The following is a 57,671-nucleotide window of genomic DNA, read 5'->3' as shown; positions in this document are numbered from 1 at the left end:
CCATGCAGGCCTATTTCGAAGCACAGGGCATCGCCTCCAGCCTGGTGGACGTACCTTTCCAGGGGCCAACGCTGCATGTCAGTGACAGCGTGGGTATGCCTCTAGAGTTCTGTGCGTCCATGGAGTTCCGTCCGCGCCTGATGAAGGAGTACAACCTCTATCGCGGTGCGGCCGCACAGCGTCTGGATCACTACCAGATTCAGTCCAACGATGTACGCCGCTCTTTTGAGTTCTATCAGCCCTTGGGGTTCCGCCTCAGTGAATACACCTTCTCCAAACGTGATGACGGTGGTGACAACCTCTGGGGTGTGTGGCTGCAGCGCAAGGGTAACCCCCACGACATCGTTTTCACCAACGGCTTCGGCCCACGCCTGCACCATTTTGCCTACACGCTGCCCGATACCAACGACATGATCCGCGCCTGTGATGTGGCCGGTGCGCTGGGCTACGGCCCACGTCTTGAGCGCGGTCCGGGACGACACGGCATCAGTGGGGCGCTGTTCGTGTATTTCCGCGATCCTGACGGTCATCGCATTGAGCTGTTCAACACTCATTATCAGAACATTGATCTTGAGCCTGCACTGGCATGGGATCTGTCCAACCCCAAGCGTGCTGATCAGTGGGGCATGCCTGCCCAGAATAAATGGTTTGCTGAGGCGACACAGTTCAGTGGTGTCGAGCCCGTCGAGCCGACCCTGAAAGTCGATCCGCCTACGCTGGAGCGCTTGCTGCAGATTGAAGCGGGTTGAGGTAAGGCTGCCCGACAGGCGTCGGGTCGCTTGATGTAAGAGAACATTCCGCTGATCTGTGTAGTGGCTGTCAAATGTCCCAGCATGGTCTGGCCGCATGACGGTGAGTCGGCAGAGTGCTCTTGGCGTGTTAATGCAGTCCCGTAGCTCCGCCCAACGCCACAACAACAACGCTGTTGGGCAGGGTTCACAAAATAACAATAACAACCTCGAAACCATCACATGGGGAGACGCACGCATCATGTCTACGTTGATCAAAAACATAAATTTCCGCATCGCGGTCACCTACGGGCTTGGTGTCATGGCTGCCATGACAGTCAGTGAGGCGGTGACCGAGCTGGGAAATATTGCCAAAGAGTTTCATCCTGACGACCCGTCGAAGATTGGCTGGGTCATGTCTTTACCATCACTGATGGTTGCGCTGGGGGCACTGCTGGCAGGCTTTTTTGTCGATCGCTTCGGTGATCGCCGAGTGCTGTTCACCGGTGCACTGGTCATCATTGTGGGAGATCTGTTCGTTATGTCAGCACCGTCGTTTGAGGTGCTACTGATAGCCCGGGCCTTTACAGGGATAGGTTATGTCATGACCGCAGTCGCTGCCGTCACCTTGCTGATGCGTATCACCAGCGGTAAGCAGCGAACGATGGCAATGGCGCTATGGTCTACCTTTGTGCCCGCCAGTTTTATCCTGCCGTTCCTGTCGGCGGGGTTATCGGCGCACTTTGGTAGCTGGCGTGCGGCGTTTACCGGACACACCCTGGTGACGGTCATCCTGTTACTGCTGGCCTTTATCAGCCTGCCTAAACGCACAGAACAGGATAAGACCACGATTTCCCGTACCCGAGGTCTGGCGTCGGTGTTGCGCTCGCCGCTGCCTTATCTGCTGGGACTGTCGTTTGGTGCGGACGCCTTTCTGCAAACCGGTGTGATTGCGTCCCTGGCGCACTATCTGTCGGACCGTTATGACGTCAGTCAGATGGCGGTTTCCCATCTGAATGTCTTCGCCATGATCTGTAATACCGTCGGTTGTCTGCTGGTGGGCTTCATGCTCAACCGTGGTGTGCGTGCTGTGGCTATCGGAATCACGGGTACTGTACTGATGGGACTCGCCGCACTGGCCCTGTATGCCATGCCGATTGGCTTTTCCGCTTCCATTGCGGCCTCGTGGATCTTTATGCTCGCCAGTGGTCTGCTGGTAGGCATGTGGGCGATGTTGCCGGTCGTTGCACCGTCTCGCGAGAGCACGGGTGCAACCAGCGGGCTGGTGACACAAATCACGCTGGTGGGCGTATTTCTTGGCCCTCCCATGTTCTTCAAGGCGCAGGCCATGGGCTCCATGTCTGAACTGACGCTGATTATCGTGCTGGCCCTGGTGCTCTGTATGTCTGCACTGCCGATCTGGCTGCGCAGTCATCAGGCCAAGCCTGCGGTGGCCGCTGATAACCCTGAGCAGCCGTTTGCTGGTGATAGTCTGGCATCACGTTCCAATGGGTGAGCCCAGCTCGATATTTAAAGGCTGCCCGATGTTTTTAAGACTGAAAGGCGATCAATAAAAGCCATTGGTATTAGCCATGCTCAATGGCAGCAATAAGAGTCAAAACGGTGCTAATTGCCCAAGCTAATGGGTAGGGCAATTTGCACCCTGAAAATGATGATTCTCTATGAAGTACACAGTAATTTGCGAATAGAGCGATAAGTCGTTCTGGATGCTATGAATAAGAATTCAAGTAAAGAAGTCGAATAACGTTTCCGGATTTTGGATTGTCGCCAATTGAATATGCGGAAATAAAAAATATCGAAGGCTGATCCGTAAATAAGAAAGCCAAATAAAAGGGGATGTCGTGATTGATAGTGCGACACCTGAGCTGGAGGAAGAAAAGTATGTTGAATATCGCAATTATCGGTGCCGGCCCTGCCGGTCTCGCTACTGCCCTGCAGCTGCATCAGCAGGGATTCCGGCCACGCCTGTTTGAAACCGTCTCTGAGCTGAAGCCGCTGGGGGTCGGCGTGGATATCAAGCCCTACGCCGTGAAGGAACTAACCGAAATGGGTCTGTACGACGCCTTCCGCGCCATCTCGGTGGAGGCGAAGGAGTCTGTGTTTTACACCGGCTATGGTCAGGAAATTTTCGGTGAAAAATGCGGTCGTCATATGGGCTATGAATATGACCAGCGTTTTGTGCACCGTGGGCATCTGCAGATGATGCTGTACAAGGCAGTGCAGGAGCGTCTCGGTGCTGAGGCAATTACTCTGGGCACACGTTGCACGGGCTTTGAACAAGATGCCGATGGTGTGACGGTTCATTTTGATAACAGTGCTAACCCGGCTGCACCCGCGACGATTCGGGCTGACATCGTGATTGGCGTGGATGGCATTCGCTCAGTGGTGCGCAGCAAGCTGTTGCCTGAATCAAGCCGCTCACACTTCTCGGGTATCACACTGTACCGCGGTGTGACGGTGATGCCTCCGGTCAGGGAAGGCGGCACCATTCTGCATATCGGTGATCCGATTCGCCAGGGCACCCTCATCGTTTATCCCATTCAGGACAATGTCGATGGACAGGGTAATCAGCTGGTGAATTGGGTGATTGAGCAGGGCGAAAAGCCGCAGAGCGAAGAAGACTGGAACCAGGAAGTCGGCGTCAAAGAGATAGAACATGTGTTTGATGATTGCCAGCTGGGCTTTCTGGACATCGGCGAGATGATTCGCAATGCCCGCGAATGCTACCTGTTCCCGTTGATTGATCACGATCCTTTGCCGCAGTGGTCTTTTGGTCGGGTGACTTTGTTGGGTGATGCGGCACACGCCATGTATCCGCGTGGAGGCAACAGCGTCTGCCAGGCTTTTGTAGACGCCCGCACGATTGCAGAACGGCTGGCCACCATCGCCGATCCGGTCGAAGCACTCAAGCAGTACGAGAATGACCGCCGTGAAAAGGTCAACTGGCTGGTGCTGGCGTCTCGCGGAGAAGGCCCGGAAGTGGTCCGTCGCATTGTGGAAGAACGCAGCGGTGGCAGGCCTTTCGACGATATTGAAGACATTTTCCCCCATGAAGAGGCACTTGCCATTTTCAGTGAATACCACGCCAAAGCCGGTATGAAAATTCCTACAGGAAAGGATTCCAGTCAACCAGGTAAATACAAATCGGTCTTTGCTGTTAATCAGTAGTGCAGTCTTTCACTAAGAGAAAAATATTCAATTCGGGGAAGGCTAGCTGCTATTCGCAGTTGGTCCATAAATGATAGTCAGCGAATATCGCCGGATAAAAATAGCTGACGTATTCCGTTTTTAATGCAAGAAATGTTTATACAAAAGGGAAGTTAATTATGGCTAACACCAAAAAAATCATTGATGCCAATATGCACTGGTTACCCGGTGAATTGTTCTCCGATAAAAAACTGCTGAATTCCTTCCTGAATTGCGTGCCCCGTCAATACGGCGTACACACCCGGGTAGAAAAGATCGAAGGTAAAGACCTGCATCAGCTGATCGTTGAGCAGCCCAAGGGCTACATTAACCTGAACTACGCTGAAGGCCAGTACACGCTGGAAAGCCAGCTGGCTGATATGGAAAAAGCCGGTGTGGATCATGCCATCTTCCGTTTGCCTGTGTGGCAGGAGTGGCTGGATCTGGAGACCTGCAAGGAAGTCAACTCGCGCATGGCTGACTACGTCAAACGCAGTGATGGCCATATGTCTGCGCTGGCGGTCGTGCCCCCTTACGGCACTGATGAATGCCTGCGTGAGGTCGACCGTTGCCTGAACGAACTTGGCTTTCGTGGGGCGCAGATTGTCGCTCACTATGGTCAGGTCTACCTGGATGACCCGCTTTTCCGCCCGTACCTGAAGTTCCTCAATGACCTGAAGGTGCCTGTAGTGGTGCACCATACACCGCTGCCAGTGGACTACAACTCGGTGCTGCCTTACACCAATCAGCGCCGTCAGTTCGGCCGCTGTATTGATCAGGCGACCGCAGTAGGCCGTGAGCTGTTCAGTGGCATGTTCGATGAACTGCCCAACCTCAAGTTTATCCACTCCATGCTGGGTGGTGCCTTCTATGCGTTTGCCGACATGCTGGTTCCGCCACAGCACAAGTTCAACGATACGGTTGATCGCTTCCAGGCCACCACTGGCAATCTGCGTGACCATCTGCATAACAATATCTTCTTTGACACTTCAGGTGCGCCGCAGTGGGGTAAGGCCCAACTGGAAGCCGCCGTCAAAGTGGTGGGCAGCACCAACATCCTTTACGGCAGTTCTTATCCTATCCGCAAGGACTGGTTCTTCACCGGTATCGAGACCATTGAGTCGCTGAATATCAGTGACGAAGACAAGGCCAACATCCTCGGTGGCAATGCCACTCGCATGTTCAATCTGGACTGATTGTTATCCAGCAGCCAGACAGTGGGCAGAGCGCCTGCTGTCCTGGCTGACCTCTCTGCAACCGCGTGTGCAGGGCTGATGCCTGCCACCTGTCATCGGGTGTAAGCCCTTATCCATCGATTCAGTCAGCCCGCCATCTGGCAGGCATCTGCCTGAGCAGACACAGGAGCCGGAAATTTGGAGGCCGATATGAAGCAAAGCCGATTTGTGACCTTTTCCACTGCAACAGGGCAGGGCTACGGAGTGGTGACGGAGCAGGGCATCGTCAACCTGAGCCAGCGCCATGGCCAGCAATGGCCCTCCTTACGTGAAGTGATTGCCGCAGGGGCTTTGCCCTTGCTGGCAGAAGAGGCGGCAACACTGACTGCGGATCTGCCATTGACCGCTGTGACGCTGGAGATCCCGATTCCGGCACCGGAAAAGATTATCTGCGTAGGGGTGAATTACCCCAGCCGCAATGAAGAATACAAGGATGGTCAGGATGCGCCTGCCAATCCTTCCCTGTTTATCCGCTTTCCGCGCTCTTTCACCGGGCATCAGCAACCGCTGCAACGACCGGCAGAGAGTGAGCAGCTGGATTATGAAGGCGAGATCGCCATCGTTATCGGCAAAACCGGTCGACGTATTGCAGAGACAGATGCGCTATCCCATATCGCCGCGCTGACACTGTGTAATGAGGGCACGCTGCGCGACTGGGTGCGGCATGCCAAATTCAACGTCACTCAGGGTAAGAACTTTGATCACTCTGGCTCCATGGGCCCCTGGCTGGTGCCCTTTGTGGATGAAGTGCAGCTGGCAGATATCCAGCTGGAAACCCGTGTCAACGGCGAAGTCCGGCAGCGGGATCGCACCAGTCGCATGCTGTTCCCGTTCCGCCAGATCATCAGTTATATCTCGACTTTCACGACTCTGATACCGGGCGACATCATCGTGACCGGTACGCCCACAGGCGCGGGCGCGCGCTTTGATCTGCCACGCTGGCTTAAGCCCGGTGACGTAGTCGAAGTAGAAGCTGAGGGGATCGGTCTGCTGCGCAACATCGTTGCGGATGAGGGGTGAACTATGCTCAGTCGTGATGACATTGCTGCCGCCGTTGCTCGCCTTGATCAGGCAGAACAGAGCCGGATACAGACTGGCCTGCTGTCACTCCAACACCCACAAATGACGCTGGATGATGCCTACGCTGTGCAGAATGCCTGGGTGCAGCAGAAGCTGGCTGCCGGACGGCAAATCATCGGCTGGAAAATCGGCCTGACATCCAAAGCCATGCAGTACGCCTTGAATATCGATACACCTGACTCCGGAGTGCTGTTTGACGACATGTTGTTTGACGACGGCGCAACTATATCAGCACAGCGTTTTATCCAGCCGCGGATTGAGGCCGAGATTGCTTTCATCATGAAGCAGCCGTTGCGCGGGCCACATATCAGTGTGATCGACGTGCTGCGTGCGACCGACTATGTCACGCCTGCTCTGGAAATACTCGATACCCGCATCCTGCGCAGCGACCCCGAGACGGGTAAGGCCCGTACCATCGTTGATACTGTCTCTGACAATGCCGCCAACGCCGGCGTTGTGCTGGGTGGTCGGGCCATGCGTGTTGATGAGCTGGATCTGCGCTGGATGGGGGCCATCGTTTCCCGCAATGCCATCGTGGAAGAGACGGGGCTCGGCGCCGGTGTACTGAATCATCCTGCGCGCGGTATTGCCTGGCTAGCGAACCGACTGGCGCAATATGGCGAAGGTCTTGAGGCCGGACAGATTGTGCTGGCAGGCTCCTTTATCCGACCGGTGGAAGCACGTCACGGCGATACCATCGTTGCAGACTATGGCCCTTACGGGTCGGTCAGTTGTTTCTTTGAGTGAGGTTGTTCATGCCTGCCCCCCGAAATACATTCAAACAGGCGCTGCGTGAACAGCGTGCGCAAATTGGTTTGTGGCTCGCCCTGACCAGTCCCTATACCGCCGAAATCTTTGCCGGTGCCGGCTTTGACTGGTTGCTGCTGGACGGTGAACATGCTCCCAACGACATCCCGTTGCTGGCCGCACAGTTACAGGCCATGCAGGGGGCAGCCACACAGGCGGTGGTCAGAGCGCCCATGGGTGAGAGCTGGCTGCTCAAGCAGATTCTCGATATCGGTGCGCAGACCTTGCTGATCCCTATGGTTGAATCTGCCGTTCAGGCTCGTGAGCTGGTGCGTGCTGTGCGTTATCCGCCGCACGGCATTCGGGGTGTAGGTGCAGCACTGGCGCGGGCATCAGCCTTCAATCGTATTCCTGACTATTTGCAGACGGCCAATGATGAAATATGCCTGCTTCTCCAGATTGAAAGCCGCGCTGGTCTGGCAGCGCTTGATGAGATTGCTGCGACAGACGGGGTGGACGGTGTGTTCGTTGGCCCGGCAGATCTGGCGGCGGATATGGGGTTTCTTGGCCAGCCCGGCGCCCCTGAGGTGCAGGCGGCGGTGGAGGCGGCATTACGGCAGATCCAGACCCATGGTAAGGCGGCGGGGATACTGACTGCTGATCCAGCATTAGCTAAAGGTTATCTGCAGCTGGGGGCCACCTTCGTAGCGGTGGGCAGTGACGTGGGTTTACTGGTGAAGGAAAGCGCACGACTGGCAGCGGAGTTCAAGCAGCTTCAGGTAAGCCGGAGCGAAGACTCAACGTACTGAACGTGCTGGATTGAACCACTCTGCGAGCGCCAGGGAAGGCTGTTATTTATCACAGATGCGGATGGTAATTGGGTTTGGGTGAAGCGGATTGCTCATTGTCTTTTTAATTAGCTTTGAGCTTTGTTTTTATTGTCTGGCTGGTAATTGATTAATGATGCTGCGCCGAGGGTTGGCAATAGCGGTGTCATATTCTGGTTTTCTATTTTCTGACTTTCTATTTTTAATTTATTTTTTATTTGTAGGTGGTAAGGGTTTATTCGCCTATTTCTACCTGAGGTTTGGGACGGGCACGAAAGCCTATGCCAGCATTGTGTAGCATCTGACCACAGGCCTTGAACAGTGGGAAGTTCTCCAGTGCAGAGCCCACAGGCAGGGCGCGGCTGTCTGTGGCCTTATGCGGGTGACGTGAAAAGTAATTGAGTGTCGCCAGCAGCTCCAGCTCATCCAGTGATACACAGGGTGAGTTAGGGCCGAGCAATTCCATGGACGGTAAATTTCTCACAATCCCTTCAATCAGATTAGTAAATTCCTCTGTCTTATCTTTTGGGATGCCCAGGCGTTTTAATAATGGTGCCACCTCTAATTGCGGGATAGTGACGGCATTTATTTTTCGGAATACGCGCAGTATTTCCTGCTCAGAGCGGGAGCACTGCTTTTTAAGAAAAAGCGTATGAGTGTTCATAATGTTGACCTTATCAACGGTAGCACATGGCCAGGCAAGCAAAGGCATGCTTTGGGGTGTGCTGGCAATCAGTCGCGTGAAGCGGCTGAGGGGGTGGACATCAGTGTGAAATAACCAGCAACCCCGAGAGGAGGCTGCTGGCTTCATGTTTATCTCCTGAGGTGGTGAGCACGGTTAATGGTGCTCAGCGTCAGGGCGTTTTCAGATCTGGGCTGATTCGGAAGTTTCCGCAGGGGCACAGACCTGCCAGTCAATCTGCAACTCTTCGCGGCTGGCGGTCAGGCGCAGGTGGCTCTCGATAATGTCACGTAGCTTGAGCACCTGATCGTCGCTGGCTGCCAGCAACGTGAGCTTCAGTACATTGTCTGTCGCCAGCAGGTGGATCTCACCGATGGACAGACGGATTTGCCCGGAGCGCTCATCACTGGTCACGGGGCTGCGGTGCTGGAAGTGATTGCACAGGCGGCGCAGATAACGCTCGGCATGAGCTGTGCTGACCTCGGCGACATGCTGGGCGTAGGCGTTGCTCACCGGGCTGGCATTCATCAGCTGCTCAACCTGAGCTGCGGCCTCTTCAATGACCGCGGCGATTTTATCCAGCACGCTTTCTTCCAGCGGCGCCCGCTTCATACGCAGGCTCAGTGCCAGCTTGAGCTGGTCCATGGCACGGACGATTTGCTCCGGCGGGCTGCCAGCATCGGGGCGGCTTATGCGCGCCATCAGCATGTCAGTAGCGGCTTTGTTGGCCTGCAGGAACGCTTGGCCTTCGCTGGTGATGCTGTAGCGCTTGCGGCCGCCGTCTTCGGTATCGATAACCGCATAACCCCGGTCATACAGCCAGGTCAGGGTAGGGTAGATGACACCGGGGCTGGGTGAGTAATAGCCACCAAAACGCTCTTTGATGGCCTTGATCAGCTCATAGCCATGGCTGGGCTGTTCCGCGAGCATGGCCAGCAGCAGCAGACGCAGTTCACCGTAATCGAACAGCCGGCTGCCCCTACGTCCTCCCCGACTTCCTTTCTTGCTGGCGCCAGCCTGAACAGAATCGTCCATGTCAGGCGTTACAGGCGCGTTATCTTGATCGCTATCCATCAAAGCTGTTTTCTTCATTGTGATAATTTTAGATATATCTTAAAAAAGATATATCGGAAGTTAGCATAGACTTTTTATGGATACAATCTTTGCCTGTATCCATCCCCATTTCTTCAACGCTCCTTCACAGCAAGCCATCAGCATGCCGCCACAGGCTATCAGCATGGGTGTCTGCCATTATTGTGGTGCAGCATAGCAGAGCCAGGTTGTTTTGCCCGGTAACGTGCGTAATGAGCAGAGAAGGGGACGTATAAGAGGAGGAAGAAAACAGTAACAGGGCAGCTGTGCAGCGCCGTCGGGACAAAAAAGACGCTGTGCTGAAACACGGCGTCAAGAGGGTGAGAAGGTGATGGCAGTACAGGTACTGCCGGTGTTGATGCTGGTGAGGGCGAGGGGGGTTGTGGCTCAGTTGGGTTGGTCTGGCAAGACAGCAATAAAGTCGCACTGCACCTGAATATGGCCGCTCATGGCGATCTCGTATCCCTGACGGGCCGGGCGGGTGGCAGGGTCTGGAAACAGGGCTTCCCAGTGAGGGTTCACCCGTGGCCGGTGTGCTTTGTCACGCAGTGACAGATTGATTTTGATGATGTCATCCAGACTGCCGCCAGCGGCTTCGATGATGGTCCGTACGTGAGCGAACATCAGCTGGCACTGCTGGTCCATATCGGCAGGTACTTCCTGTGTGGCGGGATCACGACCATAGATCACCCCGGAATAGACCATATTGTCGATGCGACAGGCCGCCGGGACCGGATTGGCATGGGGAAAATCATCCACGTAAATGCTTTGGCGTCGGGTCACTTTGCACTCCTCTGGTTGAGGGCGTGATCAGCGATCACGCCCCGGTAATATGCCCCTGGCTCACGCGTTAACGTCAGTATTCAGCAGCGGCCATTTTCGGGCCGAACTTGTAGCTGATGCGGAAGCGTTCGGCGTGGAAATCGCCGGTAACGAAGTAGGGCGTATCAACATAATCGCCTTCAAATTCCACATTCAGCCGGTCGGTCACGTCATAGCTGAGAATCATGAAGCCCGCCTTCACCTTGCGGGTGGAAGACGCATAGGGCTGGTCGACTGAGTCCAGGTCATAGCGGGTCAGCCCCAGCACAGCCTTGAAGCGGTTGTCGTGATAGATGTACCGGCCAGCCAGCGAACGACCGGGCTGGTTCATGGTGACCAGCGATGCCAGTGGCTGTTCGGTGGCAATCGGCGTGTCGTTGTAAGTGGCATAGCTGTACGGGGAGAAATAGCCGCCATTCTGGAAGGCATCATCCTTGCGCGGGACCACGGTGCCTGCCACCAGCACGGTATGTTTGGGAGAGTTGAAGCCCAGCTTCACCGAGTAGAGGTCGGCATCGATATTCTTGTAGGGATCGACCTGATCACTGGTATCCCACTCCTTGATGTAATCCATACCGATAAAGGGTGTAGCACGACCAAACTGCAGCGCCTTGATGGGGAGCTGGCCACCGACGTACGCCAGTTGCGCACGTTTATCGAAGTCGTAATACCAGGCCTGAGCACTGGGGCCAAAATGCTTGTCATATTTGACGCCCAGAGTGGTGAAGCCATTGCTGCTGACCATCGGCATCTTGGTGTCGGTTACACGCGGACTACCGGCATCCTCCCTGACGAAGCTGTCTTCATCCAGTGGCTTGTATTTATAGATGCGATAGCCACTGAAGGTGAGATCCTTATTGCCCTGCAGCTGATAGGTGGCGCCTACCCCTTCATACAGCGCGGGAATCAATGTACGCCCTTCAAGGCTGCTGGCAAACGGGGTATCGAGACCCATGCGCCCGGCACGCACGGTCATGCCGCCGTAGCGGTACTGCAGGAAGGCTTTACCCAGCACGTTGACGTTCTCTGATGGCAGTTCAGATTCCACCGAGTCGCCATTGAGGCCGAAATCATTGGCGATGTACTCGCCCAGACCAAAGCTGAAACCCTTGTATTCCGCACTGCGGTACTGCAGCTCGCCACCAAAGGAGCGGGTGTGCTCATTGGCAACGATGCCATTGAACTCCTTGTTGAAGGCCATGGCTTTCAGTTCACCAAAGACCACCCCCTGCTGCAGCCAGTCACTGAAGCTGTCGACCTGCTGCGTACTGCTTGTGCTTTGCTCATGGCTGTCCTGAGCGTTTGTGGCGTGCTGATCAGTGCTGCGGGTATTGCTGATTTCTGCCTTAAGTGGCTGGTCTGCGGCCTGGGCTGCACTGCTGGCAACCAGACAGGCAAGCAGCGTAAGAGCGTAAGTGCTGCGTGTGGTCATTGTTGTCATTATTTTCACCTGCGTTTCGTCTGCTATGGCGTTGTTTTTATATTTCCGAATACGAAGCTGCGTGTTTGCCGCTGGCGGGCGGCGATCGTGGAATTAGCGGTTCACCTTGGCTGCCTCCTCCGAAAAAAGCGGCAAGCCGCTGTGGCTGACGTGTTTGTGTCAGATCGTGAACACGTTCATAGAAAGTGACTGGAAAGAAACCGTCTGGATTTCGCTATGACGTGACCTGAGTTGTTAAAGAGCTTCAGCAGAGCCGGTAAGGACCGGTCACTGATGACGGGAATGTGCCTACGACCTGCTGACTTGCACTGTCGTAAACCCGCTCCCAGTTAGTTAATCTGTTAATAAGATATATCGTATAAAAAGATATATCTACAAAATATTGAAGTGATGTTTTCGTGTTTTTTCTGCTCGCAAGTTGAACAGGCGTTGAAGGCAAACGAGCCGGTACGCTAGTGATCAGGGGGAGGGGGCAAGGCTGCTAAAAGGGCAAGTTAACAAGAGGCTATCCAGGAAGAAGCCAACCAGCAGTGTAAGAAAAAAGGACGCCACCCCCGTCAGCTCATGGAGCTCATCCATGCGCTGACGGCCCTGATCTCTGGCTTGACCCGCGCTGGGTCGATATCAGGCAGGCGTCCGTAAAATACTGACTTGAAGGATACTGCGAACGGTGTAACGCACTACCAGCTGGATGCTGGTCGGTTGCTATTGCCTGCTATGGCGTGACTGATACTGACGCAACAGCGCATTGCCATAGTCATTGCCATTCGGAATGCGGGTAATGGTATGAATATGGAACTTGGCCGGTTGCTCGTTGGTCAGCCACATGCCGCTGTGATGGTCAAACTCGATCATCACCACCGGGCTCTGAATGCGGTAATAGAAGGGGTCATCATCACCACAGCCGCCAATCCAGTTCCACCAGGTCTCATCCAGATGTTGTTCGATCAGCTTCATGCGTGCGGCGCGCGGACCATCCGGCAGATGCTCGATAAAGGTCTCGATGGTTTGCAGCAGCTTTTGCCGCTGTGCTTCATCAAATTCGCTGACGCACACACCTTCCAGCGGGATGATGCGATTGTCCTGAAAGGCGCCGCCCAGATGGCGCTGATCCGCGAAATTGAAGCGTTCCGGCGGCATGGCCGGATCTTCCATCAGTTTGTAGATGGTGGCCCGTTCCTGCATGTCGGCCGACAGTGACTGCATCAGCTCCAGCCCCAGACGTTCCTCCTCGGTAAACAGGCTGAAGGGATGACCGTCTCCGCGATCAATGATGTTGGGTTCGACACCCATGAACGTGGGTGAGATCACCATCTGGCGGCCAAGAATAAAGCAGCAGAACCCCACGTGATGGCCGTAAATACTCCAGCCCCAGGGTTCCGTAGCCGACGGTGTGCCAAACATCAGCAGATGAAAGCTCCATTCATTCATGATGTTGGTGACATCGTACAGCTCGCCGAGGAACAGATTGGCGATCATCAGCTGCTGCACCTTGCTGAAGCCTTTATCACTGGTGCAGGCCCGCAGCATCTGCCTGAACGCGTCCTTGCTGGCATCGCTGGTGTCTTCCAGCCGCACGCCGAAATCGTTGAACGGAATTTCCGGGTTGTACCAGGCGCGCCACTGTTTGGCATCAATGGGGTAATGCACATGGCTGCGTTGGGCTTCCGTCAGGGTTTCCAGCAGAGCGAAAGCCGCATCCATGGCCACTTCGACCTCAAAGCCTTCATCCAGTAACGGGAACAGGCCCTCCTGTACCACGCCATCGGCAGTAATGCCGCGCAGCGGCTCATCCAGTCGCTGTTGCCACTCTGCCCGCAGTGCTGTCGCGCCGGGAGTGGCCAGCATACGTGCAGCATAGGTTTGTGGGTCCACATTGCGTGCCATACCGATACGGGGTGAGTCAGCTGGCATCAGATACTGACGAAAATCTGCAGTCGTCATACACACCTCTCAGGCATCAAAGGTATCGGCGATTACTTTGTGTTCGATCCGGCCCAGATGCTGAATCTCCAGACACATCACGTCTCCCACCTGCAGGAAGTTGTTGCTGGCGGCACCGACCCCCGAGGGTGTGCCGGTGGCGAGAATGTCACCGGGCTCCAGCGTCATTACTGTCGAGAGGTATTCAATCTGCTCGTAGAGGTTGTAGATCATGTCGCCGGTGACGGAGTGCTGACGCACTTCGCCATTGACGCTCAGGGTCATGGCCAGATTGAGGGGATCGTCGATGTCATCATCGGTGGTCAGCCAGGGGCCGACAGGGCCGTGCGTATCAAAGGATTTGCCCAGAGTGAAGGTCGGTGAGCGGCGCAGCCAGTCACGGCAGGAAACATCGTTGACGATCAGGTACCCGGCAATCACGGAGCGGGCATCCGACGCTTTGACGTGACGGCAACGACGACCAATCACCACACCCATTTCTATCTCATAGTCCAGCTGCTCGCTGACGGCGGGCTTTACCACCGGATCGAAAGGCGCGTTGATGCAGGAGACCTGTTTGTTGAACCACAGCTGAGTGGAGGGAATGGTGAGACCGGCAGCGCGGGCTTCGTCGGCGTGCTTGCGGTAGTTCATACCAATACCAAGGAATTTTTGCGGATCGTTGACCGGTGCCTCCAGCCGCACCTGCCCGAGCGCAAAGCGCCTGCCATCGGCTTGTTCCAGTGTGCTCTGCAGCTGTGGCAGCGCTTCCAGCAGCGCCCGCATCGAGGTACCGACACCCGGTACGGCGGACCAGTCGACGATCTCATCACCGACCACCTTGCCAATGCGAGTCGTGCCATTTTCGGTAAAGCGTGCGAGTTTCATTTTTACTGTTCCTATGCTGTCGAATGAAGGGCGCAGTTGCGCGGTGCCTCGGTAAATGAAGGGTGGGTTTGGTCGTCGTCGGCTTTACGTCAATGATGGGGGCGATGGGGCGTCAGCTGCGACAGCACCACCTGCCAGCGATGGCCGGCCCGTCGCAGAATCAGGGTGGAGAAGCCGTCCAGCGTGACCGGTTCGCCGGTTTCCCGTAAACGTACGGTGTTCAGCGTGGTGCCGGTGATGATGGCAACTGGGCCTTCCACCCGGATATGCAGGGGGCCGCGCTCTATAGCGATAAAGCCGCCCATGCGCTCAACGTGATCCAGCAATTCCTGTTTGCCGTGTACCATGCCGGTGCTGTGAATATGGGTCAGGTCATCGGCCAGCAGCTGTTGCAGCGCGACGCGATCAGCAGTGATCAGTGCGCGCTGGCGGGCCTGCTCGAAGGCAATAATGTCAGCGTGCTGCTCAGCATCAGGCTGAGCGTCAGCCGCTTCCTGAGCATGGGGAATGGAAGCCGTCATGGTGTATCACCTGTTATTTTTATTACTGTGACAAAAGCGTGGTGTTCGCTGGCGTTCAGCCACCTGTCGCGGCTAATGCCCGGCAGGTAGCAAAAAACTCGTCAGATCAGACCGTCGTACGATCCGCCATCCAGCTGCAGATTCTGCCCGGAGATAAAACTGGCCTGAGCACTGCACAGATAGGCGCAGGCGTCACCGAACTCTTCCGGGCGACCATAACGCCTGGCCGCGATGCTGCTGGTATTGCGGCGACGTGCTTCTTCCCGGTCAATGCCTTCACGGCTCATCAGGCGTTGCAGCATGAACTCCTGGCGCGGGGTATCGATGCGCTCTGGCAGCAGGTTATTGATGGTGACGTTATCCGCCACCACATCACGGCTGATGGCTTTGCAGATGGCCGTCAGTGCAGTACGTGCCGAGGTCGACAGGCCCATCATGTAGTGGGGTGACTTCACCATGGCTGAGGTGATGTTGATGATGCGGCCAAAGCGCTGGCTGCGCATCGCCGGTATATAGGCACGGATAAGCTGTACGGCAGGCAGAAAGTTGGCCTGCATGGCACCCAGCAACGCTGCTTCATCCCAGTCCTGCAGCTCACCGGGGGGAGGGCCGCCATTGTTGGTGACGAGAATGTCGACAGTAGGTACCGCTTCCAGAATGGCGGCACGACCGCTGGCGGTTGTCAGATCAGCGGCAACGAAGTGGATATGCGCTGCCGGAAACTCCTGCTGTAACTGCGCGGTCACCCGCGCCAGTTTGTCGGCGTCACGGCCGTTGAGGGTGACGTTCACACCTTCGCCCAACAGTGAGCGGGCACAGGCCAGACCCAGGCCCTGTGACGAACCGCAGATAAATGCGCTGCGGCCTTTGATTCCAAGATCCATCGTATTCTCCAGCGGGCGCGTGTTGCCGTGTGATGGCTGCAGGCGCATGCAAACCGGTTAAAGGAAAAGCTCAGTGAAAAATGCCTGCAGGGTATGCCATGAGCGGCGGTCCGCACGGGCGTCATAGGCCGCAAAAGGTGGAGTGTGCGGATGATCCGGCTCGGTAAAGGCGTGTCTGGTATGGCTGAACAGCTCGGTCTGCCAGCGGATGTCAGCGGCTGAAAGTGCCTGTTGCACACGTTGCAGGTCATCGACTTTGGCCATCACATCGTCTGCACCGGTACAGATCAGCACCTGTGCCGTGCGGCTGGCTGCCGACCAGTCATCACCGACCAGATCCAGACCTCCATGCAGGCTGACCACGCCCTGCAGCGGTATCCCGTAACGAATAGCTTCGAGCACCGTGGTGCCGCCAAAGCAGTAGCCGATAGCGCCCAGACGTGCACTGTCGACGCCGGCCTGTGCCAGCAGTGCCTGACGTCCGGCGCTAAAGCGCTGCATCCACAAGGTACGGTCGCTGGCGAAGCGACCCAGCATGGCACCGATCTGCTCCGGCCCACGCAGCTGTCGGCGTTCGCCCCACAGATCCAGCGCCAGTACTGCGTAACCAAGCGCGGCAAGACGCTGACTGCAGTCCATCATCTGCTGGTTGATCCCTGCTGCACCATGCACCAGCAGGATGCCGGGCAAGGTCTGGCCCTGATTCATCCCGGGGGCACAGAAGTAACCCAGCAGGCGTTCCTGCTCGTGGAAATATTCCACATCGCGAATGACGAGTTGCGTCATACATCACCTCATGGTGGTCGACCCACTGACGGCTGTGTTGCGAGTCAAAAGACCGCAAACCGATTGCCGGGCTTCAGTGTTCGTAACTGTGGCCTGAGCCAGAACAGAAGGTACGAATTTTTATTTTCAGATAATATGAAAAATACGATATATCGTAAAAATAAGTGCAGATATTAGACAAAAGTAGAAAGAAGAAATGTCGAGGCGGGTCAGAACCGCAGTAGTACGGTAGTAAGGGCACCGACAAGAGGGGATCGTGCAGAGGAGACGCCTAAGTAGAGACACTGAAGTGCAGACCGTGCATGACGAAGGTCATCGAGGGGGTGTGGGTATTATCTGGCTTGTCGTGATCTGATGTATTTCTGGCACCCGTCATGCTGGCGCTAGCGTAGCCAGAGCAGGGGGATTCACTCAGGGGCGACTATGCTTAGTCGATGGCTTTTGCCTGGCGTCGACGGATTGCCTGAGAGCGTATTACCCGGCAGCACGGCAAACGTCAGGTGGATTGGCTCTTGCTTGAGATGAGCGCATCTATGCTGTCTACCCAGATCGTCCACACCATTGGTACATCCATCTATTTTGTGGTTTTTATCCTGCTGTTCTGGTTCAGCCGGATACCCCGTGCCAATGCGGCTGCCCGCTGGTGGGCAAGAGCGATCCTGTTCGCGCTGCTGTCTCGGTTGCTGCTGTTTATCCTGTTTTCTCTTGAACAGGAGCCACTGGCGCTGCTGTTTTACGGCAGCTTCAGCGTTCTGGAAAAGGCCTGCCTTGCGGTGGGTATCTGCCGTTTTTTCAATCTGACCACAGCACTGCGCTGGTTCTGGGCTGGCGCGCTGATTACCGAGCTGTGGCTGCTGATCACCTGGTTGATGCACAGCCGGGCGCTGGTGATCACCGCTGGTTTAAGCGCGTTCAATATTGCATGTCTGCTCTATGTCGCAGGTACCGCCTGGCGTGAACGAAAGAGTCTGCATCGCCTGATGACGGCTTTATCGGCTACCAGCAGCCTGCTGGCGCTGCACTGGCTGTTTGCTTTCCCCACCATGGAGGTGCTGCCGGAATGGAAAGTGCTTGGTTTGCTGGTGGGCACGGTACTGATGCTGGCGCAGTATCTGCTGTTGTTGATGGCGGTTCTGCTGGTGTTTCAGCAGCGCTTGCTGGATGCCGAAGAGCGGGCGCTGGAGCTGGCCTTTCATGATCCGCTCACCGGACTGAATAACAAACTCTATATGGGACGGCTGTTTGAGCAGGCGCTGGCGCTGGCGAGCCGTCTCAATCAGCTGCTGGCGGTGATTTACATTGATCTGGATAACTTCAAACCCATCAACGACAGTGCCGGGCACAGTGTGGGCGATGAGGTGCTGAAAATCGTTGCCAGACGTCTTCAGTCTCACACTCGTAGTGCTGACATCTGTGCCCGCATCGGCGGCGATGAATTCATGGTGATTGCGACCCAGCTGGAGGATGAGAGTCAGGCCAGAGTGATTGCGGAGAAACTGCGCAGCTACGTCACCGAGGTCATTCACATTGGCAACCGGAGTTATTATCTGGGCGCCAGCATTGGTATCAGTCTTTACCCTTACCACGGCAGCAGCCTGCCACAGCTGATCCAGAATGCTGATAGCGCCATGTATCAGGCCAAGCGCAACGGCAAGAACGGCTATCAGATCTTTGGCAAGCTGGGCTAGCGCTTTCGCCCCTGTGACGTGATCACCACAAGCTCATTTGTCCCGGTGCCTGAAAGCGGCTGCAGTCCAGTGGCAGGCGGCGCTGATTGAGACCGTAACGCTTACAGGCCAGCCTGAAGCGCTGGGCAATCAGGTCGGCAAACTGACCGGTGCCGCGCATACGTGTGCCAAAGCTGGGATCGTAGTCTTTGCCGTCACGGGTCTGGCGCACCAGGCTCATGATATGGTCGGCGCGCTGCGGGTAGTGCTGTTGCAGCCAGTCCTGAAACAGCGGGCTGACCTCCAGCGGCAGGCGCAGCAGCACATAGTTGGCGCTGGTCGCGCCCGCACCGGCCGCGGTCTGCAGCAGGCGTTCTATCTCCACATCATTCAGCGCCGGGATGATCGGCGCCATCATCACGCCGACGGGCACACCGGCTTTGGCCAGCCGCTCTATGACTCTGAGGCGGGCGGTAACGGTGGCAGCACGGGGTTCAAGAGTGCTGCGCAGCGTATCGTCAAGGCTGGTCAGGCTGATGTACACGGCACACAGCTGCTCGCTGGCCATTTCCTGCAGAATATCCAGATCACGCAGAATCAGTGCACCCTTGGTCACGACCGAGAAGGGTTGCTTGAAGCGTCGACAGACTTCCAGCAGGGAGCGGGTCAGGCGGTACTGGGATTCAATTGGCTGATAGGCATCGGTATTAGCGCCCAGCGCGATAACCTGACACTGGTAACCCGGTTTTTGCAGGGTTACCTCCAGCAGCCGGGCGGCGTTGTGCTTGTAGATCAGCCGGGTTTCAAAATCGAGGCCGGGCGACATATCCCAGTAGGCATGACTGGGGCGGGCAAAGCAGTAGATGCAGCCGTGTTCACAACCGCGATAGGGGTTGAGGCTGACATCGAAAGGAATGTCCGGTGAGGTATTGCGTGACAGAATGCTTTTGCTGGTTTCCTGCCGTACCTCGGTCGCAATGGAGGGCTGATCCTCTGCCGCATCGTGGTACCAGCCATCATCCACCTGTTCCAGTGACTGACCATGAAAACGGTTGTGCGGGTTGTTCAGTGCGCCACGGTGACGCATGGCCTGTTTGTCGCTGTGTAAATGGCTGGCAGGCTGGCGGAAAAACACCTTAGGTTCAGACATCACGGCAGACTCAAAATGGCTGGTTGTATATACAGTATTTTTGTCGGCGCCGTTTTGCAAGAAGGAAATAAAAAGAGCTGCCGAGGGGAAGGCGGCAGCTCGGGTACAGCAACTGAATATCAGAAGTGGTGATTGAAGCGCAGGACAAAGCGATTGCCCTGCGCGCGGTTCTCCGCATCCTGCTCGAAGTAGAGGTTGGCAAACATCGAGTCCTCCTGACCGAGCTTGTAGACCATGCCCGGCCCGATGGCCCAGACCTTCTCGCGCCGGCCTTTTACATCTTCACCGTCCACCTGGGTATCGGTGATCTGTTTCAGCCAGTAGCCATTAAGGCCAACGCTCATGTTGGAGTTAAGCGCATATTCGGTCGTGAAGTTGGCGTGCAGTGCCTGCCCGGCCTGACTGTCATGCTGAGCGCCGAGACTGGTGGAAGGATCATCATTTTTGCCATTCCACAGGTAGAACAGCCGTCCCGAGAATGACCACTTCGGCGTCACCCACAGGGTGGCGGCGTAGTAGGGACTGATGGTCCAGAAGTTATTGCCGGGGTTGATTGTCTTGGCAGGGTCATAGCTGCCCGTCGGCATACCGACATCCAGCTCGATGCGCTGGGAGAACAGCGGGCCGTTCTCACCCATGATGGGGTCAAACTGCAGAAACGCACCGAGGATGGTGTCACCTAATCCGGTCTGACTGTCCAGTGCGGCATGGTTGAGACCGTCGTCGACCCGGGCATCGGCGACCCAGGGTAGCAGCACGGTGACGCCGGGAGAGGCATTGCCCCAGTGCAGATCGGACTGATAGATGACCTGCGTCAGAGGCACAAACAGGTTGATGTCCTGTTTGGGCAGGCCGAGCTTGTTGCCGTCGGCGTCGTTCATCCGCTTGGAGTTGATGGACTGCAGATACTCGATGGCGTACCAGCCCGGGCCGTTGGGGGCCGGAGCGCCATCGTAGAAACTGGTGCCGCCGAGATTGACGGCAGGCAGATCGTAGGCAGAAGCGGCAACAGGCAGCCCTGCCAGGCCAAGGGCCAGCACGATGGAAGTGATACGCATGGGAAAACCTCAATTATTGTTGTTGTCGGGGTGTCATGCAGCGGCGAACGGTCGCAGAGCGTGGAGGGGAGCCAGACCCGGCCAGACCGTATCGTCGCCGTTGTGTTTTGGTTGCGGTTAAGGGTTACAGGTAGCTGGATGCCAGTCCGCCATCGACCGGAATGTTGGCGCCGCAAACCCAGCGGGCGGCATCCGAGCAGAGGAAGGCAATCACGGCCGCCACCTCATCGGCATAGGCGGGGCGTTTCATCCGGTGGGCATCTTTCTGCACCCGCTCCTCGCCCAGCATGGTAACGAAGTCGCCCAGAATCGGAGTGAATACCGGGCCGGGTGCAACACAGTTGAGGCGGACGTTGTGCTGCAGGAACCACGGCGAAGCCTGCTGGGTCGTCCAGACGATCAGCGCTTCCTTAAAGTACTGATAGCAGGTTTCCTGAGGCACGGGGTTGGCATCCAGCCAGGCCTGTCCTTCGGCAAAACTGGCCGTGGCCGCCAGCGCTTTGTGCTGCTCCAGCCGGGCGGGCCATTCCGCCCCCAGTATCGAAGCGATGTTGACAATCGCCGCAGCCGGTGTGAAGCGGGGCAGCAGTGCCTGACACAGATGGCGCAGGCCCAGATAGTTGACCTTACCGACCAGATCCGCAGGCGCGGTGCCCGGCACACCGGCGATATTGCACAGGCCATCAATGCTGGCGGGCAGTGCATCGACCAAAGCGTCGATCTGTGCAGTGCTGCTCAGATCGACCTGAATAAAATCATCCAGTGTCATGGCCGGGGCATTGCGATCCAGACCAATGACCCGCGCACCCTGAAAACGGGCCAGCCGGGCGACTTCGGCACCGATACCAGAGGCGACACCGGTGATGACGAGGGTTTTGTTGTGCAGGTTCATGATGTTGTTCTCTTTATTGTTCATGGACAGTCGTGGGAAAACGTCGGTGCAGGGCGGAGGCGCCGTGATGCAGCCGATGGTGAACAGGTGCTCAGAAGGGGTAGCGGGTCGGCTCACCCTTGATGGTTACCCACTGCCAGTGGGTGTAGTTGTCCCAGTCGGTCGGGCCGCCTACACCGCCGCCGTTGCCTGAGTTGCCGCAGCCGCCGAACGGATTGATACATTCGTCATTGACTGTCTGATCATTGATATGCAGCAGCCCGGTATGCAGTTGCTGGCCGAGGGTAAGGGCGCGATTGATATCGGCAGAGATCACCGCCCCGGCCAGACCGTATTCGGTGTCGTTGGCCAGCATCACGGCCTCTTCGTCACTCTGGAAGGTGACTATAGTGGCGACCGGGCCGAAGATTTCCTCATCAAAACAGCGCATGCCGGGCGTCACGTTGGACAGCACGGTGGGAGAGTAGAACAGCCCGTCGTAGTTGCCGCCTGCTTCCAGCCGGGCACCGGCGGCGATCGAATCCTGCACGATGCTGTGCACCCGTTGCAGCTGACGATGGTTGATCAGAGGCCCCAGCGCCACCTGCCCGGTGGTTGGGTCGCCGACGGGCAGGTGGACGGCTTTTTCCACGATCCTGGCGATCAGCGCCGGAGCCACGTTTTCCTGCACCAGGATGCGACCGGAGGCCATGCAGATCTGGCCCTGATGCATATAAGCGCCCCAGGCCACATTGCTGGCGGCGAGGTCGAGGTCGGCATCATCAAGGATGATCAGCGAGCTTTTTCCCCCCAGCTCCAGCGCGACTTTTTTCAGATTGCGGCCACAGGCTTCTCCGACTTTACGGCCTGCTGCGGTTGAACCGGTAAAGGCTACCATGCCGATTTCAGGGGCATTGCACAGGGCTTCACCCGCTTCGACACCGCCGGGCAGGACCTGATACAAGCCCTTGGGCAGGCCCGCATGGGCAAAGGCCAGTGCCATAATCAGCCCGCCGCTCAGCGGTGTTTGCGGGTCAGGTTTACTCACCACCGCATTGCCGGTAGCCAGTGCAGGCGCGATGGAGCGCAGTGACAGAATCAGCGGGAAGTTGAACGGCGAAATAACACCGACCACACCGTGAGGAACGCGCTGGGCGTAGGACAGCCGACCCGGGATACTGGGCAGCGTCAGGCCGTTGGGTTGCAGCAGCATGGCGGAGGACAGCTGCAGCAGGGTAATGGCTTCGCGTACTTCATGCTGGCCCTTGGGGATGATGCCGCCGGTTTCACGGGCGATAAACAGGCTCAGCTCATCGAAATGCTGTTGCAGATAGTCGGCGGCCCGCAGGAAGATGGCCGCACGCTCTCGGGGAGGCATCTTCACCCACTGCTGTTGTGCGAGTTTGGCACTGGTGGCAGCTGTCAGCACGTCTTCGGCGGTGGCCATCCCGGTGATGGTCAACGTCTCCTGCGTTGCAGGTTCCTGCACCGGGTTCAGGCCGCCGCTGGCGTTAATCCAGTCTCCGTTGAACAGCTTGCCATGCCAGAGATGATGGTCGAGCACGGCAGTGGAGGATGTACTTGTTGTCATTATTGGGTCTCCATTCAGCAATTGAGCTTGTCTGGCAGCTATCGCAAACGCTGTGCCCAATCGTCGATCAGACCCTGAAAAGCCTGATGAGACATTAATAACTGTCTGAATTTTATAAAGATATTAGTTAGATCTGTGGTCTGGAATGCATCCACTGCAGCGCCCAATGTAAAGCGCTGGATTTCTCATTTGGTAAAGAGTATCAAGTAAACTGATAAAAAATTGATGATTTGCGCAACCTGCCAGGAGGCACCCTCCACTCAGGAAGAAGTCGGCGAGCCAATGCCTGCCGGCGTCAGTCACTGTCTTTTTCGGGGAATAACAACAATGACGAACCCTGGCCGTATTTCACTTGCCGACCTGTCTCGTCTCGATGCAGGGGTTCTGCTGCGTGGCAACTCCAGCCAGCTGGACTATCAGCATTCGCCCACACTGGAAGAGCTGACCGAGTGCCTGTGCTTTTCGCCCGGTGACGGACGTATCTGGCTCAACGACCAGCGCATGCTGCTGATTCATGCTTCTTCGCTCGGCACCTTGCGCCGGGAGCTGATCGATACGCTGGGTATCGAGGCTGCCCGGGGGCTGCTGACCCGCACCGGCTATGTGTCGGGTACGCGTGATGCTCAGCTGGTGCGGCAGCGCTGGCCGGACGCTGATCCGGCCTCCATCTTCGGGGCCGGTACGCAGCTGCACGGGCTGGAAGGGGTGGTGAAGGTTGAACCGGTGCACTTTGAGTTTGATACCGAGCAGGGACGTTATGAGGGGGAATTTATCTGGCATCACAGCAGTGAGGACGATGAACATATCGCCGCCTATGGTATCGGCACCGATCCGGCCTGCTGGCTGGAGCTGGGGTATGCCATTGGCTATGTCAGTGGTCTGGTGGGGCGACTGGTACTGTTTCGTGAGGTGGAGTGTCGATCCATGGGCAGCCGTCAGTGCCGCGTACTAGGTAAAACCGCGGAGCTGTGGCCCGATGCCGAGGAGGATTTGCGCTATCTCAATCCGCAGGGGTATGCCAGTCCCGCAGTGATATCTGCAGAGCAATCCACCGTGGTGGCGACAACCGCAGAGGCTGACAACAGTGTGAAAATGATTGGCGCCTCGGCCGCGTTCACTGCCGCCAGTCATGCGTTGCAGAAGGTCGCGGGAACGCAGGCGACGGTATTGCTGACGGGGGAGTCCGGGGTGGGTAAGGAGCTGTTTGCCACCATGCTCCATCGCCTCAGCCCTCGCAGCCAGCAGCCTTTTGTCGCCTTCAACTGTGCGGCCATCCCGGAGAATCTGCTGGAGTCGGAGCTGTTTGGTGTTGAGCGGGGGGCTTTTACCGGTGCCACTCACAGCCGTGCCGGGCGCTTTGAGCGTGCTCATGGAGGTACGTTGTTTCTCGATGAGATCGGCACGCTGAGTGCCGCCGGACAGAGCAAGTTGCTGCGTGCGCTGCAGGAGCGAGAAGTGGAGCGTATCGGCGGCAGCCGTGCCATCAAGGTCGATGTGCGGGTGGTTGCGGCCACTAACGAAGACTTGCGTGATGCCGTCAAACGCGGTGAGTTCCGTGAAGACCTGTTCTATCGCCTCAATGTCTTTCCCATTCCATTACCGCCGCTGCGTGAGCGGCGTGATGATATTCCGCTGCTAGTCAGCCATTTCTTCCAGCATTACTGCCAGCTGCATGGCCGCCAGTTGCGCGGGATGACGCAAAAGGCCACCCAGGCGCTGCTCAACTATGATTTCCCCGGCAATATTCGCGAGCTGCAAAATCTTATCGAGCGTGGCGTTATTGCCGCCGACGAAGGCGGGTTAGTGGATATTCCCCATCTGTTTCGCAACGAGAAAATTCCTCAGAGCATGATTTTTTCTGTCAACCGGCAGGGAGCGCTGAGCAATAAACCACAGACTTCGGCAGCGTCGCTGTGGGAGCAGTTGCAGCAGCTGGCGGGTGATGAATTGTCCATGGAGCAGCTGGAGCAGCGCCTGTTGCAGGAGGCGGTAACGCAGGCTGATGGCAATCTGGCTGCCGCCGCAAGGCAGCTCGGCTTGAGTCGGGCGCAGCTGGCGTATCGTCTGAAGAAAAGTTAAGTGTGCATATTTGTCTGTTGCGGAAAGAAGAAAATTGGCGCTAGTATCAAAAATATGTCAGGTAGATTGATATTGTGTGATGGTGAAAAGCACTGAGGCACAGGGCTCAACCTGACTATGCACCGTCGTTTCCTTCTCAAAAACAACAACAGGAATTCGCTATGGCAATAATCCAATCAATGGCCTGTGTCACCGGGCAGCCCCATCCTGTGATCCGACGCTCCGTTTCACTGTGCCTTGCCAGAGGGCAGGGAGGTCAGCATGTCTGATGCGCAACTGGCCATGCTGCTGGAGCAGAGCAAGGGCAATCCGCCTCCCCAGAGTGGTGGTATTGCGGCGCTGCGCGACTGGTTTGAAGGGTTGAATGCGGTGTTTCCGATGGCTCCGGAAACACAGGTGAAACGAGTCAATCTCGGGCCCTGTTCGGCGGATCTGCTGAGTTCACCGGACAGCGATCCCGGCAAGCTGGTGATCTACTACCACGGTGGCGGTTTTATCATGGGGTCGGCGCAGTGTTACAACACCATCACCAGTTTTCTGGCACAGGCAGGTGGTGTCACCGTGCTGAGCGTCGATTACCGGCTGGCACCGGAGAATCCGCCACCGGCAGGGCATGACGACTGTCTGCACGCTTATCAGTGGGCACTGGCACAGGGTTATCAGCCGGGGCAGATCGCGCTGGCGGGGGATTCGGCAGGAGGCAATCTGGCACTGTCGACCGCGGTCAGTATCAATCGGCTCGGTTTACCTCAGCCCGCTGCCGTGGTGGCGATGTCTCCGGCGCTGGATCTGGCCAATGACACCGAGTCGCACACGACGCTGGCCGAAGCACCCTTGCTTAACCGGGCCATGAGCGAGTTGTTTCTGACGGTGTTCATTGGCGATGGCGACCGGCGATCGCCTGCGGTAACGCCGTTCTATAGCCCGTTACCGGTGCTGCCGCCCGTGCTGCTGCATGTTGGCTCAACGGAAATGCTACGCGATGACAGCGTGGTGATGGCCGAGCGTATCCGAGCGGCGGGCGGTCAGGCGGAGCTGAAGCTGTGGCCGGGTATGTGCCATTCGTGGCAGCTTTTCGCGCCCGCACTGGATGAGGGGATGCAGTCCATCGTTGAGGCGGCCGCCTTTATCCGGCGCTATATGGGCTGATCCTGTACTGACACCGCTTCTGGTAATACAAGCGGTTTGCAGCAACCCGCACAAGGCTGGTGGAGATCAGATCTCCGCCAGCACTCTCACCAGATTGCGCAGCTGCTTTTGCAGTGTGCCTTGCTCATCTTCTGACAGCTCCTCCAGCATCTGAGCCTCAAGCTCAGCAATGGCATCGTCGCACTGTGTCAGCAGGGCATGACCTTCTGCGGTCAGGCTGATCTGGATGATCCGGCCATGATTGGGGTCGGGCTGGCGCTCGATCCAGCCTCTTGCCTCCATTCCCTTGATCAGCTCGTTGGCTGCCTGCGGAGAGACCATAGTGCGCTCTGCCAGCTGGGCATTGGATAGCTGGCCACGTGTACTGAATACCGATAACGCCGTGTACTGGCCAATGGTCAGGCCCAGTGGGGCGATGGCCTGGCGGATATGCCGGTTGAGAGCACGATCCAGTCGCCCGATCAGGTAGGACACGCCCAGCGGCTTGCGCCCTTCAGTACTCAGGCTGTCATCGGCTACGGCTTCCGTAACATTTTTTTTCATCACTACCGCCTTGCGCTTTTCCAAATGCAGTCTTAGTATCAATTCAATATCAGGTTAGTTGATATTATGTGTTGAGGCAAATGCGCTGGCCCGCTCGCTTCATTACACACCATATCGATCTGTCATTGAGCAATTCATGTCCGTTAACAACAACATCAGAGGGCTGACATTATGAGTAATTACCTATCGCGCTGGAATACCGTTACGGTTGAAGTGGAATCAGGCATTGCCTGGGTGACGCTCAACCGTCCGGAAAAGCGCAATGCCATGAGCCCGACACTGAACCGGGAAATGATTGATGTACTGGAGACGCTGGAGCTGGATGACGAAGCTCAGGTACTGGTACTGACGGGGGCAGGGGAATCCTGGTCGGCGGGGATGGACCTCAAGGAGTATTTCCGCGAAACCGACGGGAAGTCTGACGTGTGGCAGGAGCGTATGCGCCGTGACTGCTCCGAGTGGCAATGGAAGTTGCTGCGCTTCTACACCAAACCCACGATTGCCATGGTCAACGGCTGGTGCTTCGGTGGTGCTTTCTCTCCGCTGGTTGCCTGTGATCTGGCCTATGCGGCGGATGAGGCGGTATTCGGTCTGTCAGAAATCAACTGGGGTATTCCTCCCGGCAATCTGGTCAGCAAGGCCGTTGCTGATACTATGGGCCACCGGCAGGCGCTGTATTACATCATGACCGGCGACACCTTCACCGGTCAGGAAGCAGCAGAGATGGGACTGGTCAACAAGAGCGTGCCACTGGCGCAGCTGCGAGAAGAAGTGCGTCAGGTAGCGGTCAAGCTGCTGGAGAAAAATCCGGTGGTGCTGCGGTTTGCCAAACATGGCTTCAAACGCTGCCGTGAGCTGACCTGGGATCAGAACGAAGACTATTTGTATGCCAAGGTCGATCAGTCAATTCATCGCGACCCGGAGCGCGGCCGTGCAGAAGGGCTGAAACAGTTCCTTGATGACAAGACCATCAAACCCGGGCTGCAGACCTACAAGCGTCGCGGCTGAGGCGCCGGGAAGGATGTCCTGACAGCATGCCGGGGCATCCCGCTGAGCGCGCAGCGACGCAACCAGAGCCAAGATCAATTCAACAAGAATAAAAGTGCCCCCGGCGAGGGGTGTTGATCGACAGACTGCCATCGTGTTCGTGGCGACTTTTCAACATCTTCAGGCAAGCCGGTCAGGCAGTTTCCATGTAGTCACCGCAGGTGCAGCCATGCTGCGCCCCAGGGAGGAAGACACATGAATGCCATCCATGCGGCGAGACAGCCCGGTCGCCAGCCGGAACTGCAGACTGCTGTCCGCTATCGCGATGTAACCATTGGTTCTGCACCAGTGGAGGTGACACAAGACGCCGAGGGCGTCTGGCGATTTCTGTCCAGAGAACCTTTACAGCCTTACCCTCGTTGCCTGACTGACCGACTGCAGCAAGGCGCCAGTCAGCATCCTGACCGTACGCTGATTGCCGAGCGTGATGCGGATGGGCAGTGGCGTGAGGTTAGCTATGCACAAATGGTGCAGCACGCGCGCAGTATTGGTCAGGCGCTGCTGGATCGTGGCCTGTCTGCTGACCGGCCTTTGCTGATTCTGTCCGGTAATGATATCCAGCATTTGCAGCTGGCGATGGGAGCCATGTACGCCGGTATTCCCTTTTGTCCGTTGTCACCGTCCTACTCGCTGTTGTCGGAAGATTTCGGCAAGTTGCGTCATGCCATCGAGCTGCTGACACCGGGTATGGTCTATGCGACGGATGGTGATGCTTTTGCCAGAGCGATTCATGCTGTGGTGACGGACGATGTCGAAGTGGTGCTGGCGCGCGGAAATATTGCTGACCGTCCGACCACTGCCTTTGCGGAATTGCTGGCAACCACGGCGCACAGTGTGGATGAGGCCAACGAACGCATTACTTCTGAGCAGATCGCCAAGTTTCTGTTTACCTCCGGTTCGACCAAGCTACCCAAAGCGGTCATTACCACGCATCAGATGCTGTGTGCCAACCAGCAGATGCTGCTGCAGACCTTCCCTTGCTTTGGCGAGGAGGCTCCGGTGCTGCTTGACTGGTTGCCGTGGAATCACACCTTTGGCGGCAGCCATAACGTCGGCATTGCACTGTATAACGGTGGTTCTTATTACATTGATGAGGGCAAACCGACGGAGAAGGGCTTTGCTACCACGCTGCGTAATCTCCATGACATCAGCCCGACGGTGTTTTTCAACGTACCCAAAGGTTGGGAGCTGCTGACCGATGCACTGAATGATGACGCCAGTCTGAGAGAGAAGTTCTTTTCCCGAATGAAGCTGTTTTTCTTTGCTGGTGCCGGGCTGTCGCAGGCGGCATGGGATCGCCTCGATGCCGTCAGTGAAAGCCACTGTGGCGAGCGTATTCGCATCATGAGTGGACTTGGGATGACTGAAACATCGCCATCCTGCACCTTCACTACCGGCCCCCTGATGTTCGCCAACTATGTGGGGTTGCCCGCGCCCGGGTGTGAGGTCAAGGTGGTGCCGATGGGTGACAAAGCCGAGGCACGTTTTCGAGGCTCTCACGTAATGCCTGGCTACTGGCGCATGCCAGAGCAAACGGCGGAAGTGTTCGATGAAGAGGGGTACTACTGCAGTGGTGATGCCATCAAGCTGGCGGACGACAATCACCCAGAATATGGTCTGGCCTTCGATGGCCGTATCACCGAAGACTTCAAACTCAGCTCGGGAACCTTCGTCAGTGTCGGGCCGATGCGTGCGCGGCTGATCAGTCAGGGTGCACCCTACGTTCAGGATGCCGTCATTACCGGCATGAATCGCGATGACATCGGCGTGATGATCTTCCCGCGTCTGGAGCATTGTCAGAAGCTGGCGGGGTTACCGGCTGGCAGCCCGGCACAGCAGATTCTCGACAGTGAGCCGGTGCGTGCAGTATTTGCGGCGTTGATGGCGAAGCTCAACCTGAGTGCGACCGGCTCGGCTACCCGTATTGCGTTTCTGCATCTGCTGGTGGAGCCGCCTTCAGTCGATCAGCATGAAATCACCGATAAGGGTTCGATCAACCAGCGTGCGGTGCTGACACGACGTGCCGCCTTGATCGAGAGCATGTATAGCGGCGAGGATCAGCGAATGATTGTGGCTGCTAAATAGTGCGAAGGGGCGGGTGTAAGGACGTTCTTGGTTTCTAGAGCGCCGTCTTACAGTGCTCTTCGCGACGATTTTGCAGTGCGTTACACCTGTTGGGGCAGACTGAGTCTGCCCTTTTTTATGGCTATAACGCTCTGGTGAATACCCTGGCTAGTCCCGGCGCAGATGATCGGGAATGGCAATCGGACACTGAAAGTTGAAAGCGACAATATAGGATGACAACAGGAAAGTCAGAATCGCAGTGGCCTGAATGACGTGGGAGGCTTCGATACCGATCATATTCAGGTCGGTGGCCAGATAGGCTATCAACAGCGAGAACTCGCTCACCTGTCCCAGACGAAAACCAATTTCCCAGCCCATCTTGGAGTCTTCACTGATGCGTGTCAGCAAGCCGCGGAAAATCACCGGCTTCAACGTCAGTACCAGTGCCGCCATGACCAGTGATGGCAGCAGAATCTTGCTGATCAGGCCGAGGTTGAAGCTGGCGCCAATGGAGAAGAAGAACAGGATCAGGAAGAAGTCGCGCAGGGGCTTCAGACTGGTAGCGATATATTGCGAGATCGGGCTGGTGGCCAGTACCACACCGGCAGCAAACGCACCCATTTCTGCCGACAGGCCCAGAAACTGGGCACCCTCTGCCATACCCAGGCACCAGCCGATGGCCACCAGAAAGATATATTCGTGGAAGCGGTCAAACTTCTGGATCAGTTTGAGCAGTACAAAGCGTACGAACAGATAGGCAAAACCACTCATCAGCGGCAGTGCCAGCAAGGTCTTGAGGTACTGCCAGCCTCCTGAAGATTCTGCCGAGGTGTCGCCTGAATACATACCCAGCAGGACGATGATGGCAATCACATCCTGTAGCAGCAGCAGACCCACTACCAGCTCACCCGTGTGCTTGTGATGGAGTACGGTAGTCGGTAGCAGCTTGATGCCGACGATAGTGCTGGAGAACATCATCGCCAGCCCGATGATCAGGCTTTCGGTCTGGGTAAAGCCAAATCCCACACCCACCGCATAGCCCATAGCAGCAAAGGCGATAGAGCTGAGCACCGCTACCAGAGTTGCCTTTCGCAGCATGTGCAACAGGTGGGAAGGCTGCATATCGAGACCGAGCAGAAACAGCAGGAAGATAATGCCGATATGGGAGATTTCATCCAGCAGCTTGATATCAGACACCCAGGCAAAACCGTAGGGGCCGAAGGCTGCACCGAGGGCAATGTAGGCAACCAGTAGCGGCTGTCGGGTATACAGCGCGATGGAGGCCAGCACGGCGGCGCCGGCAAAGATTAGAAAGAACGAGTAAATCAGGTGTTGTTCCATACGCTACTTCATCCTGACAAGTAGGTTTGCGGATACTCGTAAGAACGTATTTACGATCTGTTGCCGCCAGTCGCAGGCCGTGATTGCCCTGTCTGAGTCAGCTTCATGAAACCGTGATTACGTTCTAATCAATTCAGTCAAGGCCGGCAGGCTGGGGCTGCCAGTGGCGCTGTCGCCAGATCCACGTATACAAGCCCGAGTTTATACAACGTTGAGCGAACTGTACCAGCCAGATGGCCAGCAGCCCGCCACCCAGAATGGGACCAAACAGCCAGGCCAGGGGCAAAAAGAAACACCACTGGCTGATGATGTTGATGGTCATGGACATCTGCCCGGCACCTGCGCCGTACAGTGCCTGATTGAGCACCAGGGAGGCGGCATCCAGCGCCAGCATCAGGGCGGTGATGATCAGCAGCGGGCTGGCAGCGGCAATGAGGTTGCTCTGCGGCAGAAACAGACTCAGCAGGAAGGAAGGGAACAACCAGAGCGGTATGCCAAGTACCAGCAGCACGACGAAGGCTGTCTTGACGCCATCAATGCCCCAGCGATAAGCCGCGTCGGGATGATTGCGGCCAAGTGCATGGCCAACCAGTGTTGTGCAGGCCATCCCCAGACCGACGCCGGGCAGAATCAGCAGTAGTGACAGATTCATCAGTACATGGGCAATGGCTTGCTGGGCCGTGCCGAGCAGGCCGATGATCCAGAACAGTACGGTGAGACTCAACGCAAAGGACAGCTGCTGTGCCGAATGGGGAATGACATAACCCAGCATGGTACGCAGAAGCGTCAGGGAGAGCAGGCGACAGGATGGGCGTAGGGTGCGTACCACCAATAGCCCGTAAGCGAGGCTACCGACGTAGAGTGAAATGGTCGTGCCCAGCCCCGCGCCTGCAGCGCCCATTTCCGGCAAGCCCGCATGTCCGTATATCAGGCAGAAACTCAGACTGGCATTGAGCAGATGGGTCAGCGCCAGCCACTTCAGAAAGGTGCCAGGTTGGTGGGAGCCATTCAGCACACCGCGAAACACCAGACTCATGGCAACGGCGGGCAAACCCAGAATACGCCAGTCAAAGTAAGGTTCGGCGATGGCCTGTACGCTGGCATGGATGGTGATCCAGTGCAGCAGCGGTGTCTTGATTGCCCAGAACAGCCCGACGACCAGCAGGCTCATCAACAGCCCCAGCAGCATACCGTTGCTGAGTACCGCGCGCTGTTGCTGCTGATCTTCTGCACCGCAGGCATGGGCAATGTTGGCCTGTACGGCAGAGGCCAGTCCCAATAACAGGGCTGTCGCCAGGAAAATGGCATAACTGCCTGCTCCTACGCCAGCCAGTGCATCTTCGCCTAAACGTCCGACCAGAGCGGTATCTACCAGATTCATCAGGCTCTGGGACAGCATACTGCCAACGATAGGCAGACTGAGGCTGAGCAATTTGCGGTAACGCAAATTGATTCCACGTGAACGTAGCAGGGGGAATCGAAATAGGGGCATACGGGACAGTTGTCAGGTAAAAGGCCGCCATTCTATCAGAGTGCTGAGGTTGCCGGAAAAAAGATAATAACCTAGTAAATAGGTAGGGTTTATAAATTGAATTTCGTACCTTAAAATACCCGGCAAGACCGTGATATTTATCAAGATAGTGAGCAGATATAATGCCCGTCTTGACCTGTTCCAATGAGTACAAAGCAGTACTCGTACAAAGGGGATGCTATGTTAACCGTTACTGAAAGTGCACAGGACTATCTGGCGACGTTGCTGGAGAAGCAGAATGTGGAAGGGATGGCCGTTCGCATTTTCGTCACTCAGCCAGGCACGCCCTATGCAGAAACCTGTCTTGCGTACTGCCGTCCCGAAGAAGTTATCCCTACCGATGATGTGACTGAATACACTCAGTTCCGTCTCTACGTTGAGCCGAACAGCCTGCCTTTTCTGGAAGAAGCCGTGGTGGATTATGCCACTGACCGTATGGGTGGCCAGCTGACCATCAAGGCGCCGAATGCCAAGATGCCTAAAGTCAGTGCAGATAGTCCTATCGAAGACCAGATCAACTACATTCTCTATAGTGAAATTAACCCAGGTCTCGCCAGCCACGGTGGTGAGGTGAGCTTGGTGCGATTGGAGGAAGAAACGTCCGGTAAAGTGGCTATTCTCAAGTTCGGCGGTGGTTGCCAGGGGTGCAGCGCTGTTGATATGACCCTCAAGGAAGGTGTAGAAAAGACGCTGATCGAACGTGTTGCAGGCCTGGTAGCTGTACGCGACGTAACCGACCACACTGTCAAGGAAAATGCCTACTATCAGTAAGCCTGATTGCTTGCCTGAATGACCAGAAGCCCATCCGTTGTGATGGGCTTTTTGTTATCCGGGGCATTGCTTCACAGCGAAGTGGGTAACGGCTAATGAGCGAAGTGGGTAACGGCTAATGAGCGAATTGTGCTCAAAACATAAAGCCTATATGAAAAATTGATATGTTCAAAAAGTGTACAATTTGTCGTGCTTTGCTATACCTATAGCTGTCAGCTTCGTCCGTTATGCTCCCCGTTGGGGATAGTGTCATACAGCGAGTGTCTGTTGAGCAAAGAGCAAGGCGAAACTGAAGGCGGATGCAGCCTTAGGGCTGCATCCCTGTTACCTGACAGGTGTTAAGACCAACCTTCCATCAAAAGGTAAGTGTGTAAAACCGCCAAATCGTTAACCTACGTTTTTGAAATGGATTTTTCCCTTCCTTAGGCAGAGCGCAATGCTCTGCCTCTTTGTTATATCTCCTTGCTTATTGTTTTCCGTTGTACGCGGTTGTATGCGATGAGGGTGTACTGAGATGAGAGTTTTCCTTCACCTGTTGCAGAATAAAAAAATGGCCCGAAGGCCATTCAGACTGCTGACAAAGTCCTCGTCCCCGGGCGGGGGCTTCTTATAATGGGCCATGCCCCCGCCGATCACCTGTTGCGCAAGATCGACAAGGTCATCGATTTCAGCTTCATCCATGAGCTGGTTAAAGACCTCAACTGCAGGGGCAACGGCCGGCCCGCGCTCGATCCGACGGTTCAAGCTGCTGTTCCTCGGTTATCTCTACGGTGTGCGCAGTGAACGCCAGCTGAGTCGCGATGTGCAGGTCAACGTCGCCTATTGCTGGTTCCTGTGTCTGAATCTCACCGACAAGGTGCCCGATGCCTCAACGCTGCGTCAGAACTGACGCCGCCGCTTCAACGAGTCCGAGGTGTCATTGTGGCTCCTCACGGCCTGAGCGGGCGAGTTCCCTTAATGCCGTTCTCAAGCACCGTTCTATCCCGGTAGAGCGCTACTTACCTCCCGTATTCTCCGCCCCACGCTTTGCTGAACTCAGCGGCGGAAACGTTGCAGTACACGGCAGAAAAACAAAACCCTGATCAAAATGACCGGGGTTTGTCAGTATCCTGAGGCGGCTTTAGACCGCCTTTTGTTTTTAAATCACATTTCAACGCGTACTTATCTTCAATGTGCTTTGATTGGTGATCTCAATCTGCAGAGAGGAGCATCCTCGCAGTGGTTGTTTGAAGTGCCATGGATCTCATCATGACGCCCCTTTTTCATTGCACATTTTCTATCGGCATTTATGCTTGTTGAGCTGTATCGGTTTTGATCAACAGGTGACTATTTTCAGACTCTAGTACAACGAATGCGGAAGGGAGACAGGGCAGTGGCGTATCAGGTCGAGCAGAAGGTGGAAGGTGAGTGGTCAACCCTGTGGGTGATGGATGCAACCTTCCTGCCACGTACTTTTGCCAATGCAGAGGCTGCTCAGGAGGCATTGTTCCGTTATCGGAGACAGAGGCTCTTTACACCTGCGCCTCTGGGTAACTTCCGAATTCTTGCCAGAAACCAGCATCACATCATGCTGGATTATCTGCGTGTCTATCAGCGGTTGCATGCGGAGATGCCTTCGAGACGGCATCTCACCTCGCCTGCGTTACTCGACTACTCTAAAAACCTGTTGAGGCTGCACCTGATCCGTTTGCATCAGGAATTAGGTGAAGCCCTGTCTTATGCGGATGTTATCCGTTATTTCGAGCCTGATCTGGATGATGCCGTTGCTGAAGACGCTGACCAGCTTGAAAAGCAGACGCCGCCCCAACGTAAAAGAGCCTAAGGACATCACTTTAAATCTATGGAAAAAGTTGTAGCCATCTGGTCCAGCGTGAACTGGCAGAATCTGTTGGCATTGGCTTGGTTTTTAATCTGTTTCAGGGGTTATACCCACTACGCCATTCACAAAACCCGCACTACTGCCAGTCTGGCCTCTATCATGCATCTTTATCGCTATGACTGGATGAAGCGCATGCTGGAGCGCGATAACCGCATTGCAGACATGAGTCTGATTGCCAATCTTGAGCGGAGTGTATCGTTCTTTGCGTCTTCGACCATGCTGATCGTAGCGGGTATTCTGACGCTGATGGGAACTTCGGAGAAAGCGCTCAATTTGTTGCATGACCTGCCTTTGGTACAGCCCTCGACTCAGGCAGAGGTGGAGCTCAAGCTGCTGGTCATGATCTGCCTGTTCGTTTATGCCTTTTTCAAATTCACCTGGAGTCTGCGTCAGTATGGTTTTTGCTCGGTGCTGATCGGTGGTGCGCCGATGCCGCGAGACCTCAGTGTCAGTGACAAAGAGCGGCAGATTCTGGCTGCCCGGGCAGCGAAGATTTGCTCCATGGCCGCCAATAACTTCAATTTTGGCCTGCGTTCCTATTACTTCGGCCTGGCGTTACTGGGCTGGTTTATCAGCCCCTGGCTGCTGATGTGTTCGGCTACACTGGTGGTTTACGTGCTGTATCAGCGCGAGTTCCGCTCCAGTACGTTACAGGAGCTGGTTACCAGCGATCCAAGCCGTATTTGACCGCTATGGCTCGTATCTTTCTGCACGTTGAATCTTTTCTGCCTGCCTCAGGCCTTGAAACCTGATTCCTGACCCCCATCTTGGCAGTCACTCAAATTTGCTGGCTCGCTTCCATAGTGGAAGCGGGCTGTGACTTCCGCCGACAAGATTCTTTTGGATGGGGCAGTTCATGACCACTGAAACTCAATCTCAAACCCTTGGTTTTCAGACCGAAGTTAAACAGCTGCTGCACTTGATGATCCATTCCTTGTATTCCAACAAGGAGATCTTCCTGCGCGAATTGATTTCTAACGCTTCCGATGCCTGCGACAAACTGCGCTTTCAGGCGCTGCATCAGGACGGCCTGTATGAAAATGACCCGCAACTGAAAGTGCGCCTGAGCTTTGATGAGCAGGCAGGTACGGTCACTATCGCTGACAATGGTATCGGCATGAGCCGTCAGGATGTCATCGACAACCTGGGAACCATTGCCAGATCAGGCACCGCTGATTTCCTCAAAAATCTGTCTGGCGACCAGCGTAAGGACAGCCAGCTGATTGGTCAGTTCGGTGTGGGTTTCTACTCTGCGTTTATCGTTGCCGACAAGGTTGACGTGTTCACCCGTAAGGCGGGTGTGGACAGCAGCGAGGGTGTGCACTGGTCTTCGCAGGGTGAAGGTGACTTTACTATCGCCACGCTGGATGTTGCTGAACGCGGAACCCGCATTGTGCTGCATCTGAAAGAGGGTGAGAAAGACTTCGCTAACAGCTGGAAGCTGCGTTCACTGGTACGCAAATACTCCGATCATATTTCTGTCCCTGTAGAAATGCTGAAAGATAACTTCGGCGAAGAGCAGGAAGAAGAAAAAGCACCCGAGTGGGAATCGGTAAACAAGGCGACCGCGCTCTGGACCCGTAACCGCAGCGAAGTGAAGGACGAGGAATATACCGAGTTCTACAAGCATATCGCCCACGACTACACGGACCCGCTGGCCTGGAGCCATAACAAGGTTGAAGGCAAACTGGAATATTCCAGCCTGCTGTATGTGCCCAGTCAGGCACCCTTTGATCTGTGGAATCGTGAAGCGCCCAAAGGGCTGAAGCTTTACGTTCAGCGCGTATTTATCATGGATCAGGCGGATCAGTTCCTGCCGCTGTACCTGCGCTTTATCAAAGGTGTGGTGGACTCCAGTGATCTGTCACTGAACGTTTCCCGCGAGATTCTGCAAAAAGATCCTGCAATCGACAGCATGAAGTCAGCACTGACCAAACGTGTGCTGGATATGCTGGAAAAACTGGCGAAAAACGAGCCTGAGAAGTTCACCACATTCTGGAAGACCTTCGGTCAGGTACTGAAAGAAGGTCCAGCTGAAGACACCAGCAACCGTGAAAAAGTGGCAGGCCTGCTGCGATTTGCCTCGACTCATGCCAACACCGAAGATCAGACCGTTGCTCTGGATGCTTATCTTGAGCGGATGGGCGAAGGTCAGGACAAGATCTACTATCTCACCGGTGAGCGCTTCAGCCAGGTCAAGAACAGCCCACACCTCGAAGTGTTCCGCAAGAAGGGCATTGAAGTCCTGCTGCTGACGGACCGCATCGACGAGTGGATGATGAGCTACCTGAGCGAGTACAAAGACAAGGCCTTTGTTGATATCACTCGTGGCGATCTTGATCTGGGCCAGTTGGAAGGTGAAGACGAGAAGAAAGCACAGGAAGAAGTGGCCAAGACCCGTGAAGATCTGGTTAAACGCATTAAGGATGCGCTGACCGATCAGGTTGAAGAAGTGCGCGTATCCCATCGTCTGACTGACTCACCGGCGGTGCTGGTCATCGGCGACAACGATATGGGCATGCAGATGCGCAAGATCATGGAAGCGGCAGGGCAGAGCATGCCGGAAGCCAAACCGATTTTCGAGATCAATCCGACCCATCCGCTGCTGGAAAAACTGGATCAGGAACCTGACGAAGACCGCTTTGCCGATCTGACCCATATCCTGTTTGACCAGGCTGCCCTGGCCGCAGGCGAGACGCTGAAGGACCCTGCAAGCTATGTCAGCCGTCTGAACAAGCTGCTATTGGAAATGAGTGCTTAACCAGCGTAAAGCGAGTTAATGACTGCGTTCCCGATGCCCACCTTCTGGTGGGCATTTTGTTTTGTGGCTTAGACGCAGTGTTGGGAGGGAAGAAGCCGTGCAGATTAAGGAAGTACGAAACCGCTATTGAAAATTACATATTGAAAAGTATTATCTTTCGTTTGTTACATATCGTGCTTGATTGGCGAGGCCATAGATAGCGTCTGCATCTCAGCCTGTCAGGCAACCTATTGAAAGCTGGCTATCGTACAGATGGCAAAGCAGGGAAAGTATCACAGCAGTGTGATTGGCACAGGGAAGAACAGCTATGCGTGCTATCCAGTCGGATAAACACATCACGATTTCTACGCCTCTTGGTACAGATCAGCTCTATCTGGAAAAGGTGGTCATTGACGAAGGGCTCTCACAACTCAGCCGTATCGTTGCCTACGCCCACACCAACGCCGCAGCGGTCGACCCCAGACAACTGCTCGGTCAGCCCGTTACCGTGACTATTCCTATCTACGCCGACTACGGGCTGATGGATCAGCGCTACTACAATGGCGTGGTGCTCGCTGTTGCTTCACTTGGCTCGCGGACGCCTGCGGAGGCCATTGATGAGGTGTTCAGGGATTATCAGATCACCATCGTGCCACGCGCCTACTTCCTGAAGCAGCGCCAACAGTCCCGCATCTTTCAGAATCTTTCACCGCTGCAGATCGTGACTCAAGTGCTTCAGGAGCATGGGGTAAAGGTGGATGATCGCACCACCCGCAGCTATCCCAACTTCGTCTATAAGGTGCAGTACGGTGAATCTGACTGGGATTTCGTTTATCGCCTGCTGCAGCATGAAGGTATCTTCTTTCTGATTGAACATAACGATGGCGAACATACCTTTGTGCTGGCAGATGAGGTCTCTGTCTACACCGAGTGTCTGGAATCACAGGTCGCTTACTTCACCGGGGAACTGGCAGAGGCTCATATCTATACCTGGTCTGGATGCCATCAGGTTGATAGTGGTGGTGTGCGGCAGAGAGGATATAACTCTCTGGCACCGTCTGCCTTCCCCCAGGCTCAGCCGCAAAACGCTGAGCTGGCCGAGCAGCAGGGTGTTACTGAGGTTTATGAGTATATTGCGGAGGCCGAGAATATCAGCCGTACCGCCACGACCGCACAGACACAACTGGAAGCGCAGCAGCTACAGCAAATGCATGGCAGAGCGGAGTCCAACTGCCGCTCTTTCTTTCCCGGAGGGATATTCCGTTTCAACCGCCACGAAGATGACAGCGAGGTAGGGAAGTCCTATGTGATTTCCACTATTCATATCGAGGCGTCCTCTGCAAACAATATCGGCGAGCAGGGGCAGGAAGGGGATAGCTACAGCAATGCCCTGACGGTGCTGCCCAGTGAGATCGCCTTCCGACCCATGCGCGCTGCACAGAAACCGCTGATTCACGGTGTGCAGACTGCCCGCGTAGTGGCGGAAGCCAACAGCAAGGACGGTGAGGAAATCCATATTGACCAGTACGGTCGTATTCATGTCAGCTTCCACTGGGATGCGGAGCAGCAAAGTTCCTGCTGGGTCAGGTTGTCGCAAATGTGGGCTGGCAACGGACGAGGTGCGTTCTTTTTCCCCCGTATTGGTGATGAGGTAATCGTGCAGTTCCTTGAAGGGGATCCTGACCAGCCTCTGATCACCGGCAGTGTTTATAACGGCTCAAATGTTCATCCTATTGCGCTGCCCGATGGAAAAACGCAGAGCGGCTTTATTTCACGCTCCAGCAAAGAAGGGGGACAAGACAACTACAATGCCCTGATGTTTGAGGACCTGAAAGGACAGGAACTGTTTTTCACTCAGGCTGAGCGCGATCAGCAGGGATTGGTGAAAAACAACATGCTGCTGGAGGTCGGCAAAGACAGGCAAAGCACCATCAAGAACAACGATACGCTCGAGGTAGGCAAGGTACTTACCCTGAAGGCAGGCAGTGAGATCCGGCTGGAGGTAGGCAGTGCCAAGATCACCCTGAAGAGTGACGGCACCATCAATATCGAAGGGAACAATTTGTCTGAGAAGGGCACCACCATCGTCAAGAAAGCCTCCAGTATTCAATTGAATAGTTGAAGTTCATCTGAATAGTTGAAGCTCATCACTGCTACACGGAGCGTAATCCCATGGATGGGGAGCCAATGCTTGGTTTTCTGCAGGAAGGGATAGAACAGCGTTTACGTTGCTCTGCGAATCCCTTTTTGCATTTATCGCAGTTGCAGACTATAGACAGCAGGATTCTCACGTTGCTGAAAACCAGCTGTCAGTTCATCAAGCCGTCTGTGTTGCTGGAAGCAGAGCCGGAGCTGCAACTTTTACTGTCTGCAGACATCTCAGCGCTGGAGCATCTGGCAACGCTTAGCCATCGTTTGAGCCTGAATAATCTGCTGTATCTGACTCAGCTATGGCTGCGCACTTATAGCATACCTCCCGCACAGATAGTTAAGAGCTGCCATGCCTACCGAGCGGGATTCAAAACGGGTCATTTCAATCGCTGGCTCGTCAGGCTATACGCCCTGTGGGGGATGCAGCCTGATCAGCTGGCATTGTCGTCCTGGTCTTTTGCAACGCTGTGGCTGCAAATGTGCCATGCGTGCCCCGGACTAAAAAATACCGACACTCTGGATGACATCGTCGCGCTTTATGATGACGATCAGCTCGTTGAAGACATGCTGGTGGTGGAGCAGCAGCTGGAGCAAGGTAGTCCGTTGCCATTGGGTGAAGAGAGATTACTGCGTTTACAGCGAGCGCAAAGGCTGTCCCCACAGCTCTTATATCGCTGGGGTGGCAGTGCGGCTATAGAGCACTGGGCATTACAGCCTGAATCGTCTGCATTGCCCTGGTTCGGGGTGCAGCCACTGAACAAGTATCAGCTGCGCGATGCAATCAGGCAGATTGCAGGAGATACAGTCGGAACTGCACGCCGTCAGATTTGGCTTATCGCCGGGGCTGCGTTGCCAGCGAGCCTCTTTGCTGCATTGTTCGGTGAAGGAGAAGAGCACGACACTTCTGCACGTCAGCTGAAAGAGCCTTTGTCCGCCTGGTTTACAGCTCATCAATCTGAGCTGGCAGAAGGGCTGCTCAATGGTATGGATCTGACCAGTAGGGATGTGGATTCACTCTGGCACAGTGGGTATCAGGGGCATCGCCAGGCACTGGCTGATTTCTGGAACAGGCAGGGCATATCAGATAAATGGCTTAGTCCGACAGCGTTAGGTGGTGGGCTGTGATGAGACCAGCACTACAGATGACGGTCGAAGCTATGTCTGTCGGCGGTGCCAGTCATCCGGCATTTTTTCTGCAAGCGCCTCAGACAGCACCACTGCCTGCATCCTGGCAAGGGAGCGCCTATCGATTGCTTCCCTGTGCGGCTTTGCCCGCAGAGATTAGTCCGCATAAGCGGATCGAGTCCTTGCTTGCTGTAGTGGATCACCATGTTCTGGCGGCGCTGGACGGGCAGCCGGTATTGATGCTGATGCCTGCGCTGCTGGCCGGGCATCAGGCTTTTGCTGAGCATTGGCTAGGGTGTAGTGGCCGTATTGCGCTCAGGCAAGGTGAACAGATTTATCCCTACTTTGCTGGGGCCGCCTCGTTAGCATTGTGCCTTGCACGGCTACAATGGCTGTTGCAGCACTATTCTCATGTCTGGCTATTAGCGTTGGATTCTCCTCTGCCGACCGAGGCGGGGCAGGTATGCACAGAAGGCTATCTGCTGATACGCGCGAGCCTGAGTCAGGAGTGTGGCTTGCGCTGCACCTGGCATGGCGTTTCGCAACAGCGTCGGCACTTTCACCCTGATGCAGGCCTGGCCTGTCTGGCTGAGGCATTGCGTAAACACGAGTCTGGCCAGATTAATGTGCTCGTTAGCGACCCCCTTGAAGGGCTTATATCCGTACGCCAGTTCGGCAGCCTGTGGCGTGCTCTCGATACAGGCGAAGCGAATGTACAAATGCAGATTCCCCTGTTGCCGTGGGGACGGCTTGGCAGTCTGGCGCCTTTGCTAAAAGGATGGCTGATAGCGCAACAGCTCCCGCTGTGTGAGATGTCAGGCGGGGCGTCAGTACTTCAGATTGATCTTGCCGAGCAAGGCTGGTGTGGTGGTGTGCTTTGGCACACGGCCAAAGGGAATGACAGTATCGGACAACGGAGGTTTTATCATGGGTAAACCGGCAGCTACGGTATCCCACTTTCATACATGCCCAGCGTACTGTGGCGATACGCCTCATGTCGGCGGCCCAGTCGCGGCTGGCTCAGCCAATGTCCTGATTGGCGGGCTGCCAGCAGCAAGGTTGGGCGACAAGCTGGTATGCAACGGCCCACCTGACACTATCGTCGAAGGCTCAGCCACCGTCTTTATTAATGGCTTGCCAGCTGCACGCATGGGGGATGCAACCGCACATGGCGGCCAGATCGTGGCAGGGAACGGCACGGTCCTGATTGGCAATAAAAGCTACAGTCGGGATGGTAGCTACGTCGATCATGACGAGCCGGAGGAGAAAAACACGTTCAGCCGTCGACTGGGACAAAATTCGGAAGATAGCTATGGATTCAGCTATTGACAGTGTAAACACGAACAGGATGTTCAGTGATGACTACAGCAACATCGCCTGACAACTCAGGCAGCGCACAAGCACAGGCTCAACCCGAGCCCAAGCCTACTCAGTTCAAATTGCCGGTGGTGCAGGATGACGGGAAGGACTTTAAAACCGTCGATGAAGCTCAGCGCAAACGCGCCACTGATCCGGCAGGGTTCTATCTGTTTGGACTGAACAATTTCTGGCACGGCGGCATTCATCTCAACAGCCGCAGTTTCCCTCAGCATAAAGATCAAATGCCATTGCGCTGTATTGCTGATGGCGAAGTGATCGCCTATCGCGTCAATGAACAGTATTTTCGCCAGCCCCTGCTAAATGACGCTGGCACCACGGAGTCAGGCCAGCTTTGTACCTCGCTGGACTTCTGTCTGGTACGCCATGATTACCTCAGCCCGAAACGCAAAGATCCAGAGCAGGCGCCCGCGACCAAGGCCAGCCCACCCGCAGCGCCTGCCGTTATTGCCGTAAAAAGCGGTGAAAGCTATCTGGTCAACACCCAGAGTGATCCACTGACCATTCGCCGCAGTCTGGAAAGCAGTGTATTTGATCAGGCCAGCAACAAGGGGAAGTTGCCCCGTAATAGCCGCGTCAGTGTGATTGATGGTGTGCCCCGGCAAGGCGGCAACGGCATGGACTACTATCAGGTCAGAGTGGAAAGTACTCCTGCTGGCAGCACCGTGGTCATCGGTGACGACGTGTATGCGCCGGCCCGCTACCTGCTGGCGACCCGCCATGTAGTGACAGCGGACAGCAACGGCCGCATTGATCCTGCTGGCGATGACGTCATCAAGGTGGGCAAGGATTCCGTAGTGGATCTGATTGCGCAGGTGCCGGTCAAGGCAACGCGCAATGGCAAGAGTTATACCTATCTGCCCGTCAGGGTGACCGCCGCGGCAGCTCCGGCGAATGCGCAGGGTCGGGTGGCTCAGGTGGGCGACACGCTCAATATCATTGAGCAAAACCTGCGTGCGGAGCCTTTGCCTGCACCTCCTCCCGTACTGCACGAGGATGATCTGATAGAACAGCAGAACGCCCCTGCCAGTCCTGCCGCCGAACCGCAAGGGGAACAGAATCGTCTGCGCTTCTACAGCCTCTATATGCATCTGGCACCCTATGAGGACTATAAAGCCTGGGAACAGCAACACCGGCTGCAAGGGGCCATCATGGAAGTGACTGGTAATGTCCGCCTGCGTGCCTTACAGGATGGCAGCGGTGATCCGTTGATTCTGGCCAGTATGCCGATCAAAACCCTGCCTGCAGGCAGTCGGGTACGGCGAACCAGTGGCAGCCAGTCCGCCATCATTTCAGGTAAAAGCGGCGCACAGGACTTTGTCAGGGTGACACCACTCATTCAAAGCGCTGATCAAAGCTGGCATGACGATCCGCAAACCGGCTATGTAGCGCTGAGTCATGTCAAGGATGTCGCCCAGCCGACGCAGCCAATGCCGCTGTACTGGGTGGAGCAACGGGAGGGTATTACCAAGGGGACTCGCAATATCTTTGATGATGCCAAGGCACCGGTGGACTGGCTTAAGGAAGGCACACGCGTCCGCTATCAACCGGCCAGCCGCTGTGCTCACCCCAATCGTGGCGACCTGATTCGCTGTACCGTACTGGACGAAAACGCCTTCGCCGGCTTTAACGGGCGGCGCTCTACCCAGGGGCAAAGCTTCTGGATGGAGTTGCTGCCCGGTGAGATTCATAACAGCGTGGAAGATCAGGGCATTGCCCCTCCTGATCATGCCAATCCGGGGGCGGAATCGCAGGTGCATCACTGCTCGCCGCCCATCCCGATCAAAGCGGGTGATCCGGTGGGTTATCTCAGTCGCTACGATGTGCAGACCGCCACGGCTACGGGGCAACAGATTAACAGCGTCTACTGGAGTCACCTTGAGCTGTTCAGCGACGCCGATGACAGTGCCATCAATGCCTTGCTCGACAATGCGGCTCAGGTCAATGTCGGCAAGCAGTATCTGAAGCTTCTCGACGACCCGCAGCGGCCCATTTATCTGGCCATCAAGGATCCTGGCAGCAGCGGCAGCCAACCCAAAATGCTCGATACCCACCAGCCCGTGAGCTTTGAGCAGTCAGTGGCAGGGTCCAGTGTGCCCATGCTGATCGAGATGAGCAGTGGTGCCTCGGTCACCGACGATCAGGGCAAAGTGTGGTATCCCTCCGCCGAACCGGGCAAATATATCAGCGCCGATGCAGGGGAAGTCATCAACCAGTACGAACTGCGTAAGCTGGGCTATCAAACCCTGATCGAGAGTAATAACAGCGCGGATGGTTTCTACAAGCAGGATGCCAATAGTGATTCCGATGTGGTGGCGCCCTTTTTTCAGCAATTGTTTAAAGCCATCGACACCGATCACGATGGTGAAGTGAGTTTGTCTGAGCTGCAGCTGGCCTTTCAAAACCGTTCTCTGCGCGATGTGATTAACCGCATCGTTCCCCGTCACCCCAGTGAATGGCATCAGCCTACTATTGAGGCCATCAAAGAATGGGTAGAAAAGCGCCGTCAGCACGGCGAAGAGCGCGGTGGCTGGAGCGATGGCGTCAAGGCCTTATTCAAAACGGAAGTGGAGCGTATTGAAAAGCTGGAGTTTCTCAGTCAGGTACCGGAAATAAAGGCAGAAAAAGGGCTCTGGCATTTTGAGCCGTTTGAATTGGTGAAGTGGTTGGGGAGATCAAGAAGATGTTATTGCCATGAACAGGGAATTGTAGACAGCCCCTGTTTCGAGGGACGCAAGGATGTTACAAAAAATGATTTTGAGACTCTTGCATCTGAGTTAGGTATTGAGCGCGAGGTACTGCGTGCTATAGCTGTTGCAGAAACTGGCGATAAAACTCCCTTTGCTGAGTACGTTAAAGGTCAGCAGCACGCGAAAATTTTGTATGAGCGACACTATATGAAAAGATTTTTGCGTAAAAGTGGGATGAAAGAAGAAACCATTAATGAGCTTGAAATAAATGAACCCACAATAGTTCATGGGTATGTACGAGGTTATCAGTATGGATCAGAGCAAATACAGTACGAAAGATTAATTCGAGCAAGACAGCTGGATGAAAAATCAGCAAATATGTCATGTTCTTGGGGTAAGTTTCAAGTTATGGGCGAGTATTATCATCATCTTTATGAGTCAACTCAAGAGCTTGTGGATGCACAGAATTACTGTGCATTTCAACATCTTCAGTATTACAAGGTTTTCCTGACAAAGGAAAAAAATCTTGTTAAACCTATGAAAGAAAAAGATTGGTTAACTATTGCCATTAAATATAACGGAGCTAACCAAGTAGGATATGATGGAAAAATTGAGAGAGCTTACAATGCTCTAAAGGTGCAATGGTGAAATATCTAAAAATCGTAGTGATTTTATTCATATTGAGCTCATTCTCATACGCTGATAGTGGCTGTGGTGAGAAAGGCTCGGAATTTAACGTCATACTGAATAATGAAAAAACATGCGTTTTATTAATAAAGGAGACTGACCACTATAGTATTGAGGTTACGATTGATCAACAAAGGAAGCTTTATAAAAATTTGGTTGATCTGTCTACTTTTGACGAGATTTCCTACACTGATACAAATGTTCAGCATGGATTGGTTAAAATTAGCTTTATCTATCCGATAAATTCATATTCTATATCATTTGACAAAGATGGTATCGTAGGTGTCTATAAAGAGTATAGATTACCTTTTAGAGATGAATTTTCTTATCTTGAGCTATCAGCCCAAGATAATATACTCCCATTGCATAGTGATCGTGTTTATGGAAATGCATTTAATATTTTCGATGACAAAATATTTAAATTGGAATGTAAATCTACTTGCACTGCTCAGATCAATGTTGACAGGTCTTATCTGAGAAAAAAACCGAATGAAAATAAAAGTAAAGTATATGTAGTAAAGAACGATGTAGTTGAATTATTGAAATATGAAAATGGCTGGCTATATGTCAGCTATAAATCTAGCAATGGAAAAATTTATCAAGGCTGGATAAAAATAGATGATATTATTTAGTTTTTTTAAAATGAGGCAGAGTTGATGTGAAAAGCGGACCCGAAGGTCCGCTTTTTATTAAGCGTTTACGCTAAATCAGGGAACGATATTTCCCCTTATAATTAATCGTGACAATGGTTTGACTGACAATCAAAATTCATCTATTCCTGAGCCAAAGCGGGAAACGAGAGAAATAAAAGAGCTTATAGAATCAGGACCTGAAATTGATATTCCAGATAAGATTAGAAGTATGAAAAGAATCTGGATAGGTGATGACAGTGTTAAAGGATTACTAATGCGGCGGGAAAAGGGGGCCGTTTTTTTGAAAAAGGTTTGAAGTGTCCGCATTATGGAGAATAATGGTGAAAATAAAATTTATGCTGTTTTCTATTCTTTCTCTTCCTTACTTTTGCATGGCTGGCGAATGCAAAACCAATATTTGTATTTTTGATAATGCAATAGAGTCATACAAAAACGAGGATGACCGACTTAATACCGAATATAAAAAAGTCAGAGCATTCTTGTCTGACGAAAAATTTTTGAAAGTAAAGGAAGTTCAGAAGCTTTGGATTAAATATAGAGATGAAAAGTGTTCGGATGCGGCATATAAACCCAGCGACACTGGGGAAGAGTCAAAAATAAATAGAGCCTTGTGTTTATCTCATATGAGTTCAGCCAGGAGTATAGAGCTGAGAATGATTTATGATTCTGACTTTCGCAATAGTATTAACTATGTGTATGGCTCTTTCCTGAGAGCAGGTTTTTATGGAAAACAGAGAAAAAAAACCACTCTTGAAAATGAATATATCGACAATAACTGTCGTAGTTTAGATAGTGTCATTGAAGGATTTGATAAGGAGTTCTGTAAGGAGAGAATGAGCACTCCATGAATGAAATAGAGGCTGTTCATAGTTCTGTGTCAGTAATATTCACAGTTCGACATACTCGTCGATCCGCTCCGCGAAGTGGATGCTCGAGGCTGTCGCATTAGTTAATGAGAAGGGCTGTTCAGTATAGAAACCTGTCAGGCGCTATAAATAGCCTATTAAGAGTTATTTCCAATAAGCCTGTTACTTTACAGGTAGTCATTTAACTCTTGTTATCTACGGAAGGATTATAGAGGGCATGGGTTATTACACCTTACTCGTTTTTCTAATTATGAAAAATTTAAAGTTGATTCTGGTGTGGATGTATTGAGTAATCCTGATTTGCTTTGTGATGATCTGAGTGTGGCAATACATTCAGGAGCATGGTACTGGAAAAAAATAACATAGGTTTAGTAGCAGATGAGAGCGATAGTGTAAGAGACGTTACAGAAAAAAATTAATACTGCACTACATCAGCTGCCAAACCGAGAAAAATTTAAAGATGAGATAACTTCAATTTTCAATCATGAGTATGGTGGATGTGCATGGACATGAAACGTAAGCTACATTTACAGCTAGTCTTAAGTATAGGTCTATTGTGCAGTATTTTTAGTGGTTATTTATATGCAGACCAGTCCTGTTCAGCAAGTATTATATCGGCGATAGACAGTGATCTTAAAAAAAGTGGTGACTATATACTTGATATTGCCTGTAAGACGAAGCCGGAAGATATAAGTGAGGAGATTGTTGCGCTAGTTTCTGCATCGAAAATCAATAAAGATGAATATAAATATATAGTTTTGGTGAAAGATGTAGGGGCAGGGATAGATTGGTCAAGAGCATACAGCAGCAAGCTGTATTTAGATAATGGTGTTAGCTTAGATAAAAAATCTATATGGATAGACACTGCTAACTATGAACTGAATGAGAAGGTAAGGGCATTTGGCGTTAGGCTCGGTTTGCAATATGCCACATCTTGTACGGAGAATGTTATTGGTAGGCCTCTGAGTCTATTTATACGTGAACATGATAAAGTGCGGCCAGTATTACGTGATGTGCCAACAGAGTATTTTCATACCTTGTTAAAACAAGGTGAGGTTGGTTGTGATCAAAGCATGATAAGTAGTACTGAAGTTGGGAAGCTGTACTTAAGTATGGATGATAGTGCAAATCAAAATTTTAAGGATATTAGACTGAAGCTTAAAATTTGTGATGTAAATGGCGTGTCATGCCGAGCTTTAGTGGGTGGTCTTAAATATGATGGCGATTCTAACAGTGGAGAGTACAAGAAAGCTGAGTGGGAAAGATATATTGATGATAACTGGTTACTCGGAAAGGAATAACCCAGTCGTCGAATATATAAACGATTTAGTACAAACAAAAAGCGGACCCGAAGGTCCGCTTTTTAATTAAGTGCTTACGCCAAATCAGGCAGCAACAGTTGGAATAACTGAGGCAGCTGCTTTTTTGTAAGACTCGATTTCGTGGAAATTCAGATAACGGTAGACATCAGATGCCATGGTATCGATCTTCTGAGCAATTTCCATGTACTCCGCCACGGTAGGCAGCTTGCCCTTGATGGCTGCAACAGCCGCCAGCTCCGCAGAGGCCAGGTACACATTGGCACCATTACCCAGACGGTTGGGGAAGTTACGGGTTGAGGTGGAAACCACGGTGGTGTTATCGCCTACACGTGCCTGGTTACCCATGCACAGTGAGCAGCCGGGCATTTCGGTGCGGGCACCGGCACGGCCGAAGATGCCATAGTAGCCTTCTTCAGTCAGCTGGAACTGGTCCATTTTGGTCGGAGGAGCGATCCACAAACGAGTAGGAACAGCGCCACCATTGGCTTCCAGCAGTTTGCCTGCGGCACGGAAGTGACCGATGTTGGTCATGCAGGAGCCGATGAAGACTTCATCAATCTTGTCGCCAGCCAGTTCAGACAGCGGCTTGATGTCATCAGGATCGTTCGGGCAGGCCAGCAGCGGTTCAGTGATAGTAGCCAGATCGATGTCGATCACTTCTGCGTATTCGGCATCAGCATCGGCTTCCATCAGGACTGGGTTGGCCAGCCACTCTTCCATCGCTTTAACACGACGCTCGATAGTACGTACATCGCCGTAACCCTGAGAAATCATCCACTTCAACATGGTGATGTTGGAGTTGATGTACTCAATGATGGGCTCTTTATCCAGCTTGATGGTACAGCCAGCAGCAGAGCGCTCAGCAGAGGCGTCAGACAGTTCAAATGCCTGCTCAACTTTCAGCTGGGGCAGACCTTCGATCTCAAGAATGCGGCCAGAGAAGATGTTCTTCTTGCCTTTCTTCTCAACGGTCAGCAGGCCACGCTGGATGGCTGCGTAAGGAATGGCGTTAACCAGATCACGCAGGGTGATGCCAGGCTGCATTTCGCCTTTGAAGCGAACCAGTACAGACTCAGGCATATCCAGAGGCATAACGCCGGTCGCAGCAGCGAAGGCAACCAGACCAGAACCTGCCGGGAAGGAGATACCGATAGGGAAACGGGTGTGAGAGTCGCCACCGGTACCTACAGTGTCAGGCAACAGCATGCGGTTCAGCCAGGAGTGGATAACACCGTCACCAGGACGCAGTGACACACCGCCACGGTTCATGATGAAGTCAGGAAGAGTGTGGTGAGTATCTACGTCTACGGGCTTGGGATAGGCCGCGGTGTGGCAGAAGGACTGCATGGTCAGATCAGCAGAGAAGCCCAGGCACGCAAGGTCTTTCAGTTCATCACGGGTCATTGGACCAGTGGTGTCCTGAGAACCAACGGTGGTCATCTTGGGTTCGCAATAGGTGCCAGGGCGGATACCGGTTACGCCGCAAGCGCGGCCCACCATTTTCTGTGCCAGTGAGTAGCCTTTGCCAGAGTCAACAGGTTGATCTGGGGTACGGAACAGCGTGGACTGAGGCAGGCCCAGAGCGTCGCGCGCTTTGGCAGTCAGACCACGGCCGATGATCAGGTTGATACGGCCACCCGCACGTACTTCATCCAGCAGAACCTGAGACTTCAGTTCAAAAGTGGCAATCACTTCTTCGCTGTCGTTACGGGTTACTTTGCCTTCATAGGGATAAACGTCGATAACGTCGCCGGTTTCCATATTGGAAACGTCTACTTCAACAGGCAGTGCACCGGCATCTTCCATGGTGTTGAAGAAAATCGGAGCAATTTTGCTACCCAGGCAGAAGCCGCCGTCACGTTTGTTGGGGATGAAGGGAATATCATCGCCCATGTGCCACAGCACAGAGTTAGTCGCAGACTTACGTGAAGAGCCAGTACCTACCACGTCGCCAACGTAAGCAACAGGGAAGCCTTTTTTCTTCAGCTCAACGATAGTTTCCAGTGGTTTATCCAGGCCTTCGCGAGGCATCTTCAGCATCGCCAGAGCGTGCAGAGGAATGTCAGGACGTGACCAGGCATCAGGAGCAGGTGACAGGTCGTCAGTGTTAGTCTCGCCAGGTACTTTGAACACAGTCATGCTGATCTTGTCAGCCAGCGCTGGGCGGCTGGTGAACCACTCGGCTTCAGCCCAGGAGTTCAGAACCTGTTTGGCATGCTCGTTACCTGCTTCTGCCTTTTCCTGTACATCGTGGAAGGCATCAAACATCAGCAGGGTGTGAGACAGTGCTTTGGCAGCAGTCGGTGCCAGTTCAGCGTTGTCCAGGCAGGCAATCAGGGGCTCAATGTTGTAGCCGCCCAGCATGGTGCCCAGCAGTTTGGTCGCGTGAACTTTATCAATAAGAGGAGAGCTGGCTTCGCCTTTGGTGATGGCGGCCAGGAAGCCGGCTTTCACATAGGCTGCTTGGTCAACACCGGCGGGAACGCGGTTGGTGATCAGGTCCAGAAGATAGTCTTCTTCACCGGCAGGTGGATTTTTCAGAAGATCGACAAGTGCGGCTGTCTGTTCAGGATCCAGGGGCTTGGGAGGAATCCCCAGGGCAGCACGCTCTTCAACGTGTTTACGATAAGCTTCAAGCACGGTATAGCCCTCATCAATTGTATTTGCAATCACCGCTCAACACAGGTTGAACGATGACGGGATTGACGCCTTGGTACAAATTCAACCCTTCACGCTATGTAATAGAAAACTCATCCATAGCGTGAAAGGTCAGCCTTTGTGGGACACCTCCAAAAACCTACCATGCCGTGCTCTAGGCTCGCTGCGAAGCCGATTAATGCTGGTTTTTGGAGATGCCCCCAAAGCGTCTGATTGGGTGCGGCGCAGTTTAACTCAATCCCGTGATTAAGTTAAGCATTGTCGACAATGCGGAAGTTTAGACTTTGGGTATAGATGCCCCTTGTTTTTGGGGTACGGCACTACAAACTCCAACGGCTATGCAGTCTGCTCATCGCACGTCCAACAGGCGTTAAAAAGGATAGAAGCCGACAGAAAATATTCCAGTTTTCCGCTATACTCGCCGCCAATTTGCATGCAATTGGAAGACAATGGACGCACTTGAATCAATTCGTGGTTTCCTGCGTTGTGAAACCCCCGATAGCTGGATTGCCGCTGCGTTAGCCGATCAGGAAACCATGCTGATCGACCACGCTCACTGCGAGCAGAAAGCTGCTGCCACGGCGATGTCTTTGATGTATCGCTATCCCGATCGAACTGAGCTGCTGATCAAAATGGCCCGTCTGGCGCGTGAAGAGCTGGTCCACTTTGAGCAGGTTCTGCATTTGATGACCAAACGTGGTATCGAATTTCGTCACCTGACTGCTGCCCGTTATGCCTCGGGCCTGCGTGATCACATGAGTAAGCAGGAGCCGCAGCGCCTGATTGATGTGCTGATTATCGGTGCTTATGTCGAGGCGCGCTCCTGTGAACGCTTTGCCAGGATTGCCCCTCATCTGGATGAGGAGCTGGGCGCTTTTTATACCAGCCTGCTGAAAAGTGAAGGGCGCCATTACCTTAATTACCTCAAACTGGCGCGGCTTTACGCTAAAGCGCCAATTGATGAGCGTGTGGCCTATTTCGCCGATATTGAAGCTGAGCTGATTCTGTCCGGCGACGAGCAGTTCCGTTTTCATAGCGGTACGCCTATCGCTGCCTGAATGCAGGTAGTTGCGATCGGTGGTGGCCATATAGCCAGATCCGGTAATGACGCGAAAAACGTTATATAGGTGAAGCGGACTTCCGCAAAGGCCTGACATACACTGCCATGCCTGGCCGTAAAGGGGCTATCAGTCAGTGACAGCGTTGGCTGTCGATAGCCCGGATAAGAATAGCAGTAGTGAGAGTGAAGACAGCCGTGACAGTACAACGTGCAGATATCAAGCAAGCGCTATCTCAACGTATTCTCGTTCTGGATGGTGGTATGGGCACCATGATCCAGCAGTACAAGCTGGCAGAAGAGGCCTTTCGTGGTGAGCGCTTTGCCGACTGGCACAAAGACATCAAGGGTAATAACGACCTGCTGGTGCTGACGCAGCCCGAGGTAATTTCCGCTATTCATCGAGCTTATCTGGAAGCCGGTGCGGATATTCTCGAAACCAATACCTTTAATGCTACCCGTATTGCTATGGCTGACTACGACATGGAGTCGTTGTCCCATGAGATTAACCTGGAGGCTGCGCGCCTCTGCCGTCAGCTGGCCGATGAGTTTACGGCGGCCAACCCGGCCAAACCCCGCTTTGTGGCGGGGGTGCTTGGCCCGACCAACCGTACTGCCTCCATTTCACCGGATGTGAATGACCCCGGCTATCGCAACGTCAGCTTTGATCAGCTGGTGGAAGCCTACACCGAGTCGATTGATGCGCTGGTCAAAGGCGGCTCCGATCTGATTCTGATCGAAACGATCTTCGATACCCTCAATGCCAAGGCCGCCATCTTCGCCTGCCGTCAGTATTTCGCGAAGCAGGGTGTTGAGCTGCCGGTCATGATCTCCGGCACCATCACAGATGCCTCCGGCCGTACTCTGTCCGGACAGACCACCGAAGCCTTCTACAATTCTGTCGCTCACGCTGATCCGGTGTCGGTCGGTTTGAACTGCGCCCTCGGTCCCAAGGATTTGCGCCAGTACATTGAAGAGCTAAGCCGTGTGGCGGCAACGTATGTATCCGCTCACCCCAATGCCGGTTTGCCCAACGAGTTTGGTGAATACGACGAAACACCAGAGGAAATGCTCTCTGAAGTAGGGCAGTGGGTCGATGAAGGTTTCATCAACATTCTGGGTGGTTGTTGCGGTACGACACCGGAGCACATCAAAGCCTTTGCTGACTTTGTGGCTGGCAAGACACCCCGTGCGATTCCCAGGATCGAGCCTGCATGCCGTCTCGCTGGTCTGGAGCCGGTGACGATTGCCGAGGACAGCCTGTTCGTGAACGTCGGTGAGCGTACCAACGTTACCGGTTCGGCCATGTTTAAACGCCTGATCAAGGAAGGCCTTTACGATGAGGCGCTGGTTGTGGCCCGTCAGCAGGTTGAAAACGGTGCTCAGGTCATCGATATCAACATGGATGAGGGCATGCTGGACGCGGAAGCGGCCATGGTACGGTTCCTCAATCTGATCGCCGGTGAGCCTGACATTGCCAAAGTGCCCATCATGATCGACTCCTCCAAGTGGGAGGTTATCGAGGCAGGCCTCAAGTGCATTCAGGGCAAGGGTATCGTCAACTCCATCTCCCTCAAGGAAGGTGAAGAGAAGTTTATCCATCAGGCCAGACTGGTACGCGCCTATGGCGCTGCGGTGATCGTGATGGCATTCGATGAGGTCGGGCAGGCTGATACCGAAGCGCGCAAGATCGAAATCTGTACCCGCTCCTACAATATTCTGACCAGGCAGCTGGGCTTCCCGCCTGAAGACATCATCTTCGACCCGAATATTTTCGCTATCGCTACCGGGATTGAAGAGCACAACAACTACGCCGTTGACTTCATCCAGGCCTGCCGCATCATCAAGCAGACCTTGCCCTATGCCAAAATTTCCGGCGGTGTTTCCAACGTATCCTTCTCCTTCCGCGGCAATAATCCGGTACGTGAAGCCATTCACTCGGTGTTCCTCTATTACGCCATCCGTGAAGGCATGACGATGGGTATTGTCAACGCCGGTCAGCTGGCGATTTATGAAGATATTCCGGCCGAGCTGCGTGATGCGGTGGAAGATGCCGTACTGAACCGTCGTGACGATGCGACCGAACGCCTGCTGGATATTGCGCCGCGATACAACAGCACTGGTGAGGCGGCTGACAACAAACAGGATCAGGAATGGCGTAGTTGGGAGGTCAACAAGCGCTTGTCGCATGCACTGGTCAAAGGGATTGCCGACTTTATTGATGAGGATGTGGAGGAGGCTCGTCACCATTTCTCCCGTCCACTTGAACTGATTGAAGGGCCGTTGATGGACGGCATGGGGATCGTCGGCGATTTGTTTGGCGCCGGTAAGATGTTCCTGCCGCAGGTGGTGAAGTCAGCGCGTGTCATGAAGAAAGCGGTGGCCTATCTGATGCCCTTTATCGAGGAAGAAAAACGTCAGAATCAGGAGCTGGCCGGTACGTCCAGCGCTGCTGGCAAGGTGCTGATGGCCACCGTTAAAGGGGACGTCCACGATATTGGCAAGAACATTGTTGGCGTCGTACTGCAGTGTAATAACTACGAAATTATCGATCTGGGTGTGATGGTTCCCGCCGAGAAAATCCTGCGTACTGCCAGGGAAGAGAAGGTGGATGTTATCGGACTGTCAGGCTTGATCACGCCGTCCCTTGATGAAATGGTTCACATGGCCAAGGAAATGCAGCGTCAGGGTTTCGATATTCCCTTGCTGATCGGCGGCGCTACGACCTCGAAGATTCACACCGCGGTGAAGATTGACCAGAACTACCAGAATAATCAGGTGGTCTATGTACCTAACGCATCCCGTTGCGTAGGAGTGGTCAGCCAGCTGCTGAGCAAGGTCCATCACGACCGTTTCGTCAAAGAAGTACAAACGGAATATGAAGAGCTGCGTGAGCGTCATCGTAACAAGCGTGGCGATGCGCGTCGGGTGACACTGGAGAAGGCCCGTAATAATCCGGAGCCTATCGACTGGCCAGCCTATCAGCCGCCTGTCCCGAGGCAGCTGGGATTGCAGGTTATTGAATCACTGGATCTGGCGGTATTGCGAGACTATATCGACTGGACACCGTTCTTTGCTTCCTGGGAGCTGGCGGGCAAATATCCACGTATTCTCACCGATGAAGTGGTTGGCGAGGAGGCCACACGGCTATTTGCCGATGCCAACGCCATGCTGGATCAGGTCATCAGTGAAAAATGGCTGACGGCCCGTGCAGTGTTTGAGCTGTTTCCGGCGAACCGCCGTGGTGATGACATCGTTATCTGGACGGATGAGACCCGTTCAGAGGAACGTATGGTGGTGCATCATCTGCGCCAGCAAACCGAGAAGATTGCTGGCAAATATAACCACTGCCTCTCTGACTATGTCGCCCCCGAAGACGGCCCTGTGGACTACATCGGCGCCTTTGCCGTCTGCGCTGGTGAAGGGATTGATCCCTGGGTTGCCAAATTCGAAGCAGATCATGATGACTACAGGAGCATCATGCTGAAAGCGCTGGCAGACCGTCTGGCAGAGGCTTTTGCCGAGTACCTGCATGAGCAGGTGCGCAAGGTGCATTGGGGCTATGCGCCTGAAGAAAACCTGAGCAATGAAGATCTGATCCGGGAAAAATACCAGGGCATTCGGCCTGCTCCCGGTTATCCAGCATGCCCCGACCACACTGAAAAGAAACTGATGTGGCAGTTGCTGGATGCGGAAGCCAAAGCAGGGATCAGCCTGACCGAGTCCATGGCGATGTTCCCCACCGCGGCCGTTTCCGGCTGGTATTTCAGCCACCCGCAGTCTGGTTATTTCGGCATTGGCAAGATCAGTGAAGATCAGGTGGAAGACTATGCACACCGCACCGGCATGGAAAAACGCGTTGCCGAACGCTGGTTATCACCCAATCTGGGCTATGAGCCTGAGGATTGATTGAGCCCGGCAACCTCGAACCGTTGTGAAGAAGCGGAGCCCGAAAGGCTCCGCTTTTTTGTTGTTTTTTTGATTGGTTGATTGTGGCAGTCAGTTAAGGCTGCCTTTTGCTGATGGCAGTACGTCGTCTTCGGCCTGCTCGAAAAATCCCAGATGCCCCACCAGTTGGTACAGATAGGTCGTCAGTGCCGCCAGCCCAAGGAACTTTAGAGTATGGTGCACCTCATTCTGCGGAAACGCATTGAAGAAGGTGTACATACCGGCGTACAGCATGAACAGGATCAGCGTCCACTGGCTCCAGGCATGGCTGCCCAGTCGATAACGTTCAGTTATGGCCAGGCCTGCGATGCCTGCCAGAATGCCAATGGCCGCACCTATCAGGGTATCGATAGGCCAATGCGCACCCACCATCACCCGGCTTAATCCCACTAGGCTTAATAACATCAGCGCGCCAATGCGTTGCCATGGCTGGCGACTGATGCTGATCAGCATGGCCGCCAGAACACCGGCGGTAGCGGTATGACCTGAGGGGAAGCTGCCAGCCGTCAGGGTCGGGCCAATGATATGCAGCTGCTCCAGCGGAAATACTCCGGCAGGGCGCGAAACAGGCAGACCGTGTTTGGTCAGCTGTACTGCAAGTGTGGCCATCACAGCAGCCATCAGTGTGGCGGGCAGCAGCCGGGGATGGCGAAAGGCAAACAGCAGTAGGATGGTCATGCTGACGCGTGCATCACCCACCTCCGTCATGGTTTGCCAGAAAGCATCCGGTATCCAGCGGCCGACCGCATTGAGTCCGAGAAACAAGCAGTGATATCCCTGAGTTACCCAAAGC

The 57,671-nt window shown here is 54.4% G+C and carries 45 protein-coding genes and 1 pseudogene (2 of these 46 running past the window's edge); 28 read left to right on the top strand and 18 right to left on the bottom strand.

Annotated features, from left to right (window positions below):
* The 7 genes from hpaD to hpaI all read left to right on the top strand — a co-directional run.
* A protein-coding gene (hpaD, locus tag QCD60_RS25370) for a 3,4-dihydroxyphenylacetate 2,3-dioxygenase (RefSeq protein WP_279789676.1) crosses the window boundary here: on the top strand, positions 1–749 show its 3' portion. The gene continues 256 nt to the left of window position 1, outside the view; 749 of the gene's 1,005 nt are visible here — the last part of the coding sequence; its start codon lies beyond the left edge, outside the window; its stop codon occupies positions 747–749.
* Between the two features lie 241 nt (positions 750–990).
* Positions 991–2,244, top strand: a complete 1,254-nt coding sequence (locus tag QCD60_RS25365) for an MFS transporter (protein ID WP_279789674.1) — start codon at positions 991–993, stop codon at positions 2,242–2,244.
* 386 nt (positions 2,245–2,630) lie between these two features.
* Positions 2,631–3,917 (top strand): FAD-dependent monooxygenase, encoded by a 1,287-nt coding sequence (locus QCD60_RS25360; protein WP_279789672.1) that lies wholly within the window; start codon positions 2,631–2,633, stop codon positions 3,915–3,917.
* Positions 3,918–4,075: 158 nt separating this feature from the next.
* A complete protein-coding gene (locus QCD60_RS25355) occupies positions 4,076–5,131 on the top strand; it encodes an amidohydrolase family protein (RefSeq protein WP_279789669.1) in 1,056 nt (351 codons plus the stop codon).
* Between the two features lie 189 nt (positions 5,132–5,320).
* Positions 5,321–6,190, top strand: coding sequence for a fumarylacetoacetate hydrolase family protein (locus tag QCD60_RS25350; protein WP_279789667.1), 870 nt, complete (start codon positions 5,321–5,323; stop codon positions 6,188–6,190).
* 3 nt (positions 6,191–6,193) lie between these two features.
* Positions 6,194–6,997, top strand: a complete 804-nt coding sequence (gene hpaH / locus QCD60_RS25345; protein WP_279789665.1) for a 2-oxo-hept-4-ene-1,7-dioate hydratase — start codon at positions 6,194–6,196, stop codon at positions 6,995–6,997.
* Positions 6,998–7,005: 8 nt separating this feature from the next.
* Complete coding sequence (hpaI, locus tag QCD60_RS25340) at positions 7,006–7,806, top strand: 4-hydroxy-2-oxoheptanedioate aldolase (RefSeq protein WP_279789663.1); 801 nt, start codon at positions 7,006–7,008, stop codon at positions 7,804–7,806.
* 253 nt (positions 7,807–8,059) lie between these two features.
* Here the strand turns inward: hpaI and QCD60_RS25335 are convergent, their stop codons facing one another.
* The 9 genes from QCD60_RS25335 to QCD60_RS25295 form a co-directional block, all read right to left on the bottom strand.
* Positions 8,060–8,536 (bottom strand): hypothetical protein, encoded by a 477-nt coding sequence (locus tag QCD60_RS25335; RefSeq protein ID WP_279789661.1) that lies wholly within the window; start codon positions 8,534–8,536, stop codon positions 8,060–8,062.
* A gap of 153 nt (positions 8,537–8,689) precedes the next feature.
* A complete protein-coding gene (locus QCD60_RS25330) occupies positions 8,690–9,580 on the bottom strand; it encodes a DUF2218 domain-containing protein (RefSeq protein WP_279789660.1) in 891 nt (296 codons plus the stop codon).
* 405 nt (positions 9,581–9,985) lie between these two features.
* A complete protein-coding gene (locus tag QCD60_RS25325; RefSeq protein ID WP_279789657.1) occupies positions 9,986–10,381 on the bottom strand; it encodes a RidA family protein in 396 nt (131 codons plus the stop codon).
* Positions 10,382–10,454: 73 nt separating this feature from the next.
* Positions 10,455–11,861 (bottom strand): hypothetical protein, encoded by a 1,407-nt coding sequence (locus tag QCD60_RS25320; RefSeq protein WP_279789655.1) that lies wholly within the window; start codon positions 11,859–11,861, stop codon positions 10,455–10,457.
* 705 nt (positions 11,862–12,566) lie between these two features.
* Positions 12,567–13,805 carry a DUF3500 domain-containing protein gene (locus QCD60_RS25315; protein ID WP_279789653.1) on the bottom strand — a complete coding sequence of 413 codons (1,239 nt, stop codon included), beginning with the start codon at positions 13,803–13,805 and terminating at the stop codon, positions 12,567–12,569.
* A gap of 9 nt (positions 13,806–13,814) precedes the next feature.
* Positions 13,815–14,672 (bottom strand): fumarylacetoacetate hydrolase family protein, encoded by an 858-nt coding sequence (locus tag QCD60_RS25310; RefSeq protein WP_279789651.1) that lies wholly within the window; start codon positions 14,670–14,672, stop codon positions 13,815–13,817.
* 89 nt (positions 14,673–14,761) lie between these two features.
* Complete coding sequence (locus QCD60_RS25305) at positions 14,762–15,193, bottom strand: nuclear transport factor 2 family protein (protein WP_279789649.1); 432 nt, start codon at positions 15,191–15,193, stop codon at positions 14,762–14,764.
* 101 nt (positions 15,194–15,294) lie between these two features.
* A complete protein-coding gene (locus QCD60_RS25300) occupies positions 15,295–16,077 on the bottom strand; it encodes an SDR family oxidoreductase (protein ID WP_279789647.1) in 783 nt (260 codons plus the stop codon).
* A 57-nt stretch (positions 16,078–16,134) separates the two neighbouring features.
* The gene (locus tag QCD60_RS25295; protein ID WP_279789644.1) at positions 16,135–16,863 is read right to left on the bottom strand and encodes a dienelactone hydrolase family protein; all 729 of its coding nucleotides are present in this window, start codon (positions 16,861–16,863) and stop codon (positions 16,135–16,137) included.
* A 533-nt stretch (positions 16,864–17,396) separates the two neighbouring features.
* Between QCD60_RS25295 and QCD60_RS25290 the strand changes: the two genes are divergently transcribed.
* Positions 17,397–18,551, top strand: a complete 1,155-nt coding sequence (locus tag QCD60_RS25290; protein WP_279789642.1) for a GGDEF domain-containing protein — start codon at positions 17,397–17,399, stop codon at positions 18,549–18,551.
* Positions 18,552–18,573: 22 nt separating this feature from the next.
* Here the strand turns inward: QCD60_RS25290 and QCD60_RS25285 are convergent, their stop codons facing one another.
* From QCD60_RS25285 to QCD60_RS25270, 4 genes are all read right to left on the bottom strand, one after another.
* Positions 18,574–19,680 (bottom strand): PA0069 family radical SAM protein, encoded by a 1,107-nt coding sequence (locus QCD60_RS25285; RefSeq protein WP_279789640.1) that lies wholly within the window; start codon positions 19,678–19,680, stop codon positions 18,574–18,576.
* A 119-nt stretch (positions 19,681–19,799) separates the two neighbouring features.
* Positions 19,800–20,738 (bottom strand): transporter, encoded by a 939-nt coding sequence (locus QCD60_RS25280; RefSeq protein ID WP_279789638.1) that lies wholly within the window; start codon positions 20,736–20,738, stop codon positions 19,800–19,802.
* A gap of 124 nt (positions 20,739–20,862) precedes the next feature.
* Positions 20,863–21,654 (bottom strand): coniferyl-alcohol dehydrogenase, encoded by a 792-nt coding sequence (locus QCD60_RS25275; protein ID WP_279789636.1) that lies wholly within the window; start codon positions 21,652–21,654, stop codon positions 20,863–20,865.
* Positions 21,655–21,721: 67 nt separating this feature from the next.
* Positions 21,722–23,200 carry a benzaldehyde dehydrogenase gene (locus QCD60_RS25270; RefSeq protein WP_279789634.1) on the bottom strand — a complete coding sequence of 493 codons (1,479 nt, stop codon included), beginning with the start codon at positions 23,198–23,200 and terminating at the stop codon, positions 21,722–21,724.
* A gap of 327 nt (positions 23,201–23,527) precedes the next feature.
* Here QCD60_RS25270 and QCD60_RS25265 point away from each other — a divergent pair, with 327 nt between their 5' ends.
* Both QCD60_RS25265 and QCD60_RS25260 read left to right on the top strand, forming a co-directional pair.
* Positions 23,528–25,279 carry a sigma-54-dependent Fis family transcriptional regulator gene (locus QCD60_RS25265; RefSeq protein ID WP_279789631.1) on the top strand — a complete coding sequence of 584 codons (1,752 nt, stop codon included), beginning with the start codon at positions 23,528–23,530 and terminating at the stop codon, positions 25,277–25,279.
* 261 nt (positions 25,280–25,540) lie between these two features.
* The gene (locus QCD60_RS25260; protein WP_279789628.1) at positions 25,541–26,428 is read left to right on the top strand and encodes an alpha/beta hydrolase; all 888 of its coding nucleotides are present in this window, start codon (positions 25,541–25,543) and stop codon (positions 26,426–26,428) included.
* A 66-nt stretch (positions 26,429–26,494) separates the two neighbouring features.
* Here the strand turns inward: QCD60_RS25260 and QCD60_RS25255 are convergent, their stop codons facing one another.
* Positions 26,495–26,971, bottom strand: a complete 477-nt coding sequence (locus tag QCD60_RS25255; protein WP_279789626.1) for a MarR family transcriptional regulator — start codon at positions 26,969–26,971, stop codon at positions 26,495–26,497.
* A 171-nt stretch (positions 26,972–27,142) separates the two neighbouring features.
* Here QCD60_RS25255 and QCD60_RS25250 point away from each other — a divergent pair, with 171 nt between their 5' ends.
* Both QCD60_RS25250 and QCD60_RS25245 read left to right on the top strand, forming a co-directional pair.
* A complete protein-coding gene (locus QCD60_RS25250) occupies positions 27,143–27,979 on the top strand; it encodes a p-hydroxycinnamoyl CoA hydratase/lyase (protein WP_104151568.1) in 837 nt (278 codons plus the stop codon).
* A gap of 234 nt (positions 27,980–28,213) precedes the next feature.
* Entirely contained in the window at positions 28,214–30,103 is a 1,890-nt protein-coding gene (locus QCD60_RS25245) for a feruloyl-CoA synthase (protein WP_279789623.1), read from the top strand.
* Between the two features lie 147 nt (positions 30,104–30,250).
* On the opposite strand, the gene QCD60_RS25240 is transcribed toward QCD60_RS25245, so the two are convergent.
* Positions 30,251–31,423 carry a cation:proton antiporter gene (locus QCD60_RS25240; protein ID WP_279789621.1) on the bottom strand — a complete coding sequence of 391 codons (1,173 nt, stop codon included), beginning with the start codon at positions 31,421–31,423 and terminating at the stop codon, positions 30,251–30,253.
* A gap of 133 nt (positions 31,424–31,556) precedes the next feature.
* Positions 31,557–32,870, bottom strand: coding sequence for an MATE family efflux transporter (locus QCD60_RS25235; RefSeq protein WP_279789618.1), 1,314 nt, complete (start codon positions 32,868–32,870; stop codon positions 31,557–31,559).
* Between the two features lie 264 nt (positions 32,871–33,134).
* Between QCD60_RS25235 and nfuA the strand changes: the two genes are divergently transcribed.
* The 14 genes and pseudogenes from nfuA (at position 33,135) to QCD60_RS25165 (ending at position 49,194) form a co-directional block, all read left to right on the top strand.
* Complete coding sequence (nfuA, locus tag QCD60_RS25230) at positions 33,135–33,725, top strand: Fe-S biogenesis protein NfuA (RefSeq protein ID WP_104151564.1); 591 nt, start codon at positions 33,135–33,137, stop codon at positions 33,723–33,725.
* A gap of 624 nt (positions 33,726–34,349) precedes the next feature.
* Positions 34,350–34,611, top strand: a pseudogene (locus QCD60_RS25225) (transposase); the annotation flags it as partial.
* Between the two features lie 486 nt (positions 34,612–35,097).
* Positions 35,098–35,547, top strand: coding sequence for a hypothetical protein (locus QCD60_RS25220; RefSeq protein ID WP_279789615.1), 450 nt, complete (start codon positions 35,098–35,100; stop codon positions 35,545–35,547).
* Between the two features lie 18 nt (positions 35,548–35,565).
* Complete coding sequence (locus tag QCD60_RS25215) at positions 35,566–36,291, top strand: DUF599 family protein (RefSeq protein ID WP_104154113.1); 726 nt, start codon at positions 35,566–35,568, stop codon at positions 36,289–36,291.
* 169 nt (positions 36,292–36,460) lie between these two features.
* On the top strand, positions 36,461–38,365 hold the full coding sequence (htpG, locus tag QCD60_RS25210; RefSeq protein WP_104154270.1) for a molecular chaperone HtpG: 1,905 nt from the start codon (positions 36,461–36,463) through the stop codon (positions 38,363–38,365).
* 307 nt (positions 38,366–38,672) lie between these two features.
* A complete protein-coding gene (gene tssI, locus QCD60_RS25205; RefSeq protein WP_279789611.1) occupies positions 38,673–40,466 on the top strand; it encodes a type VI secretion system tip protein TssI/VgrG in 1,794 nt (597 codons plus the stop codon).
* A 170-nt stretch (positions 40,467–40,636) separates the two neighbouring features.
* Positions 40,637–41,620 carry a hypothetical protein gene (locus QCD60_RS25200; RefSeq protein ID WP_279789609.1) on the top strand — a complete coding sequence of 328 codons (984 nt, stop codon included), beginning with the start codon at positions 40,637–40,639 and terminating at the stop codon, positions 41,618–41,620.
* On the top strand, positions 41,620–42,555 hold the full coding sequence (locus QCD60_RS25195; RefSeq protein WP_279789607.1) for a hypothetical protein: 936 nt from the start codon (positions 41,620–41,622) through the stop codon (positions 42,553–42,555). The genes QCD60_RS25200 and QCD60_RS25195 overlap by 1 nt, the downstream gene beginning before the upstream one ends.
* Positions 42,548–42,949: a PAAR domain-containing protein gene (locus tag QCD60_RS25190; protein WP_104154109.1), complete on the top strand. Its 402-nt coding sequence runs from the start codon at positions 42,548–42,550 to the stop codon at positions 42,947–42,949. The genes QCD60_RS25195 and QCD60_RS25190 overlap by 8 nt, the downstream gene beginning before the upstream one ends.
* A gap of 29 nt (positions 42,950–42,978) precedes the next feature.
* Positions 42,979–46,335, top strand: coding sequence for an N-acetylmuramidase domain-containing protein (locus QCD60_RS25185; protein WP_279789604.1), 3,357 nt, complete (start codon positions 42,979–42,981; stop codon positions 46,333–46,335).
* Positions 46,329–47,006, top strand: coding sequence for a hypothetical protein (locus QCD60_RS25180; RefSeq protein WP_279789602.1), 678 nt, complete (start codon positions 46,329–46,331; stop codon positions 47,004–47,006). The genes QCD60_RS25185 and QCD60_RS25180 overlap by 7 nt, the downstream gene beginning before the upstream one ends.
* A 118-nt stretch (positions 47,007–47,124) precedes the next feature.
* Positions 47,125–47,322 carry a hypothetical protein gene (locus QCD60_RS25175; protein WP_279789600.1) on the top strand — a complete coding sequence of 66 codons (198 nt, stop codon included), beginning with the start codon at positions 47,125–47,127 and terminating at the stop codon, positions 47,320–47,322.
* A gap of 22 nt (positions 47,323–47,344) precedes the next feature.
* On the top strand, positions 47,345–47,875 hold the full coding sequence (locus tag QCD60_RS25170; RefSeq protein WP_279789598.1) for a DUF1311 domain-containing protein: 531 nt from the start codon (positions 47,345–47,347) through the stop codon (positions 47,873–47,875).
* A gap of 521 nt (positions 47,876–48,396) precedes the next feature.
* The gene (locus tag QCD60_RS25165; RefSeq protein ID WP_279789596.1) at positions 48,397–49,194 is read left to right on the top strand and encodes a hypothetical protein; all 798 of its coding nucleotides are present in this window, start codon (positions 48,397–48,399) and stop codon (positions 49,192–49,194) included.
* Between the two features lie 84 nt (positions 49,195–49,278).
* On the opposite strand, the gene acnB is transcribed toward QCD60_RS25165, so the two are convergent.
* Entirely contained in the window at positions 49,279–51,855 is a 2,577-nt protein-coding gene (acnB, locus tag QCD60_RS25160; RefSeq protein ID WP_279791068.1) for a bifunctional aconitate hydratase 2/2-methylisocitrate dehydratase, read from the bottom strand.
* A 467-nt stretch (positions 51,856–52,322) separates the two neighbouring features.
* Here acnB and QCD60_RS25155 point away from each other — a divergent pair, with 467 nt between their 5' ends.
* Positions 52,323–52,931 (top strand): tRNA-(ms[2]io[6]A)-hydroxylase, encoded by a 609-nt coding sequence (locus QCD60_RS25155; protein ID WP_104154103.1) that lies wholly within the window; start codon positions 52,323–52,325, stop codon positions 52,929–52,931.
* Positions 52,932–53,128: 197 nt separating this feature from the next.
* On the top strand, positions 53,129–56,839 hold the full coding sequence (gene metH, locus QCD60_RS25150) for a methionine synthase (protein WP_279789593.1): 3,711 nt from the start codon (positions 53,129–53,131) through the stop codon (positions 56,837–56,839).
* Between the two features lie 90 nt (positions 56,840–56,929).
* Here the strand turns inward: metH and QCD60_RS25145 are convergent, their stop codons facing one another.
* Positions 56,930–57,671 carry the 3' portion of a phosphatase PAP2 family protein gene (locus QCD60_RS25145; protein ID WP_279789591.1) on the bottom strand. It continues 119 nt past the right edge of the window, so only the last 742 of its 861 coding nucleotides appear in the window; the start codon falls outside the window, past its right edge; its stop codon occupies positions 56,930–56,932.

The organism is Pokkaliibacter sp. MBI-7, from assembly GCF_029846635.1.
Lineage (GTDB): Bacteria > Pseudomonadota > Gammaproteobacteria > Pseudomonadales > Balneatricaceae > Pokkaliibacter.
The sequence above is the reverse complement of the archived record's forward strand: the minus strand, read 5'-3'. Positions and strand labels throughout refer to the sequence as shown.

Bases quoted from the DNA above. Each gene is read 5' to 3' on its own strand.
- QCD60_RS25330 (WP_279789660.1), bottom strand. From the start codon at position 9,580: ATGGATAGCGATCAAGATAACGCGCCTGTAACGCCTGACATGGACGAT.
- QCD60_RS25335 (WP_279789661.1), bottom strand. From the start codon at position 8,536: ATGCCTTTGCTTGCCTGGCCATGTGCTACCGTTGATAAGGTCAACATT.
- QCD60_RS25245 (WP_279789623.1), top strand. From the start codon at position 28,214: ATGAATGCCATCCATGCGGCGAGACAGCCCGGTCGCCAGCCGGAACTG.
- QCD60_RS25310 (WP_279789651.1), bottom strand. From the start codon at position 14,672: ATGAAACTCGCACGCTTTACCGAAAATGGCACGACTCGCATTGGCAAG.
- QCD60_RS25350 (WP_279789667.1), top strand. From the start codon at position 5,321: ATGAAGCAAAGCCGATTTGTGACCTTTTCCACTGCAACAGGGCAGGGC.
- QCD60_RS25170 (WP_279789598.1), top strand. From the start codon at position 47,345: ATGGTGAAAATAAAATTTATGCTGTTTTCTATTCTTTCTCTTCCTTAC.
- QCD60_RS25180 (WP_279789602.1), top strand. From the start codon at position 46,329: ATGGTGAAATATCTAAAAATCGTAGTGATTTTATTCATATTGAGCTCA.
- htpG (WP_104154270.1), top strand. From the start codon at position 36,461: ATGACCACTGAAACTCAATCTCAAACCCTTGGTTTTCAGACCGAAGTT.
- nfuA (WP_104151564.1), top strand. From the start codon at position 33,135: ATGTTAACCGTTACTGAAAGTGCACAGGACTATCTGGCGACGTTGCTG.
- QCD60_RS25190 (WP_104154109.1), top strand. From the start codon at position 42,548: ATGGGTAAACCGGCAGCTACGGTATCCCACTTTCATACATGCCCAGCG.
- QCD60_RS25360 (WP_279789672.1), top strand. From the start codon at position 2,631: ATGTTGAATATCGCAATTATCGGTGCCGGCCCTGCCGGTCTCGCTACT.
- QCD60_RS25250 (WP_104151568.1), top strand. From the start codon at position 27,143: ATGAGTAATTACCTATCGCGCTGGAATACCGTTACGGTTGAAGTGGAA.
- QCD60_RS25300 (WP_279789647.1), bottom strand. From the start codon at position 16,077: ATGGATCTTGGAATCAAAGGCCGCAGCGCATTTATCTGCGGTTCGTCA.
- QCD60_RS25365 (WP_279789674.1), top strand. From the start codon at position 991: ATGTCTACGTTGATCAAAAACATAAATTTCCGCATCGCGGTCACCTAC.
- QCD60_RS25275 (WP_279789636.1), bottom strand. From the start codon at position 21,654: ATGAACAATAAAGAGAACAACATCATGAACCTGCACAACAAAACCCTC.
- QCD60_RS25215 (WP_104154113.1), top strand. From the start codon at position 35,566: ATGGAAAAAGTTGTAGCCATCTGGTCCAGCGTGAACTGGCAGAATCTG.
- QCD60_RS25320 (WP_279789655.1), bottom strand. From the start codon at position 11,861: ATGACAACAATGACCACACGCAGCACTTACGCTCTTACGCTGCTTGCC.
- QCD60_RS25155 (WP_104154103.1), top strand. From the start codon at position 52,323: ATGGACGCACTTGAATCAATTCGTGGTTTCCTGCGTTGTGAAACCCCC.
- QCD60_RS25185 (WP_279789604.1), top strand. From the start codon at position 42,979: ATGACTACAGCAACATCGCCTGACAACTCAGGCAGCGCACAAGCACAG.
- QCD60_RS25270 (WP_279789634.1), bottom strand. From the start codon at position 23,200: ATGACAACAAGTACATCCTCCACTGCCGTGCTCGACCATCATCTCTGG.
- QCD60_RS25195 (WP_279789607.1), top strand. From the start codon at position 41,620: ATGAGACCAGCACTACAGATGACGGTCGAAGCTATGTCTGTCGGCGGT.
- hpaI (WP_279789663.1), top strand. From the start codon at position 7,006: ATGCCTGCCCCCCGAAATACATTCAAACAGGCGCTGCGTGAACAGCGT.
- QCD60_RS25255 (WP_279789626.1), bottom strand. From the start codon at position 26,971: ATGAAAAAAAATGTTACGGAAGCCGTAGCCGATGACAGCCTGAGTACT.
- QCD60_RS25290 (WP_279789642.1), top strand. From the start codon at position 17,397: ATGCTGTCTACCCAGATCGTCCACACCATTGGTACATCCATCTATTTT.
- QCD60_RS25265 (WP_279789631.1), top strand. From the start codon at position 23,528: ATGACGAACCCTGGCCGTATTTCACTTGCCGACCTGTCTCGTCTCGAT.
- hpaH (WP_279789665.1), top strand. From the start codon at position 6,194: ATGCTCAGTCGTGATGACATTGCTGCCGCCGTTGCTCGCCTTGATCAG.
- QCD60_RS25295 (WP_279789644.1), bottom strand. From the start codon at position 16,863: ATGACGCAACTCGTCATTCGCGATGTGGAATATTTCCACGAGCAGGAA.
- QCD60_RS25285 (WP_279789640.1), bottom strand. From the start codon at position 19,680: ATGTCTGAACCTAAGGTGTTTTTCCGCCAGCCTGCCAGCCATTTACAC.
- tssI (WP_279789611.1), top strand. From the start codon at position 38,673: ATGCGTGCTATCCAGTCGGATAAACACATCACGATTTCTACGCCTCTT.
- QCD60_RS25305 (WP_279789649.1), bottom strand. From the start codon at position 15,193: ATGACGGCTTCCATTCCCCATGCTCAGGAAGCGGCTGACGCTCAGCCT.
- QCD60_RS25355 (WP_279789669.1), top strand. From the start codon at position 4,076: ATGGCTAACACCAAAAAAATCATTGATGCCAATATGCACTGGTTACCC.
- QCD60_RS25165 (WP_279789596.1), top strand. From the start codon at position 48,397: ATGGACATGAAACGTAAGCTACATTTACAGCTAGTCTTAAGTATAGGT.
- QCD60_RS25240 (WP_279789621.1), bottom strand. From the start codon at position 31,423: ATGGAACAACACCTGATTTACTCGTTCTTTCTAATCTTTGCCGGCGCC.
- QCD60_RS25315 (WP_279789653.1), bottom strand. From the start codon at position 13,805: ATGACGACTGCAGATTTTCGTCAGTATCTGATGCCAGCTGACTCACCC.
- QCD60_RS25260 (WP_279789628.1), top strand. From the start codon at position 25,541: ATGTCTGATGCGCAACTGGCCATGCTGCTGGAGCAGAGCAAGGGCAAT.
- QCD60_RS25280 (WP_279789638.1), bottom strand. From the start codon at position 20,738: ATGCGTATCACTTCCATCGTGCTGGCCCTTGGCCTGGCAGGGCTGCCT.